This window comes from Rhodococcoides fascians NBRC 12155 = LMG 3623, from assembly GCF_001894785.1.
GTDB lineage: Bacteria > Actinomycetota > Actinomycetes > Mycobacteriales > Mycobacteriaceae > Rhodococcoides > Rhodococcoides fascians.
Genome location: NZ_BCWW01000004.1, coordinates 57,672 through 115,342 on the forward strand (window position 1 = coordinate 57,672; position 57,671 = coordinate 115,342).

A 57,671-nucleotide genomic window follows, 5' to 3' on the forward strand; every position below is an offset into this window, starting at 1 on the left:
GCCAGCAGCCCGGGGTCCCCGACCGCGACCTCGCGCTCGGACTTGATGCGTCCCAGCGACAGATGTCCGCGAACCGCGTAGAAGTCGAAATCGGGGTAGCTGAAGTCTCGTTCGTGGGCGGCGTCACTGAGCATGAAACCCGAGCCCCAGACCTTGAGACCCTTCCGGGCCTGCATGAGCTGGACCATTTCCAGGGTGGAACCTGCCCCGATCATGTCGCAGCGCTTCGCGCGACGCCAGGAACACTTCTGCCCGAACAATGTTCCGACCAGTCCCGGCGTCAATTCGTCACCGAAATTGGGTGTGACGCCGGTGATTTTCACCTGGCGCCACCAGAAGGTCTTGATCGACGTGGCCACAACCCCAAAGCTACCCTAACGATCGGGTCAAGCAGAGGTAATCTCCGGAGTTCGCGGCTCGGTTTCGACGCATCCTCAGCACAGGTTCGCCGAGTGCGCGGCGATCCCCGGGATGTCCGGACCGATCAGGATGCAGGCTTGAGCACCAGAGAAATCGAGTTGATGCAGTACCGCTGGTCGGTCGGGGTGGGGTAGCCCTCGCCCTCGAAGACGTGGCCGAGGTGGCTGTGGCAGTTGCGGCAGACGACCTCGACGCGGCGCATACCGAGGGTGGTGTCCTCTTTCAGGATGACGGCGTCGCTGTCGGCCGGGTCGAAGAAAGACGGCCATCCGCAATGCGATTCGAACTTCTCGGTGCTGCGGAACAGTTCGGCTCCGCAGGCGCGGCACTCGTAGATGCCTTCGGTGGTGGTGTCGGTGTATTCGCCGACGCCCGGGCGCTCGGTACCGGCCTGACGCAGAACCGCGTACTCCTCGGGTGTCAGCTTCTCCCGCCACTGCGCGTCGGTGAGCTGGACGGCCGGAGCGGCATTGTTGTCTGTTGCTGAACTCATGCTGACACGCTAATACGATTTGCCGGGTTATGCCGTTTTCGCTGGTGACGCGGTCGGTAATAGGTAGTTGGGCTCGATTCCCTCGTCGAGCCGTCCCTCTGTTCTCGCGGCGAACCAGCGTCCGACGAGCACTCCGAAGATCACGACGATCAGCAGCGCCCAACCGAAGGTGGTGCGGAGATAGTCGAGGGCCCGTCCGGTTTCGATCCACCGTCCGGACAACCAACGATCGGCGTTCATGAACCCGTAGATCGCGAGCCAGGCCGGCCAGTTCCGGAGTAGCGAGTTCCTGAGCACCACCGTCATGAGCAAGGGGAACAGCATCATCGAGTAGTACATCTGGCCCAGTGAGCCCAGCAGCCAGTGCGCGGTGAGGATCAGGCCGGAGGTGGTGGCGAAGAAGAACAGTCGATCTTCTCGGCAGTACCGGTAGAGCAACCACAGCGAGACCAACACCATGATGCCCAGGACGGCGCGGATGCCGAGGGTCAGGAACTCGGGCACTCCGTAGTAACGGCCGTTGCCAACGACAGCGCTGTTGAAGTAGTCACGCGTCTGCAGCAGGTACGGCAGCGTCCGATCGATGAAATTTTTGGGATCGACGGACAACGGCCAGGCAATGGCCATCATCACCACCGGGATGGCGATCGAGGTGATGAACACCTTCCACTGTCTCGTCATCAGGGGGAGCAGCAGCAGTGGTGCGAGCATCGGCTTGATCGCCAGGGTCAAGCCCATCGCGACACCGGCGGACAAATCCTTGCGCTGCAACAGGAATCCGAGAAACGCCGCTTCGCCGAGGAGTACGAAACCGTTGAAGTTGGTGAACACCAGTGTGTTCGTCACCGTCTCGCTGACGAAGGCAGCCAGGAGCAGGGCGGGTGCAGCCACCGAGTCCAACCGGAAGCCGAAGATGCGCAGCAGGATGTACAGCGCGACGAGGATGGCCACGGTGCTGGCAAGGATGAACAGCCAGCGAGAGCGCTCCGGGTCGATGATGGCGATGGGGGAGAGCAGCATCGTCGCGCTCGGCTGGTACAGGTAATGAGGATCGACCGAATCGAAGTTCGCGGTGTACACCGGCTGCCGGTTGAGGAACGCGAGAGCTGCGTTGTACACCGGGTTGAAGTCGTTGGTGACATCGCCGTTGACCGCCCTGATCACCACCCGATGCACGACGGTCATGATGGCGATCGGCCAGAGCGCGTACTTGATTACTTCGGCGGTGGTCCGCCCGGTACGCGGCTCCAGAAAGCTAAGTGACACCCGCGAACGGTACCCGAGACGGTCGGTGCGCCCGTTCAGGACACCCCGCGGGGCCCGTGTCTTTCGCGGCCCTCCGAGGAGTCGAGTCAGGCCGGACAGACGGTGCCGTCGGTCGGAAGCGTCGTGTCTCGCGCGTAAGTGACAGCAGCACTCTGCAGGCACTGCGACCCGCCGATGCTCGGATGCCCGCTGCCCTGCCAGGCGGCGGAGGCGACGGCGGCACCCGTCGCACCGATCAGGCCGGTGACCGAGGACAGGCCGCCGTTGCCGACGATCGGGTCGCCGGCGTTGGACAGAACCAGGACCGGAACGTCCAGCGAGGTGGGTAGTGGGACGGAGGGAGCCGTCGGCCAGGACGAGCACAGCAATGCCGTCAGGGCAGCGTCGGTTCCGTAGATCGGGTAGCGGTCGGTCCACCCCGTTGCCAGGTCGCGGACGCCCTGCGGAGAAGGCCACTGCTGCCCGTCCGTGCAGCGGGCGACGAACTGGCCGTCGGTGCCGTACGCCGCCCGGCCTCGTTCGGCGAGCGCTGCGAGCGCAGTCGTGTCGGAGGCGGCGGCAGCGGAAAGCGTCGAGGACAGATCTCTCGCCCGCGTCGACGCGTCTCCCGCGGTCGAAGCCAGGGCAAAGGTGATCGCGTCGAGAACTTCGTGTGTGGACAGCGGTGCGAACTCGCCGCCGGCGGCGCGCTTGATCAACTGTGCCACTGCGGCCGTCGGGTCACTTCCGAGCGAGCAGTTCAGCGCGACGCAACGCTGTGCGAAGGCAGCGAACGCCGCTTCCTTGCCCTGAGTTCGCTGCTCGGCGAGCGTTGCCTGGTCGGCGTTGACGCCCGTCGGCGAATCGAGGATCAGGCGCGCGACGTTGTCGGGAAACTTCGCGGCGTAGGCCATGGCGGTGAGAGAACCGTTTCCCGCTCCGATCAGGCCGATCCGGTCCACGCCCCACAACTGTCGAAGCCGATCGAGATCGTCCGCGGCGTACCCGGTGCCGAAGGCGAGCTCCTGCGGCTGCAGGGTGTCGGTGCATTCGATGGTGGCGTCGCGTCCGGCGTCGACCGCGCGGTCGACGGAGTCCGAGTCGGATCTGGAGAACTGTCCCAGGGCATCGACGGCAGCCTTGGTAGGCGCCTGGGGTGTGTCGTCGATGCAGTCCACGGCCGTCGAGCGTCCGATGCCGCGGCGATCCACGGCAACGATCGGATGTGCCTCGAGCAGCGTGGCGAGTGGGCCGGCGGCCATCGTGGCCAAGGTTGCGATGGACGAACGATCCGAACCGGACGTGAACACCAGGGGCCCGGCATCGACGGGTGTCCGGTCGAGTTTGGCCCGAAGCGCCCCGACGGCGAAGGTGCCGAACATCTGACCGCTGGCGTCGACATCGGCCTCGTACTCACCGCATTCGAGTGTCAGGCCCGGCGTGGTGGCGGTGAGCCCGAACATCCCGAGAGTGGCCGAGGTGCACTCGGACCAATCGAGGTCGGTGGTCGGAACATCGAGTGCAGCCGGTTCGGGCGGGGTTGCGGGCGACGACTCGGCGGGCTGACCGGGCGAGCGCTGCTCCACCGCCACTTCGGGACGGATCGACGGGCCGCCTCCACAGGCCGCGCAGACCGTGGCCACGAGGAGTACTGCGGCGAGCAACGAACGTTTCTGCGTCACGGTGCGAGGCTATCTACTTTTGCTTCGCTGCCGCGCCCGCGTCTCTCGTCACGGCCGCACCCAGCGGGTCAACAGCGTGCCGTCGGTGTCGCCGAGCACGAGTGCGCGCTGCATGGACGTATCGGCGGCGTGTGCGGCATGGGCGATGCGGCCGGCAGGCCCACTGATCACCTTCGGTGAGATCGTCAGGCATACGTCGTCCGCCGCCCCGTCGGACACCAGCTGACCGAACAGTCCTGGTCCGCCCTCGCACAGCACGCGACCGAACCCGAGCTGGGACAGAGACTCGACAATGTCGGTGGTCGACACCGATTCGCCGGACACCTCGAGCACCGTCGCCCCGGCCGTCCGGAGTTCGCCTACCGCAGAGCGGTCCGCCGCGGCGGACGTGAGCACCACCGGCATCACCGCTGTGTCCGTCAGTAGGCGAGACCGCGCATCGATGGAGCCGGAGGCGGTGACGACCACGATGGTCGGCACCGATTCCTGACCGTTCGCCTGCCGGCGAGAGATGACATCGGGAGACAGGGCGACCCCGCCGTAGTTCTCTCCGCGCACGGTGCCGGCGCCGACGAGCACCGCATCGCACAGCTCACGCAGGATGCCGAACAACCGGGTGTCTGCCGGGGTGCCCAATCCGGCCGAGGCACCGTCGGAGGTGACGGACCCGTCGATACTGGAGACGAAATTGGTACGGATCCACGGTCGGCCCACATCGGTCGGGTAGGCATACAGCGATCGCAGACCGTCGTCGTCCACTTCCGTTCCGATGGCGGGGAGCGCTGCGGCGGCCTGCTCCGATGTGAAGTAGGTCCCAATATCGAGAAGCTGCATGAGTCACATGAGACCACGTCGTTACGCTCGATCAATGCCCGCACGCCTTGTCGACCGAAATCCCGTGGTCCCCTCCGATCAGCTGATCGCGCAGATGGTTCCGCCGGCGATGTTCGACGACGTCAGCTTCTCCTCGTACATTCCCGATCCCAAGGAGCCGACGCAGGCCGCTGCGGTCGCGAAAGCCGAGGAATTCGCGAACAAGGTGCAGAAGATTCGCGGCAAGGGCAAGCGCGGGCTGTTCGGTAAGAAGACCCCGGCCACCGGTGCGGGGCTCTACCTCGACGGCGGCTTCGGCGTCGGTAAGACCCACTTGCTGGCCTCGATCTATCACAGCGTCCCCGAACCGAAGGCGTTCGGCACGTTCGTGGAGTTGACGCACGTCGTCGGTGCATTGGGCTTCAACAAGGCTCTCGAAGAGCTCTCGAACCACAGTGTTCTGTGCATCGACGAGTTCGAGCTCGACGATCCGGGCGACACGATGTTGGTCTCGCGACTGCTGTCGGAGCTCTCGCAGCGCGGCGTGTCCATCGTGGCGACGTCGAACACCCTGCCCGGCCAGCTCGGCGAAGGCCGCTTCGCGGCCGAGGACTTCCTGCGGGAGATCAAGAAGCTCGGTTCGATCTTCGAGTCCGTCCGCGTCGACGGTCCCGATTACCGGCACCGCGATCTGCCGCCGGCCCCGGAGCCGACGTCGGAGGCCGAGCTCGTCGAGCGTGCCGACGGTATCGAGGGCGCGACCCTGGACGACTTCGACGACCTGCTGGCGCACCTGAGCACGCTGCACCCGTCGCGCTACGGCAAATTGTTGGACGGTATTCCCGCGGTGTTCCTGAAGAACGTGCACCCGGCTTCCGATCAGGCAATTGCGTTGCGACTGGTCGTCCTCGCCGACCGCCTGTACGACGCGGGTATTCCGGTGACGGCCTCGGGTGGCAAGCTCGACGAGATCTTCACCGAGGAGATGCTCGCGGGTGGTTACCGGAAGAAGTACCTCCGTGCGACGTCCCGTCTGCTCGCACTGTCTCGTTTCGCTGCCGTCGGCTGACCTGCCTCGGTCGAGGCAGGCTCAGAGCTGCACCTGCATGACGTAGTCGTCGTGCGTCCGGTCGCCGACGACGAACGTCTTGGTGCCGACTGTCTCGAATCCGTACTTGGCATAGAACTTCTGGGCGCGGACGTTCTGTTGGTTGACGCCCAGCCACGCCCCTCGGCAGCCATGCCGACGAGCACTGTCCAGCGCCGACGTCATCAGGCGCGCTGCGACTCCGCCGCCGTGTTCGGTGGGTCGGACGTACAGCTTGCTGATCTCTACCGTCGGCTCGTGGGACAGCGCCGAGCGGATGCCGGAGTCGGTGGGAGTGCCGAACACCAGCATCGCGTATCCGAGTACCTGTGCCTCGGCCGACTCGTCGAGCAGTACGGTCCTGTTCGGGTCGGCGATGTACGTCTCGAAGTGCTTGGCCGACAACACGTTCGAGATGAAAGTCTCGATATCGCCGGGTTGCGTTCCCGGTGGGCAGGCCAAGGGGAAGGTCAGTGCGGCCAGATCGGCGACTCGGTGCGCATCCGCCGGGCCCGCCTCACGAACGCTCACAGCTGATCGACGGCATTCTTCGCGTCCCGCAACGACAGTCCTGTTCGATCGCGCAGCAGCTTGATCGCCGCAATCGCTTTGCCTTCCGATTTGAGTGCCGTCAGTCGGGGGAGGAGGTCGTCCCATCGCACGGGACCCGAACTCGCTGCATCGAGAATGGTCGACGGGGGAGGAAACGGTGCTCCGCGTTGCATCGTCTCGATTGCGTTCTTGGCATCGAGCAATCCGGCACCGGTTCGATCACGGAAAACCTTGATGGCCTGAATCTTCTTGTCGGCGGCCAACAATCGGTGAATTTCTGCTCGCGCACCGTCGTCCAGTCCTACCAGCTTCAGGCTCTGGGACGTGGCACGCGATCTGTCCGGCTTTCGACGCGCGAGGAACCAGGCCGCGAGCACCGCGGTATCGACGAGGACCAGCGCAACGATGAACCATCCCCAGGTCGGCATAACGTCAGTACACCACTTCAGCGTGACGGGTCGAAGAGCGGGACGACGCCCGACGGATCGGCGGGCAGCGACTCGAACAGTGAGACAGCAGCATCGAGAGTCCGCTGCGCTGCGTCGTACTTCGCCGGTGCGAGATCGTGGCCTGCACCGTCGATGTCGATCAGCAGTGTGGGCGCGGGAACCAGAGCGAACGCCGCCCCGAGTTCTTCGGTGGTAGCGAACGGATCCCTGGTGCCGTGCAGCACAACAGTGGGGGTACGTAGGTCGGGCAGATGGTGGGTCCGAAGCTTGTCGGGCTTTCCCGGTGGGTGCAGGGGATAGGACGTCAGCACCAGACCGTCCACGAGACCCGGCTGCTCCGACGCGATCATCGATCCCTGCCTGCCGCCGTACGAATGCCCGCCGAACACGACGAACCCGTCGGTTTCCGCACGCAGTCGATCGACGGCCGCGGCGATCCCCATCCGGTCCTCCTCGGAACGGGAGGGATGCGGAGGACCCTTGGCCTTGCGGACTCGGAACGGGAGGTCGAACCGCAAGACCGTGAAGCCGGCCGCCGCCCACATCGACGCAATGTTCTGTAGGAGCACCGACCCGCAGTTGCCGCCCGCACCGTGAGTGAGAGCGAGCCCTCCGCGCGACGGGATCGGCGGCGTGTGAAGAAACGCGACGCCCCCGCCGAGTTCGATGTCGGCGGGGGCGTCGGGAACGTCGTGTTCAGCCATCGGTCGAGGACGTTACCTTTTCGTCGCTGCCGGCGTGATCGGTGTCCGTGCTGTCTGTTTCGGAGCTGTCGGATGCATCCTGATCGTCGGCATCCACCATCTCACCGTTGTCGTCGACCATGTCGGCAAAGGCTGTACCCGCGACGGTGCCGTTGGTTCCGGGGAGAGCCACAGTGGGCCGAGCGCCGGGTCGGTATCGGTCGTCGAGTCCCTCGACCGATTTCTTCGCTTCTTCGAGTGTGGCGTCGTCGACCTGAGGCTCTTCGCTGTCGGTCGCGTTACCGGGGCCGGCCGTGTCGGTGGGTGTTTCGTCCGTGGGTGCACTGCGAGCATCGTCCGACACGTGAGTGTCCTTCCATCGAAGTGTGTGCGTCGTCTCCACTGTGCACTTCTATGGCGTGAATCACCACCGAGACTGGGTAAGCCACAAAAAAGGACCCCCTCGAAAGGGGGTCCTTTGTTCTGACTGTGGTGCGCGATACTGGGATTGAACCAGTGACCTCTTCCGTGTCAGGGAAGCGCTCTCCCGCTGAGCTAATCGCGCATGTCCTCGCATCGGCCTTCACAACCGATGCACTAGCGAGGTGGAGACGGGAATCGAACCCGTGTGCACGGCTTTGCAGGCCGTTGCCTCACCACTCGGCCACTCCACCATGGGTCGAGACCCTCGAGCGGATGACGGGATTCGAACCCGCGACCCTCACCTTGGCAAGGTGATGCGCTACCACTGCGCCACATCCGCATACCCCGGAGGCAATCACTGCTGGGCAGTTGCTGTCTCCGTGGTGCGGGGAAAACATTAACCCAACGGGAGTGAAACTCACAAATCTCGTGGTCAGCCCCAGAATTCGGGTCTCTGGCGGCTGTGAACCGTGTGAAAGATGGGGTCGGACCGAGTCCGGGGGAGTGAGGTCTGCGCTCGACACAGGCGTCGAATGCGACATGGACGAGTCGGAGCAGGCGATTCGATCCACTGCGACACCTCGTGTTAATGTTTTGCCTCGTTCGGTCCCGTGGCTCAGTGGAAGAGCGTCCGCTTCACACGCGGAAGGTCGCTGGTTCGATCCCAGCCGGGACCACAGACGCAGAAAGCCCGCACCGCTTGTCGGTGCGGGCTTTTTCGTGTTCGGTCCCGGTAATCTGACCCGGTGAGCACCGACGGATCCACGTCCCGCGAGGCGGACGGCAAGACCAGCACAGCGGACTCGAGTGGTCCGGCAGAACAGCTGGCGAAGAAGCATCGACGGTTTCGGTCTCGCATCGCCGAGAACAAGTCGCTCGATCTCGCCTACCGGATCACTGTCGGTGTCGTCGGAGCTCTGGTGTTGGCGTTGGGTGTGCTGGCCATTCCGTACCCCGGCCCCGGCTGGCTGATCGTGTTCGCAGGACTGGGCATCCTGGCCTCGGAGTTCGAGTGGGCCAAGGGCGCGCTGCGCTTCGTCCGCAAGAGGTACGACGCGTTCATGGCCTGGTTCTCGAAGCAGTCGATCGTCGTCAAGGGACTCGGCGTGTTGTTCACGACGGTCGTCGTGCTCGCAACACTGTGGCTTCTGGGCACTTTCGCGCTGGTCGGAGGTTGGTTCGGCCTCGACTGGACCTGGCTCGAGAGTCCCTTGTGACGCACGCGCCGCGCTGAGGGCCGCGCGGTGGCCCGTTGCCGATAGGCTGTCGGAGGCCTTCCTGGCCAGATGAACCGATCGAGGAGTACATCGCTGTGAGCATGCCCGTTGTCGCCGCCGTCTCGCCCGCCCGCATCTCGGTGCAGGCAGGAACGACCGCAGGTACGGCGCTACGCGACACCGGCCTGCCGAACAAGGGTCCCGACGCGATCGTCGTCGTGCGAGATCCGGAGGGCAAGCTCCGTGACCTGTCGTGGGCTCCCGACTCCGATACCGAGGTCGAGCCGGTCCCGGCGAACACCGAGGACGGGCGAAGCGTCATCAGGCATTCGGCTGCGCACGTTCTTGCTCAGGCCGTTCAGGAGCTCTTCCCCGATGCCAAGCTGGGCATCGGACCGTTCATCAAGGACGGCTTCTACTACGACTTCGACGTGAAGCAGCCGTTCACCCCAGAGGATCTGACTGCGCTCGAGAAGAAGATGAAGCAGATCGTCAAGGCCGGGCAGCGGTTCTCGCGTCGGGTGTACGAATCGGTCGATCAGGCCCGTGAAGAGTTGGCGAACGAGCCCTACAAACTCGAACTGATCGACGACAAGTCCGGGATCGACGATCCCGAGGTCATGGAAGTCGGCGGGGGAGAGCTCACCGCGTACGACAACCTCAATCCCCGTACCGGTGAACGCATCTGGGGCGATCTGTGCCGCGGCCCGCACATCCCCACCACCAAGTACGTGCCGGCGTTCAAGCTCACCCGCAGCTCGGCTGCGTACTGGCGGGGCAACCAGGACAACGCCGATCTGCAACGCATCTACGGCACCGCCTGGGAGTCCACCGAGGCGCTCGATGCGCATCTCGAGTTGCTCGCCGAAGCCGAACGTCGTGATCACCGCAAGCTCGGTTCCGAGTTGGACCTGTTCAGCTTTCCCGACGAACTGGGTTCCGGTCTTCCGGTGTTCCACCCCAAGGGCGGCGTGATCCGCAACGAACTCGAGAACTACTCACGTCAGCGCCACATCGAAGAGGGCTACGAGTTCGTCAACACCCCGCACATCACCAAAGGCCATCTGTACGAGGTGTCCGGTCACCTCGATTGGTACCGGGACGGCATGTTCCCGGCGATGCACCTGGATGCCGAACTCGACGAGAACGGCGACGTGCGCAAGCCCGGCCAGGATTACTACCTCAAGCCGATGAACTGCCCGATGCACAATCTGATCTTCCGCTCCCGCGGCCGCTCGTACCGTGAACTGCCGCTGCGCTTGTTCGAGTTCGGCTCGGTGTACCGCTACGAGAAGTCCGGCGTCATCCACGGTCTGACCCGAGTGCGCGGCATGACCCAGGACGACGCGCACATCTTCTGCACTCGCGACCAGATGCGCGGCGAGCTCACCAGCACCCTCGAATTCGTTCTCGGGCTGCTCAAGGACTACGGACTCGACGACTTCTACCTCGAACTGTCGACTCGTAATCCTGAGAAGTCCGTCGGCAGCGACGAAGTTTGGGAAGAGGCGACCACCACCCTCGCCGAGGTGGCCGCGGCGTCGGGTCTCGATCTGGTGCCCGACCCGGGCGGTGCCGCGTTCTACGGTCCGAAGATCTCGGTGCAGGCGAAGGATGCGCTCGGCCGCACCTGGCAGATGTCGACCATTCAGCTCGACTTCAACCTGCCCGAGCGTTTCGAGCTCGAGTACACCGGTTCCGGTGGTACCAAGGAGCGCCCGGTGATGATTCACCGTGCCCTGTTCGGATCCATCGAGCGGTTCTTCGGTGTGCTGACCGAGCACTACGCCGGTGCTTTCCCGGCCTGGCTGGCGCCCGTACAGGTCGTCGGAATTCCGGTGGCCGAGGTGCATCAGGACCACCTCTTCGCGGTGGTGAAGGAACTGAAGAAGCGCGGAGTCAGGGCCGAGGTCGATGCGAGCGACGACCGGATGCAGAAGAAGATCTTCAATCAGACAGCCCAGAAGGTCCCGTTCATGCTGCTGGCCGGCGAGCGAGACGTCGAAGCAGGTGCCGTCAGCTTCCGATTCCGGGACGGCACTCAGGTCAACGGGGTTCCGGTGGCGGAGGCCGTGACCGTGATCACCGAGTGGATCGCCGCGCGAAACAACGCATCACCGACCGCCGAACTTGTGCAGACCAGTACCGCCGGAGTGAGCTGACATGGAAGAACACGACGAGTCGATCGTCGCCACCGGTGCCGGTGAACCGGATCGGCTGCAGCGATTGTGGACTCCCCATCGGATGTCGTACATCGCCGAGGCCCCCCAGGGTTCGGCGGAGGGTTCGGTGAAGTCGACCGAGCCGTTCTCCGACATCCCGAAGATGACGGACGAGGACGGACTGGTCGTCGCGCGCGGCGAATCGGTGTATGCCGTACTCAACCTGTACCCGTACAACCCCGGCCACACGATGATCGTGCCGTACCGACGTGTCGCGGCGCTCGAGGATCTCACGCCCGCCGAGAGCTCGGAGCTGATGGCGTTCACGCAGAAGATGATTCGCGTGATCAAGCGAGTGTCGAGCCCGCACGGTTTCAATGTCGGCCTCAACCTCGGGGCGGCTGCAGGCGGTTCGCTGGCCGAGCACCTGCACCAGCACATCGTGCCGCGGTGGGGTGGTGACGCCAACTTCATCACGGTGATCGGCGGTGCCAAGGTGATGCCGCAACTGCTCCGCGACACTCGGGCCCTGCTTGCCTCGGCCTGGAACGAATGAACCACCGGCAAGGGGAGCGTGCGGCGTGCTGAGCATCTTCGGCCGTGCGCCGGTCTCGAAGTTGACGGCCCCATTGGGCCGCGCGCTCAACAGCACCGGCCTGACTCCGGACTCGGTGACAATCATCGGCACGGTCGTCACAGTGACCGCTGCGGTGACGATGTTCCCTGCCGGCTACCTGTGGTGGGGCTCGATCGTCATCACCCTGTTCGTTCTGTTCGACATGCTCGACGGCGCGATGGCTCGCGCACGAGGAGGCGGCACCAAATACGGTGCCGTTCTCGACGCGACGTGCGACCGCGTTGCGGACGGCGCGATATTCGGCGGCTTGGCCTGGTGGGCCGTGTATTCCGAGAACGACAAGCTACTGCTCGTTGCCACTCTCGTCTGCCTGGTCACCTCGCAGGTCATCTCGTACGCCAAAGCGCGCGCCGAGGCCAGCGGCCTGTCCGCGGACGGTGGTTGGATCGAACGACCCGACCGCCTCGTCATCGTTCTGGTCGGGGCCGGGCTCACCGGTGTCGGAAGACATTTCGACATTCCGTGGCTGGACAGTCTCATCTATCCCGCAATGTGGATTCTTGCCGCGCTGAGCATCGTGACCGTGTTCCAACGAGTGCTCGCCGTCCGCGGATCCGAGGGTGCCCGCGACATCATCGTGCCGCCGGCTCCGTCGGTCTCCGACGACGGCGGTGTGGAGCCGACATGAATCTGTCGGAACGCGCGTCCGACGCCGGGTACGCCGCGGGGTGGCGTCTCGTCCGGTCGTTACCCGAGGGTGTCGCCCGTCGGTTGTTCGACCGCGGTGCCGACTTCGCCTCGTCCCGTAATGGCGGCCCGGATCAGCTGCGCCGCAATCTCGCTCGGGTGCTGGGGACCACGGCGGAGCAGGTCCCGGATGACCTGATCCGAGACAGTGTTCGCTCCTACGCCCGGTACTGGCGTGAGGCATTCCGGCTGCCGTCCATGGACCTGGCCGCTCAGGCGGCCGTCATCGATCGGTGCGTGTACGGCAAGGAACATCTCGAAGCGGCGCTCGGTGCCGGCAAGGGAGTGGTGCTCGCACTACCGCACAGCGGCAACTGGGACATGGCCGGAATGTGGTTGGTACGGACGCACGGTGGCCTGTCGACCGTGGCCGAGAGGCTGAAGCCGGAGTCGCTGTACCAACGCTTCGTGGCGTATCGCGAGAGCCTGGGATTCGAGATCTTTCCGCTCAGCGGCGGCGAGCAACCGCCCCTGCTCGCGTTGTCCGACAGACTGCGCCAGAACAAGGTGGTCTGCCTGCTCGGCGAACGAGACCTGGCCAAGCACGGAGTACCGGTGACCTTCTTCGGGGAACCGACACGAATGCCGGCGGGTGCGGCCAAGCTCGCCATCGACACCGGTGCCACGCTGCTCCCGGTACACGGCTATTTCGACGGCGACGGTTGGGGATTCGACATCTCGCCCGCGGTGGACGTCTCGCAGGGAGTAGCCGCTGCGACCCAGACGGTTGCGGATCATTTCGTCGCCGGTATCCGCGCTCATCCCGCCGATTGGCACATGCTGCAGCCGCTGTGGATGAGCGACTGGTCGGCAGAGCGCCGGGCCCGAATCGAGGGCACATGAGAATCGGCATGGTGTGCCCGTACTCGTTCGACGTGCCGGGCGGAGTGCAGGCCCACGTCCAGCAGTTGGCCGAGGTCTTCATCGAGCGCGGTCACCGGGTCAGTGTGCTGGCCCCTGCCTCGGAGGGTGTCGAGCTCCCCGAATTCGTGGTGTCTGCCGGTGAGGCGCTGGCCATTCCGTACAACGGGTCGGTCGCCCGGCTGCGATTCGGCCCGGTGACGTACTCACGGATCCGAAAGTGGATCTCGGAGAACGACTTCGACGTGCTGCACATTCACGAGCCCAATGCGCCGAGTCTGTCGATGCTCGCACTCAAGGCCGCGGACGGCCCGATCGTGGCCACGTTCCACACGTCGACCACCAAGTCTCTCGTGCTCAGCACGTTCCAGGGCGTGCTGCGGCCCTATCACGAGAAGATCAGCGGTCGGATCGCCGTGTCCGAGTTGGCGCGGCGATGGCAGGTCGAGGCGCTCGGGTCCGATGCGGTCGAAATTCCGAACGGAGTCGACGTGCCGGCGTTCGCCGACGCAGACGTGCTCGACGGCTATCCGCGTCCGGGCCGGACAGTGCTGTTCCTGGGCCGCTTCGACGAACCGCGCAAGGGAATGGCCGTGCTGCTGGGCGCGCTACCGGCCCTCGTCGAATCTCACCCCGACATCGAAATTCTCATCGTCGGCAGGGGCGACGAGGACAAGCTTCGCAAGGAAGCAGGCGCGCTGGCCTCGCATCTGACCTTCCTCGGCCAGGTGGACGACGCGACGAAGGCTTCCGCGATGCGTAGCGCCGACGTGTATTGCGCCCCCAACCTCGGCGGCGAAAGCTTCGGCATCGTTCTGGTGGAGGCGATGGCAGCCGGAACCCCCGTGGTGGCAAGCGAACTGGACGCTTTCCGTCGGGTCCTACGCGACGGCGCATGTGGCCTGCTGGTTCCGATCGACGATTCCGCGGCCCTCGCGGCAGCCGTCACCTCCATTCTGTCCGACGACGCCGTCCGCGAGCGTCTCGTCGACGCCGCCTCGGCGGCCGTGTCCACGTACGACTGGCCTGTTGTCGCCGAGCAGATCCTGCGCGTGTACGAGACGGTCACCCTCGGCGGACAGAAAGTGCGAGCCGCGAGCTGATGACACTGTCTGCCGTCACCATCCTGGTTCTCGGACTGATCGCGGTTCTGATCCTCGTCGTCGGGCTGTGGGCCTACGGAACCGCCAACCGACTCGATCGGCTCCACGTTCGCACCGACCTCGCCTGGCAGGCCCTCGACGCCGCACTCGCGCGCCGAGCCGTCGTCGCGCGAGCCGTGTCGGCCGCCACCCGGGGCTCGGTGTCGTCGAGCAAAGAGCTTGCTGCACTGGCAGATCGAGCCGAACGCGCCGACCGGTCGCAGCGGGAGGAAGCGGAGAACGCGGTGTCCATGGCACTCGCCGTCGTCGAACCGGCCGCTCTGCCACCACAACTTGTCGCCGAACTCGCCGACGCGGAAGCACGCGTGTTGATCGCACGACGCTTCCACAACGACGCCGTCCGAGACACCCTCGCTCTACGGGTACGCCGTCCGGTCCGGTGGCTGCATCTCGGCGGCACCGCCGCCCTGCCGTCGTACTTCGAGATCGCGGAGCGCTCGGCCGCGGCAACGTTCGGTAGTGAGACTCGGGCGACGCCGCGTACCTCTGCGCGGGTGGTGTTGCTCGACGAGCGTGGCCGTGTCCTGCTCCTGCGTGGACACGACCCCACGGTGCCCGAGACGTTCTTCTGGTTCACCATCGGAGGTGCGGTCGAAAAGGGGGAGTCCCTTCGCGAGGCAGCGGTACGCGAAGTGCACGAGGAGACCGGCCTGACCGTCGACGCGTCCGACCTGCGCGGACCGCTGTGGCGTCGAGTTGCGACCTTCCCGTTCAACGGAACGTTGATCCGGTCCGAGGAACTGTTCTTCGCGCATCGGACGCAGGAGTTCGAGCCCGAGAGTGCCGGGTTCACGGACTTCGAGCGACGAACCGTCACCGGGCATCGCTGGTGTACCGAGGCAGACATCCGGGCGCTGAGTGCGGTCGGCGAAAACGTGTATCCACAGGATCTGGCCGAACTTCTCGACGAGGTCAACGTAGCGCTCGCGCGACGCGGCGACCCGGACGTCAGGGCCATCCGCTGACAATCTGGACCTTTCCGACCAGTCCAGCAATCGTCAAGTGGTTATGGGAAACGACGCGGTAGCGGCCTACAGTTCTGGGCGCGTCGCCGCGCCGGCCCGCCCCTTCGCGGGCAGGGCAGCGGCTCTGCGCGAAGATCCGGACTGCCGAGAACACAGGAGTTGGCTTGAGTACCCCACACGCCCCCAATTCGCCCGCTGCTTCCACTGGATCCGCTGACGGCGGGTCCAACGAGAACGGAATCGGCACCGCTCGCGTCAAGCGCGGTATGGCCGAGATGCTCAAGGGCGGCGTCATCATGGACGTGGTCACCGCAGACCAGGCGAAGATCGCCGAGGATGCCGGTGCCGTTGCCGTCATGGCGCTCGAGCGCGTTCCCGCCGACATCCGCGCGCAGGGCGGGGTGTCGCGGATGAGCGATCCGGACATGATCGACAGCATCATCTCCTCGGTCAGCATTCCGGTGATGGCCAAGGCCCGCATCGGGCACTTCGTCGAGGCGCAGATCCTGCAGAGCCTGGGTGTCGACTACATCGACGAGTCCGAGGTCCTCACCCCGGCCGACTACGCCAATCACATCGACAAGTGGAATTTCACCGTTCCGTTCGTGTGTGGTGCCACCAACCTGGGTGAAGCACTGCGTCGAATCACCGAGGGCGCAGCCATGATTCGCTCCAAGGGCGAGGCCGGCACCGGCGACGTCTCGAACGCGACGACCCACATGCGCAAGATTCGCGACGAGATTCGTCGTCTCACATCACTTCCCGAAGACGAGCTCTACGTCGCGGCGAAGGAATTGCAGGCTCCGTACGATCTCGTCGTCGAGATCGCCCGTGCCGGAAAGCTGCCCGTCACGTTGTTCACCGCCGGCGGCATCGCCACCCCGGCCGACGCAGCGATGATGATGCAACTCGGTGCCGAGGGAGTGTTCGTCGGATCGGGAATCTTCAAGTCCGGCAACCCGAAAGAACGTGCCGAGGCAATCGTCAAGGCCACTACCTTCTTCGACGACCCGGATGTCCTCGCCAAGGTCTCCCGTGGACTCGGCGAGGCGATGGTCGGCATCAACGTCGACGACCTGCCCGTCGCACACCGTCTCGCCGAGCGCGGTTGGTGACCGTCCTCTTCCGGTTGCGTAGCTACTGACTGCGTTCCAGTGCCGGGCGGTCCGGATGGTCCCACCGGACCGCGAAGTCCGGCCGCTCGGCGTACTCGTCGATCGAGTCGTAGTACTCGAGCAGTGCCGTGCAGGTCCATTGGTCGGCCGTGTCGGTTCTCCGACGCAGCGCACCCTCGGACAACCGCAACTGCACTCGAAGATCGACGTCCAGTCCTCGGCCCAGCAGCATCGGACCGGCAATCAGGACTATGTGATTCGGCGCGGCCTCGACGGTACGAGCGCGGGCGGATCGATCGGTTGCCTCATCCCACAGACGCGGCAGATAGTGACCTCGGCCACCGGCACGCAGCGGCGCGATGACCTCGCGGATCACGGCATCGTAGTCGAACCACACAGTGCGGTAGCTCAATTCGTCCGTTCGCGAATACTCGAATCGAATGGACGCCGGCCGGACGTAATCGTGCAGGTCGACGACGTCGGCACGCCTGCCCTGTGCGCGGGCGTGTTCGGCTGTGCGAGAGGCGAAGTCGACCGGCTTCGCGGCGTCGGCACCGTCGACGACAACGATCGTTCGCGACTCGGCGGGGCACGCATCGACGATCGACCTGGTCAGAAGATCGGGAAATATCGGTATCGGTTGACCCACACCGACCATCTTGCCTGGTCCACTCATTGTTAGCCTGAGCCGTTGTCACAGAAAGGTGGACACAGCCATGGCCAGCATCGAGGACATTCTCGAATTGGAACGAATCGAGAACGACATCTATCGGGGACGCACGTTCCCGAGCCGGCTGCCGCGGACGTTCGGCGGCCAGGTTGCCGGCCAGGCGCTCGTCGCGGCCGTGCGCACCGTGGCACCCGAGTTCCGCGTGCATTCGCTGCACGGCTACTTTCTTCGGCCGGGTAACCCGAACGAGCCGGCCGTGTTCATGGTCGATCGCATTCGGGACGGCCGGTCGTTCTGCACTCGTCGAGTGACCGGAATTCAGCACGGCAAGGCCATCTTCACGATGTCCGCCTCGTTCCACGGCGACGACGACGGGATCTCCCATCAGGACCTCATGCCCGAGGTGGTCGGACCGGAATCGTTGCCCGACCCGACCACTCTGGCGGAGTACGACACCTCCTACTACAAGGAGTGGTCCGAATGGGACATCCGTCTCATTCCCGACGATCAGACCGTCAAGCATCCCAGTTTCGCTGCGCAGCAACGGGTCTGGTTCAGGTACCGCGACACGCTGCCCGACGATCAGGTGTTCCATGTCTGCGCGCTCGCCTACATGAGCGACATGACGCTCATCGGATCGGCCAAGGTGCCGCACCCGGACGCCGTCACGCAGACGGCCTCCCTCGATCACGCGCTGTGGTTCCTCAGGCCGTTCCGAGCGGACGAATGGCTGCTCTACGACCAGACGTCGCCGTCCGCTGATTTCGGACGAGCACTGGCACAGGGGCGAATCTTCGACATCTCCGGTCGTATGGTCGCCGCCGTCGTCCAAGAGGGACTGATGCGCTTCGAGCGGGACACCTCGAAGCCACACGTCGATCCCTTCGGATTGAAGTGACGCCGCCGACGATCGGCGTACTCGCACTGCAGGGCGATGTTCGCGAGCACTTGGCCGCACTGGAGTCGAGCGGTGCGCACGGAATCACCGTGCGGAGGCCGGACGAACTCGCCCGAATCGACGGGTTGATCATTCCCGGCGGCGAATCCACGACGATGAGCACTCTGCTCGGTGTATTCGATCTGCTCGGGCCGCTGCGCGCTCGTCTGGCCGAGGGTATGCCCGCGTACGGATCGTGCGCGGGGATGATCCTGTTGGCGTCGGACATTCTCGACACCAGGCCCGACGCGGAACACCTCGACGGTCTCGATATCACCGTGCGCCGCAACGCTTTCGGCCGACAGGTCGACTCGTTCGAGACCGATCTCGAATTCGCCGAGATCGAGGGCGGACCGATGCGCGCAGTGTTCATTCGTGCGCCTTGGGTCGAGCGTGTCGGTGCGGACGTCGAAGTACTCGCCACCGTCCCGAACGGGCCAGCTGCGGGCCGCGTGGTTGCCGTGCGGCAGAACCGAGTGCTGGCCACCAGCTTCCATCCCGAGGTCACCGGAGACGATCGAGTGCACCGACTCTTCGTGGACATGGTGCGCAGCGCGTAGAAACCCGTAATCGCCGGTTGGGGCGGAGCGATGACACGGGCGAGTAAAGTCGACAACACCGAATTCGAGCAGGAAGGGGCTCTATCGCATGAGCGGCCACTCAAAATGGGCCACCACCAAGCACAAGAAGGCGGTGATCGACGCCCGACGCGGCAAGTCGTTTGCCAAGCTCATCAAGAACATCGAGGTGGCGGCCCGCACGGGTGGTGGTGACCCCACGGGCAACCCGACGCTCTACGACGCCATCCAGAAGGCGAAGAAGACGTCGGTTCCCAACGACAACATCGAACGTGCGCGCAAGCGCGGAGCCGGCGAAGAAGCGGGCGGAGCCGACTGGCAGACCATCATGTACGAGGGTTACGGCCCCAACGGTGTCGCCATCCTCATCGAGTGCCTCACCGACAACCGCAATCGTGCAGCAGGCGAGGTTCGAGTAGCAATGACTCGAAACGGCGGAAACATGGCCGATCCGGGTTCGGTGTCCTACCTCTTCTCACGCAAAGGCGTCGTGACGCTCGAGAAGAACGGACAGAGCGAGGACGACGTGTTGATGGCGGTTCTCGAGGCCGGTGCCGAGGAAGTGAACGACAACGGCGACACGTTCGAGATCGTCAGTGAGCCGACCGATTTGATCGCAGTGCGTACCGCACTGCAGGACGCGGGCATCGACTACGACTCCGCGGAGGCGAGCTTCCAGGCTTCGGTCAACGTCCCGGTGGACGCGGACGGAGCGCGCAAGGTCTTCAAGCTGATCGACGCCCTCGAAGACAGCGACGACGTGCAGAACGTCTGGTCCAACGTCGACCTGTCGGACGAGGTCATGGCCGAACTGGACGACGAGGACTGACCCGGTCCTTGCGCTCACGGTGATCGACCGGGTGTCGTAGCCCTGATCCGTCGGTGCGCTCCGCTACGCTATCGAACAACAGTTCGTAAGCGGAAGGTGTGGTGGCGTGCGGGTGATGGGTGTCGACCCCGGTCTCACCAGGTGTGGGCTCAGTTTGATCGAGGGAGGCGTCGGTCGCACAGTCGTCGCTCTCGACGTGGATGTGGTCCGGACTCCCGCCGACATGGATCTCGCGCAGCGTCTGCTGCGGATATCCGAAGCAGCGGAATACTGGCTCGATACACACAAGCCGTCGGTCGTGGCGATCGAGCGAGTGTTCGCTCAGCACAACGTACGGACGGCCATGGGCACCGCGCAGGCAGGCGGCGTCATCGCACTGGCTGCGGCCCGGCGCGGTATCGACGTCTGCTTCCACACTCCCAGTGAGGTGAAGGCAGCCGTCACCGGCAACGGTTCGGCCGACAAGGCGCAGGTCACCGCCATGGTCATGCGCATTCTCGGGCTGCAGACCGCGCCGACTCCCGCTGATGCCGCAGATGCGTTGGCTCTGGGTATCTGTCACTGCTGGCGCGCCCCGATGATCGCCCGGATGGCCAAAGCCGAGGCGATGGCCGCCGAACAGAAGCGCAAGTACGACGCGCGTCTGGCCGAGGAACGCAAAGCTCGCGCCGCCGTGGCGCGCAAAATCGAGAAACTGGCCAAGAAGGAGGCGGGCGCACGGTGATCGCATCCATTCGCGGGTCGGTGATCGACATCGCTCTCGATCACGCAGTACTCGAGGCGGCCGGTGTCGGATATCGCGTCAATGCCACACCGGCGACGTTGGCGACGCTGCATCGGGGGAGCGAGTCCACTCTGCTCACCACCATGATCGTTCGCGAGGACTCGCAAACGCTGTACGGGTTTCCCGACAAGGAATCACGTGAGCTGTTCGAGCTGCTGCTCACGGTTTCCGGAGTCGGGCCACGAATTGCGATGGCCACACTTGCGGTACACGAACCCGACTCCCTGCGAACAGCTTTGGCGGACAGCGACATCGGGGCCCTCACCAGAGTTCCCGGTATCGGCAAGCGCGGGGCCGAGAGGATGGTGGTCGAGCTGCGAGACAAGGTCGACGCCGTTGTCGGCCGCGCCGGCAGTTCCGCGGTGCCCGGTTCCGGGGCCGGCAACTCGATGCGCGATCAGATCGTCGAAGCCCTGATCGGTCTCGGATTTCCGGCGAAGCAGGCCGAGGAGGCCACCGACGCGGTACTCGCACAGCAGCCCGAGGCCACGACGTCCACCGCACTGCGGGCCGCGTTGGCGTACCTCGGTAAGTCCAGGTAGGTCGGCGTGACCGAGGACGACGAGTTCGGGGAATCCCAGGTCGGTGCGGAGGCCATGTCCGACGACCTCGACATCGAGACCAGTCTGCGTCCGAAGAACCTCACCGATTTCATCGGTCAGCCTCGGGTGCGTGAGCAACTGCAGCTGGTGCTCTCGGGGGCGAAGATGCGCGGCGGCACCCCCGATCACATCCTGATGTCGGGTCCGCCCGGCCTGGGAAAGACCAGCATGGCGATGATCATCGCCGCGGAACTCGGCACGTCACTGCGGTTGACCTCCGGGCCCGCCCTCGAGCGTGCGGGCGATCTGGCCGCGATGCTCAGCAACCTCGTCGAAGGGGACGTGCTGTTCATCGACGAGATTCATCGGATCGCCCGGCCGGCCGAGGAAATGTTGTATCTGGCCATGGAGGACTTCCGTGTCGACGTGATCGTCGGCAAGGGGCCGGGAGCGACATCCATTCCCTTGGAGGTCGCCCCGTTCACTCTCGTCGGTGCGACCACCCGGTCCGGCGCGCTCACCGGACCGCTGCGCGACCGCTTCGGGTTCGTGGCGCACATGGATTTCTACGAGCCGAGTGAACTCGAACGAATTCTGATGCGATCCGCCGGGATTCTGGGTGTCCCCATCGACCGTGACGGCTGCGCCGAGATCGCAGGACGCTCGCGTGGCACACCCCGAATCGCGAACCGACTGCTGCGCCGAGTTCGCGACTACGCGGACGTGCGCGGGGACGGCACCGTCACCCAGGACACCGCCAAGGCCGCGCTCGTGGTCTACGACGTGGACAAGCTCGGACTGGATCGCCTCGACCGTGCCGTCCTCAGCGCGCTGATCCGAAGTTTCGGCGGGGGACCGGTGGGAGTGTCCACTCTCGCTGTCGCCGTCGGCGAGGAGCCCTCGACGGTCGAGGAAGTGTGTGAGCCGTTCCTGGTACGGGCCGGGATGATCGCCCGCACGCCGCGCGGTCGCGTCGCCACCGCCGCCGCCTGGCACCACCTCGGTCTCACCCCACCGCCGGACCTCGCAGTCGGGGGAATTTCGGTGCGATCGGCCGAGGTCCAGCAGGGATTATTCGAGTGAAACGGCCGCAACACGAGACGAACGGACCGAGCGGGCCACAGGTGATGGCACACTGGGTAGCTGCGAGGCCCGCACCAGCGATGTTCTCGCACGAGACAATGACGATTATCGAACCGAACTTCGAGGACTGACCTTCCGATGGATTTGCTGTTTCCGCTGCTGATCGTGGCCCTTCTGGTACCGCTGTTTCTCAACGCGCGCCGACAGAAGAAGGTGCTGGCCAAGACCACGGAAATGCAGGACTCGCTGAAGGTCGGCGACGAGGTCGTCACCACCGCAGGCCTGTATGCACGAGTGGTCCTGGTCGAGGACGACACGATCGACCTCGAGATCGCCGACGGCGTCATCACGACGTGGTCACGCGCCGTCGTGCGTGAGGTTCTGCCCGACGACACCGAGTTCGACGACGGCGAGTCGGGCGAGAACACCTTCGATTCGGTGCCCGGCGCCGGCACCGCCGCGGTCGGCCCCACCGAGCCGGCAGCTCCGTCGCTGCACAAGGACGTCGGGAACCCCGCCGACGAAACCGTCGAGCAGACGACGAAGCGCCTCGAAAAAGAGTGACGTAACGAAGATCCGAACCGCTGTCGGAGACACAATCCGGCAGCGGTTTCGTCTGCGGTGAGCGTCGTGGTGCACAATCGCACCGCCCGCCGCTGACACAACGAGGCACGAGCCAACAGGAACAGACACTTTTCCACCGCCCAGAGGAGAATCACACACCGTGGCACCTTCCAGCGGATCGGTGCATCCCGCCCGCTATCTCGCCGTCTTCGCGGTGCTGATGGCGGCGGTGTATGCCCTGGTCTTCTTCACCGGAGACAAAGACCCCTCGCCGAAGTTGGGAATCGACCTGCAGGGCGGCACGCGAGTGACGCTGACTGCACGCACGCCCGACGGGAATGCGCCGTCGCAGGACAGCCTCAAGCAGGCGCAGCAGATCATCGAGACCCGCGTCAACGGTCTCGGCGTGTCCGGTTCCGAGGTGGTCATCGACGGCGACAATCTCGTCATCACGGTGCCCGGTGACGACAGCTCTCAGGCGAGAACTCTGGGGCAGACCGCTCGACTGTTCATTCGTCCGGTGGTGGGGTCGGTTGCACCATCCGCAGGCCAGGCGACGCCGGGTTCTCCGCAGACCCCGACGGACCCGGCTGCGCCGGCAGATCCGGCGACAGCCGTCGATCCTGCTGCTCCAGCTGCTCCGCAGAGTCGGGTGTTTCCGGCGCAGGATCCGACGACGGTAGACCCGACCCCCGCTCCGACAACCGGTGCTCCGGCCTCGGACGCACCCGCGACGGACGCCCCGACCTCGAGTGATCCCGCCGAAAACGCGTCGCTGTCCGACGCCGATCGCGCAGCCCAGGAGATCGCCGACGCGAAGGCGCTTCGTCAGAGCGAGGATCAGCAGATACAGCAGCTCGCCATGCAGTCGCTCGATTGCAACGCCGCGGACCCGCTTGCCGGCAACGACGATCCTGCACTCCCGCTCGTGGCCTGCTCCACCGACGGAACAGCTGTCTACCTTCTCGGTCCGACGATCATCGACGGTCAGCAGATCGCCGACGCGACGTCGGGATTCGACAACCAGCAGGCTCAGTTCCAGGTGAGCCTGACGTTCGATTCCGAGGGGTCGAACACCTGGGCGCAGTTCACGGCTGCGAACCTGCAGAAGCAGGCCGCATTCGTACTGGACTCGAAGGTGATCAGCGCGCCGGTCATTCAGGGTGCCACTCCCGCCGGTAGTGCCACGTCGATCACCGGCAACTTCAACGCGCAGAGCGCTTCCGAACTGGCCAACACGCTCAAGTACGGTTCGCTGCCACTGTCGTTCGTGTCCTCCGAGGCCGAAACGGTCTCGGCCACATTGGGATTGGCGTCACTCGAAGCAGGCCTGATCGCCGGTGCCATCGGCTTGGCACTCGTGCTGGTCTACTGCCTGCTGTACTACCGAGCCCTCGGCCTGCTCACGGCTCTGTCGTTGGCGCTGGCCGGGCTCGTCGTCTACGGCATTCTGATCCTGCTCGGCAGGTGGATCAGCTTCACCCTCGACCTCGCCGGCATCGCCGGCCTGATCATCGGTATCGGTATGACCGCGGACTCTTTCGTGGTGTTCTTCGAACGCATCAAGGACGAGATTCGCGAGGGCCGCAGCTTCCGATCAGCAGTGCCCCGCGGTTGGGCCCGCGCACGCAAGACCATCCTGTCCGGGAACGCGGTCAGCTTCATCGCCGCTGCCGTTCTGTACGTACTGGCAGTGGGTCAGGTGCGCGGCTTCGCGTTCACCCTGGGACTGACGACCATCCTCGACGTCATCGTCGTGGTGCTGGTGACGTGGCCGCTGGTGAATCTGGCGTCGAAGTCGAAATTCTGGTCCAAGCCGTCCGTCAACGGTCTCGGCGCGGTCCAGCAGATCGCGCTCGAACGAAAGCGCGCCGCCAACAAGGCAGTCGCCGTCAAGACCGGCGCCGCGTCGCCGTCGAAGGAGGCATGACATGTCCGATACGGCCACCTCGACCCCATCGCCTCTCGACGATTCGAGCGTCGACCAGTCCACGCAGCCCAGGCACAGTTGGTTATCTCGTCTCTACACCGGCACCGGTGCATTCGAGATCGTCGGACGCCGCAGGTTCTACTACGTGCTGACCGGCGTCATCGTGCTGATCTGCCTGCTCAGCTTCCTCGTGCGTGGGTTCACGCTCGGTATCGACTTCGAGGGCGGCACCCGCATCGCATTGCCCGCCGCGGACAACATCTCCACCGAGCAGGTCGAAACCGTCTACAACGACTCGCTGGGTATGCCCCCGGTGTCGGTCCAGACGGTCGGCTCGGGTGCCGCGGCCACGGTGCAGATCCGTTCCGAGGCGCTCGATCCAGCCGAAGTCGACACTCTTCGACAGGCGCTGTTCCAGTCCTTCCAGCCGCAGGACAACTCGGGCACCGCAACGCCCAATGCCATCAGCGTCTCCGACGTGAGTGAGACATGGGGGAGTCAGATCACCCAGAAGGCTCTGATAGCCCTCGCGGTGTTCCTGGTGATCGTCAGCATCTACATCGCCATCCGATACGAACGGGACATGGCGCTGGCGGCCCTGGCCGCATTGGGCTTCGACCTCGTCGTCACCGCGGGCGTCTATTCACTCGTCGGCTTCGAGGTGACCCCGGCCACGGTGATCGGTCTGCTGACCATTCTGGGATTCTCGCTGTACGACTCCGTCGTGGTGTTCGACAAGGTGGAGGAGAACACCCGAGGCATCTTGAACCTGCACCGCAAGACGTACGCGGAGCAGGCCAACCTTGCCGTGAATCAGACTCTGATGCGATCGATCAACACGACCGTGATCGGCGTTCTGCCGGTTATCGCGTTGATGATCGTCGCGGTCTGGCTGCTGGGCGTGGGAACGCTCAAGGATCTCGCTCTCGTGCAGCTCGTCGGCATGATCGTCGGTGCCTACTCGTCCATCTTCTTCGCCACGCCGCTGTTGGTGACCCTGAAGGAGAAGTGGGGCCCGGTCGCGGTCCACACTCGCAAGGTCCACTCCAAGCGTGCCGACGCGGCGGCGCGCGCCGCCGGTCTCGCACCCGAACCGGTGGCCGTCGGCGTGGATGTCAGCAAGGCGTCGGCACCGCAGCCCGGCAATCGCCCCACTGGGAAGCGGAACAAGAAGCGCCGATAGCGAGATCGTAGAGATGGAGAGTGCACGTGGAACGTAGGTGGAGCGCGGCACTGCTGGCAGCGGGTCTGGCCGCAGCGTCGCTCACCGCATGTTCGGCCTCGGAGGACAAGGTGCCTTCCATCGGGTACTCGTTCGACAACGTGGTGAACAACTACAACGCCAGGACCGTCGACGGGGCCGCGTCGGGAGCGCGTCAGGCGTTCACACGAGTCCAGGTCGGGTTCAGCTATCTGGGACCGGACGGTGATGCGCTGTCGGACAACGACATCGGTACCGTCGCGGTCGTGCCAGGGGACGTTCTGACGCTGCAGTACACGATCGCGCCTGCGGCGAAATACTCCGACGGCGCACCGATGGCGTGCGATGACCTGGTGCTGGCGTGGGCCGCCAACAGCGGCCGGTTCGCCACCGACCGTCCCCTGTTCGACGCGGCGTCGACGGCGGGATACTCCGACATCGCGAGCATCGACTGCGTCCCCGGGTCCAAGGACGCCACCGTCGTCTTCGCCCCGGGCCGCAGCTACCAGAACTGGCGAGCTCTGTTCGGTGCCACCGATCTGTTGCCCGCACACGTGGCTGCGCGCGCGGCCGGGGTACCGAACGTCGTCGATCCCATAGTGGCCGGCGATGACGGTGTCGTCTCTCGGATCGCCGATTTCTGGAACACCGGGTGGACGTTGACGCCCGGTTCTGTCGACACGTCTCTGTTGCCGTCGGCCGGTCCGTACCGCGTCGACTCGTACACCGCCGAGGACGGGTTGGTTCTGGTCGCGAACGACGCCTGGTGGGGCATTCCGCCCGAGACGCAGAGAGTCGTGATCTGGCCCAAGGGCACCGACGTCCCGGCGAAGATCAACGATGGATCTCTGGACGTGATCGACCAGGGTGCGGGCGCGAACGATCTGGGTTCGACAGAGGGGTTCGAGACCGTCACGGAACCGTCGCGAGGCGTCGAGCAGCTGACGTTCGCGACCCAGGGCGCGCTGGCGGAAGCGAGTGCTCGCCGGGCCGTGGCCGCATGCATCCCGCGAACGGACCTGTTCGACACACTCGGGCACCCTGGCTTCGAGGCACCGCCGGCCGGGCCCGGCTCCAGCGTCGTCGATTCTCGGCTGATGCAACCGGACACTCTGGTGTACCCCTCGGTTGCCGGGACGGTCGGCGACCGGTACCAGCGGTCGGACCTGGACCGCGCGGGCAAGGAACTGGCCGCATCGGGTAGCAGTGCGCTGACCGTACGCGTCGGCTACCTGGCACCGGACGCGCGCCGCGCTCAGCTGGTCAGCCGAATGGCGAGCGATTGTGCGGCGGCGGGGATCACCGTCGAGGACGCGAGCTCACCGGAGTTCACGCCGTCCGCGCTTCGTGCCGGAACAGTGGACGCCGTTCTCGGCGGCGCGGGGTCGCTGCCAGGGCCGACCGGCTCGGCGTCGTCCGTCGTCGCACGGTACTCGTTGCGAACCGGTATCGGCCTCAACGTGGGCGGGTACAGCAACGGGCGGATCGACTCGATCGTCGACCAGCTGGCGGTGACCGACGATCCCGAGCGCGTGCTGGCGTTGGCGACCGAGGGCGAGAACATTCTGTGGAACGACATGCCGTCGCTTCCGCTGTACAGCGAGCCGCGCACCACCGTCGTGAGCGACGGTATGCAGGACGTCGTGGCCAACCCCACGGCGGCCGGTGCCGGCTGGAACATGGATCGGTGGGTACTTTTGAAATGAGCGATGCGACAGTGACTCAGGACGGCGGGGTGCGCGGTGATGCCGTGTCGGCCGTGCATCGGCTGACGCGGTGGGTGGACGATTTTCCCGTGGACGGGGTGCGGTTCGGCGACCTGACCCCGGTGTTCGCGGAGGGGCCCGCGTTGCGCAGCGTCGTCACGGCATTGGCGGAGGGTTTCGAGAACGTCGATCTGGTGGCGGGCATCGATGCCCGAGGGTTTCTGCTGGGAGCGGGCGTGGGACTCGAGCTCGGTTGCGGGGTGCTCGCTGTACGCAAGGCGGGCAAACTGCCGCCGCCCGTGCACTCGCGAACCTACGATCTCGAATACGGAACCGCGGAACTGCAGATTCCGACCTCCATCGAGCTGGCCGGTCGACGGGTGCTCGTGGTCGACGATGTCCTCGCCACCGGCGGTACCGTCGATGCGACAGCTCGGTTGTTGGCCGAGCAGGGCGCGGTGGTGGTCGGGGCGACCGTGGTGTTGGAAATCGAGGCGCTCGACGGCCGCAGCAAGTGCAGTGACTACCCGCTCGCCTGCCTGGTTCGAGTCTGAGGACTAAAGTCGACTGATACAGCGTCGACCGGATCTGTCCTGGCGTCGGCGCGAATGTGTGGCAGGAGGTGATGAGAGTGACCCGTTACATCGATCAGCCCTTGCCCGAGCGGCCCGCAGTCGCCGATCGGCCGGGAACCGGTGCGGATTCGGTCGCGTCCGGCGATACGAGCGCGGTCGTCGATACCGCAGTGGTCAACGATCCGGTGGTGGACAGACCGGGCGTGCGCGAGCCGGTGTCGAGTGATTCGGCGCAGGCCGACGACCAGGCGCCGTCGGGTGCACGCAATTCGGCACCCGTGCCCACCTCGGCCTCCCGTCGAGTTCGGGCGCGGCTCGCTCGTCGCATCACGGCCGGACGCAGCGCGGCGGTCAAGCCCGTCCTCGAACCTCTGGTCAGTCTGCATCGCGAGCTGTATCCCAAGGCCGATCTGACGCTGCTGCAGCGGGCCTACGACGTCGCGGACGAGCTGCATTCCACACAGATGCGCAAGTCCGGCGACCCGTACATCACCCATCCACTTGCCGTGGCGAACATCCTCGCCGAACTGGGTATGGACACCACCACGCTGGTTGCGGCCCTGCTGCACGACACGGTGGAGGACACCGGCTACTCGTTGGCCAAGTTGACCGAGGAGTTCGGTGACGAGGTGTCCCATCTTGTCGACGGGGTCACCAAGCTGGACAAGGTCGTACTGGGGACGGCCGCCGAGGGCGAGACCATCCGAAAGATGATCATCGCGATGGCGCGGGACCCGCGGGTGTTGGTCATCAAGGTCGCCGATCGACTGCACAACATGCGCACGATGCGATTCCTGCCCCCGGAGAAGCAGGCCCGCAAGGCCAAGGAAACACTGGAAGTCATTGCGCCGCTTGCTCATCGGCTGGGTATGGCCACCGTCAAATGGGAGCTCGAAGACCTGGCCTTCGCCATTCTCCATCCCAAGAAGTACGACGAGATCGTTCGGTTGGTCGCAGATCGGGCACCGTCCCGCGACACGTACCTCGAGAAGGTACGGGCCGAGATCAACGCCACACTGGCGGCATCGAGAATCAGCGCCGTCGTCGAGGGACGTCCCAAGCACTACTGGTCGATCTACCAGAAGATGATCGTCAAGGGCCGCGACTTCGACGACATCCACGACCTCGTGGGAGTGCGCATTCTGTGCGACGAGATCCGCGACTGCTATGCCGCGGTCGGCGTCGTGCACTCGCTGTGGCAGCCGATGGCGGGCCGCTTCAAGGACTACATCGCGCAGCCACGGTACGGCGTCTACCAGTCGCTGCACACCACGGTGATCGGGCCCGAGGGCAAGCCACTCGAAGTGCAGATTCGCACCAGGGACATGCACCGCACCGCGGAGTTCGGTATCGCTGCTCACTGGCGATACAAGGAGACCAAGGGCAAGCACTCTCAGGACAACGCCGAGGTCGACGACATGGCGTGGATGCGCCAGTTGCTCGACTGGCAGCGTGAAGCGGCCGACCCGGGCGAGTTCCTCGAATCTCTGCGCTACGACCTGGCGGTCAAGGAAATCTTCGTCTTCACCCCGAAGGGCGATGTCGTCACGCTTCCCGCCGGATCCTGTCCGGTTGACTTCGCCTATGCGGTGCACACCGAAGTGGGTCACCGCTGTATCGGAGCCCGGGTCAACGGTCGCCTGGTGGCACTCGAACGGACCCTCGACAACGGCGAGGTGGTCGAGGTCTTCACGTCCAAGGCCGTCACGGCCGGGCCGAGTCGAGATTGGCAGGGCTTCGTCGCGTCACCGCGTGCGAAGACCAAGATCCGTCAGTGGTTCGCCAAGGAACGTCGCGAAGAGGCCCTCGAAGCCGGTAAGGACGCCATCGCGAAAGAGGTCCGTCGCGGCGGACTTCCGTTGCAGCGCTTGATGAATGCCGAGTCCATGTCGGCCATCTCCCACGAACTGCGGTACGTGGACGTGTCGGCGCTGTACACCGCGGTCGGTGAGAACCACGTTTCTGCTCGCCACGTCGTGCAGAGGCTGGTCGCTCATCTCGGTGGTGTCGGTGACGTCGAGGAAGAGCTCGCGGAGCGCTCTACGCCGTCGACCATTCCGACCAGACCGCGTCAGGTCGGAGACGCCGGGGTGCTGGTCACCGGTGCCGAGGGTGTCGTGGCAAAACTCGCCAAGTGCTGCACCCCTGTGCCCGGGGACGAGATACTCGGGTTCGTCACCCGCGGCGGGTCGGTCAGCGTCCACCGCACCGACTGCACCAATGCGCGGTCGCTCGAGGAGCAGTCCGAGCGCTTCATCGAGGTGCAATGGGCACCGTCGGCCTCCTCGGTGTTCCTCGTGGCCATTCAGATCGAGGCCCTGGACCGGCATCGGTTGCTCTCGGACGTCACGAAGGCTCTGGCCGACGAGAAGGTCAACATCCTCTCGGCATCCGTCGCGACGTCGGGCGATCGGGTGGCTATCAGCAAGTTCACGTTCGAGATGGGTGACCCCAAGCATCTGGGGCACGTGCTGAACGTCGTGCGCAACGTGGAGGGCGTGTACGACGTGTACAGGCTCACGTCGGCGGCCTGACCGAATTCCGACCCGATACGACAACAGGGTGAGCAGAAATTTCTGCTCACCCTGTCGTCGTCGTGCGGTACCTCAGGTTGCCGAGGTGATGACCACCGGATTCGCTGGTGCGCCGTCCTCTGCACCGCCGCTGACTCCACCGGCCGCAATGGCGTCCAGGGTCTGCAGGCCGGCATCGGAGATGGTGCCGAACACCGTGTACTGCGGCGGCAGCACCGAGTCGGCGTACACCAGGAAGAACTGGCTGCCGTTGGTGTTAGGGCCTGCATTGGCCATGGCCAGGGTGCCACGGGGGTAGACGACCGGGTTCTGGGCCTGCGCGGGATCGTCGGCGAACGCCGTTGTGGGGTATTCGTTGGCGAAGCTGTAGCCGGGGCCGCCACGACCCGATCCCGACGGGTCGCCGCATTGCAACACTTCGAGGCCGGGGGATGTGGTCAACCGGTGACACGGTGCGCCGTCGAAGTAGCCCTGCTGAGCCAGGCTGACCACACTGTTGACGGCGCACGGGGCCTCGGTACGGTCGAGCGTCATTCCGATGTCGCCCTGGGTCGTCGACAGCGTCACGTCGACCGTTCCGAAGACGTCGATGTTCTCGGTCGGAGGCGGAGCAACCTCCTTGGCGGCCGGAGACTCCGCCGGGTACGCACACGAGACCGTATCGGTGGTCGGCTGCGGAACGGGCGGCAGCGCACCGAACCGCGACAGATTCAGCGGCGGCCGCGGGGTGGTCGTCGCGGCCGACGTCGAGGCAGCGGTCGTCGAACCGGCCGGAGCGGGCGCGGCAGCGGTCTCCGTCGATCCGGAGCAGCCGGCGAGAAGAAGTACCGCAGCGGAGGCTGCGATCACCAGACCGGGTACGCGTGTCACAGGTCGCTCTGCATCGAGGTGATGTCCACCGGCTCGGCCGGTGCGCCGTCGGAGGCACCGCCCTGCGCACCCTTGGCCGCGATGGCATCCAAGGTGGCGAGACCGGTCTCGTCGATCGTGCCGAAGGCGGTGTAGGCGGGTGGGAGTTGCGAATCGCCGTAGACGAGGAAGAACTGGCTGCCGTTGGTTCCCGGGCCGGCGTTGGCCATCGCCAGGGTTCCGCGGGGGTACAGGACAGGAGTCTGCGCGGCAGGATCGCCCTCGGCGTACGTGTCGGTGGGGAACTCGTCGGCGAACTGGTAGCCCGGCCCGCCACTACCGGAGCCGGTGGGATCGCCGCACTGCAGCACCTGCAGGCCGGCACCCGTCGTCAGGCGGTGGCAGGTGGTGCCGTCGAAGTAGCCCTGATTGGCTAGGGACACGAAACTGTTCACCGTGCACGGGGATTCGGGGTTGTTCAGTGTCAGGCCGATGTTGCCGGCGGTGGTGGCCATGCTGTAGCTCAAGGGTTCGTCGCTGGTGGGGATGTTCTCGGTGCGGGGAGGGGTGTTGGGCTTGGCGGCCGGCTGTGCGGCGGCAGGGTACGAACAGTTCACCGTCTCGGGCAGCGGTTCCGTACGGCCCGCAGCGATGATCGAATCGGCCGGTGCAGACGTGGTCGAGTCCTGCGCCGTGCTCGCGTCGTCGTCACCGCGGGTCACCACGAAGACGACCGAGACAACGGCCACGACCGCAACCACACCGAGGATGGAGCCGGCGATCGTCAACTGCTTCCGACGTCGTGCTCGCTCTGCGCGTCGTACGAGTTGGCGTTCGAGCTTTCGCTTGGCAGCCTCGCGCCGTTGCTCGTTGCTGGGCAATTCGTGTCCTCCCGCTTGTCCTGGTTCGACCACGCCTGCTCGCTGAGCGGGTGGGTCGTGTGGTAGCCGGCCGACAATCGGCCAACGCGAGTTTGCCATCATTGCCTGAGAGCATGCTGGGGGGACCCGACGAGAACCTCCCCACTAAGCTGGCTCGGTACTTCGGCCTCTGCCTCTTAGGAGCGATTGTCTTGCTCGTCACCGGATTCCCCGCAGGAATGTTTCAGACGAACTGCTACATCCTCGCTCAGGACGACGCCTCCGAGTGCGTCGTGGTCGATCCCGGCCAGGATGCCGCCGATCCGTTGGTCGACTTCCTGACGCGATCCTCGCTGACCCCGACGGCGGTGCTGCTGACCCACGGTCATCTGGACCACACGTGGTCCGTGGAGCCGATTTGCTCGAAGTACGGAATCCCCGCATACATCGCGCCCGAGGATCGATACATGTTGGCGGACCCGATCAAAGGGACCGGTCCGACGCTCGCTGCCGTGCTCGGCGACCTCGAGTTCCACGAGCCGGACGAGGTGATCGAGTTGGCGCACGAGCAACGTCTGAGCCTCGCGGGAATCGACTTCACGGTCGTGCACACTCCAGGGCACACGCAGGGCTCGGTGGTGTTCCTCACCGAGGCCAACGGTCCCGACGGGACGGTTCCGTTGGCGCTGACCGGCGACACCTTGTTCGCCGGGTCGATCGGCCGGACGGATCTGCCCGGCGGCGACCACGATCAACTTCTACGGTCCATCGCGTCGCGGTTGCTGCCGCTGCGCGACGAGACCGTCGTGCTCCCCGGACACGGCGGACAGAGTTCCATCGGTCAGGAGCGCGGGTCCAATCCGTTCCTCGTTGGACTCGGCGACCCCGAGCAAGGAAAGCTGTGACCGTGAGCAAGCCGACCACCTTTTCCGCGCCCAAGGGCATTCCCGATTACTTCCCCCCGAATTCGGCCGAATTCGTCGCTGTCCGGGAGGGCCTCCTCGGTGCCGCCCGCGCCGCCGGGTACGGCCATATCGAACTCCCGATCTTCGAGGACACCGGGTTGTTCGCCCGGGGAGTCGGCGAATCGACCGACGTGGTCAGCAAGGAGATGTACACCTTCTCCGATCGCGGCGACCGATCGGTGACATTGCGTCCCGAGGGCACCGCCGGGGTCATGCGCGCTGTGATCGAGCACGGCTTGGACCGCGGGGCGCTGCCGGTCAAGTTGGCCTACGCCGGACCGTTCTTCCGGTACGAGCGCCCGCAGGCCGGCCGCTACCGCCAACTGCAGCAGGTCGGTGTCGAGGCGATCGGCGTCGACGACCCGGCGCTGGACGCGGAGGTCATCGCCGTGGCCGACGCCGGGTTCCGCGCCCTCGGTCTTACCGGCTTCAGGCTCGAGATCACCTCGCTCGGTGACGACACCTGCCGCCCGCAGTATCGAGAGTTGCTGCAGCAGTTCCTCTTTGCGCTTCCGTTGGACGAGGACACGCGTCGACGCGCCGAGATCAACCCGCTGCGGGTTCTCGATGACAAGCGGCCGGAGGTTCGCGAGATGACTGCCGACGCGCCGTTGATGCTCGACCATCTCTCCGATTCTGCGAAGCAGCACTTCGACGAGGTGCTGGCCTACCTCGATGTGATGAATGTTCCGTACCTGGTCAACCCGCGCATGGTTCGTGGACTCGACTACTACACGAAGACGACGTTCGAGTTCGTGCACGACGGCCTCGGGGCCCAATCGGGCATCGGCGGCGGCGGCCGCTACGACGGCCTGATGGAGCAGTTGGGCGGGCAGGCGCTGTCGGGTATCGGATTCGGGCTCGGTGTCGACCGCACCGTCCTCGCGTTGGCCGCCGAGGGCAAGACCGCAGGCACGACGTCGCGGTGTCAGGTGTTCGGCATCCCGATGGGTGCCGCGGCCAAACTCGCGATCGTCGACATCGCGGCGCAGTTGCGTGAACGTGGCATCGCGGTGGACATGGCGTACGGAAATCGCGGCATGAAGGGAGCGATGAAAGCGGCCGATCGTTCGGGAGCCCGATACGCACTCGTGCTGGGCGATCAAGAGCTGTCGGCCGAATCCATCGTGATGAAAGACCTTTCGAACGGCGAGCAGGAGACGGTCGCGTTGGCCGACGTGGTCGACGTCCTCGGAGTGCACCTTGGCCGATGACCCTCGGCCCTCGGCGGGTCCGGTAGCCCTCGATCTGGTCTCGGCGGAGTTCCTCGCGCCGCGGTTGCGCAAGATCGTGGTCGGTTCGCTACTGGTCGGAGTCGTGCTGGGCGTCGTTCTGGCGCTCGTCGTCCCCGTGTGGGTGGCAGTCCTCGTCGGAGTGATCGTCGGTGGTCCGGCGGCGCTGTCGGGTTGGCTGGGATTGCGCCGCCGGGTGTGGATCGACGGGCCACGGCTGTGCGCTCGGGGACTGCGTACCCGACGGCTGAACATGCCGGAGGTGGTGACGGCGGAAATGACCATCCGCACGGCCGGAATCGACCAGATCTCGCTGCGGCTCTACGACGGTCGTACTCGTATCGTTCTGCCGTTGGCGCTCTACACCAGGGGTGGCGGCCGCGAACTGCCGATTCTTGCGTTGCGCACGCTCGCCGATTCGCTGTGGACCACCGAACTCGTTCCCGCGGCGGCCATCGCGTCGGTGCTGGTGGATCAGCTGCGGGCCGAGGCGCGCGACGCCGGGCTGGACGAACGGCCCCTCTACCGAGCGATCGAACTGGTTCGCAGCAAGGGTCGCACTCCGCACGCGACGTTGACCGACCGGGAGGTCGCGCAGCTGCTCGGATGAGAGCGGACGGCTCTCAGGTCACCAGGAATGCGTCGAGCACCACGGCCTCGGCCGATCGTGAGCCGGAGGTGACGACAAGGGCCCGGTTGAGGTACGTGAACTTCGGAACAGCGGTCGACACTCGTAACGTGCCGCGGAAGTAGTAGGTCGCCGGGTCGACCTCTCGGTCGGGATCGTTCAGAGCGTCGATGACCTCGGCCGGTCCGAACTGGACTCCACGATAGTCGAGCGAAAGGTAACCGCCGGTTGCCAATTCGAGGACGAGATCGCTGCTGAACTCGGTGCACCCGTCGGGCCGGGTGACGCTGACGACGGTCGATCGAGCAGCAAGAGTGCCCTCGATGTCGGGGCCGGGTGCGGCCCCGCCGAGGACGGTGGTGACGACTCGGTCGCCTTCGGGCACCGAACCGATCTCGATGGCCGGTCCCAGTGTGAGGCCCAGGCGCAGAATGGGTTCCAGGGTCGGTGTGTTCGGGGCGGTCACGTGCGGTGCACTCCTAGGATCGACTTCGGGCCCTACGCTATCGCTTGTCGGCTGCCGGACCCGACCGGGGGATGCGGGGGAGCGATGCCGACCTTGACACGACATAGAACAAATGTTCGACTGTGTGCATGCGATGGGCCGGTCAGACTCTCGATGCCGCAGACGAGGGCGCGCTACCGGGGCTCGAACGGTCCGGGCTCGTCCGCAGCGTACAGACCCCGGAGTTCGAGGGCATCACCTTCCACGAGGTGCTGTGCAAGAGTGCCCTGAACGAGGTTCCGGGCGAATCGCAGGTGCCGTTCTCGTGGACCGTCAATCCGATGCGCGGATGTTCGCATGCGTGCCGGTACTGCTTCGCCAGGCCGACACACGAATACCTGGACCTCGATTCCGGCAACGATTTCGACTCGCAGATCGTCGTCAAGACGAACGTTGCGGCAGTCCTCCGCAAAGAGCTCGCACGTCGATCCTGGAAGCGGGAGCCGGTGGCGCTCGGCACCAACACCGATCCCTACCAGCGCGCCGAGGGGCGATATCGGTTGATGCCCGGCATCATTCGGGCGTTGACCGAGTCGGGTACGCCGTTCTCGATCCTGACCAAGGGAACGCTGTTGCGACGGGATCTGCCGCTGCTGACCCTGGCCGCCCAGAAGGTCGACGTACACGTGAGCATCAGTCTGGCGATCCACGATGCAGATCTGCAGAAGCAGCTCGAACCCGGAACACCCAGTCCTCGAGCACGATTGGACCTCATCCGCGCCGTGCGGGATGCGGGACTCGACTGCGGTGTGCTGGTGGCGCCGGTCATTCCGTTTCTCACCGACGGAGCCAGACAACTCGACGGGCTGATCGCTGCACTGGCCGAGGCCGGGGCGACGACCGTCACGGCGCTGCCTATGCACCTTCGATCGAGCACCAAGGACTGGTACATGAGCTGGCTGGTGAAGGAGCACCCGGCGTTGGTACGCAGATACCGCCAGCTCTACGGACACGGGGCGTACGTCACTCCGGATTACAAGCAGTGGCTGAAGGCGAGAATCGATCCGCTGCTCGACACCTACGGTTTCGCCGCCGACCAGACCCGCGCGTTGCCCGCGAACGAGCCTGCCGAACCCCGCGGGTTGGTGACCTCGGGGCCGGCACTCACGCTGTTCTGAGTAGTACTGGTTCAGGGATTGTCGAGGTCGCGAGCCGAGAACGTGTCGCAGGCCGCCACTTGTCCGGTCTCGTAGCCGGTGGAGAACCACGCCTGGCGCTGGGCGGACGAGCCGTGCGTCCAGCCCTCGGGGTTGACCCGGCCGGTGGACGCCTGCTGAATCCGGTCGTCGCCCACCGAGGATGCGGCGGACAGTGCGTCGTCGATCTGGGCGGAGGTCAGCGGTTCGAGAAATGGGACGCCGCTCTTCGGGTCGACGGTCTCGGCCGCGTAGTGCGCCCAGATTCCTGCGTAGCAATCGGCTTGCAATTCCACCCGCACGCCACCGGACTCGGGACCCTGAGGGTCTTGCTGTGCGCGCCCGATGTCGCCCAGCTGGTTCTGGATGTGGTGGCCGATCTCGTGCGCGACGACGTACTCCTGTGCCAGTGGCCCACCGCTGGAGCCGAATTGATCGACGAGGACCTGAAAGAAGCTCGTATCGAAATACGCCGTGGAATCGGCCGGGCAGTAGAACGGCCCGACGGCACTGGTGGCGTTACCGCAGCCGGTGTTCGTTGCTCCCGAGAACAGACTCACGCCGGGCTGAACGTAGGCGACGCCGGTCTGGGCTTGGAGCTGAGATTCCCAGACGGTGTCCAGACTTCCTACGGTGAAGTCGATACGGCAATCGACATTGCTGTTCGCGTCTGCGACGTCACAGTCGAGAGTTCCCGACGTCCCGGAGCCGTTCTGACCCGCAGAGCTGTCGCCCCCACTGATTTGGTTCAGTATTGCTCCCGGGTCGCCGCCGAAGAGCAGCGCGAGGACGATGATGACCAGCCCACCCGCGCCACCGCCGATCGCCAACTTGCCGCGTCCGCCGCCTCCGCCGCTACCACCGACGGAGACTCGGCCCGGTGTCGTTTGCGAGCCTTCTCTGAACGTCATGCTGGAGTTCCCCTCCGCCGAGCCCGCATCTGCGGTGCGAACCGATGCCGCCACTGTCGGCCTTAGCTTCGCATGCCGGGACGGCATCTCGTTTCCTTCTATGGTGATGTGCTCCGTAGGATCGAGGATCGAACAACACGATCAGCGGATTTTTCTCGAAAGGACACCCGTGCTGCGCACCCATCTCGCCGGCTCATTACGCCCCGAGCACGTCGACCGAACTGTGACGTTGACGGGATGGGTGGCCCGTCGACGCGACCACGGTGGCGTCATCTTCATCGATCTGCGTGACGCATCCGGTGTGTCCCAGGTCGTGTTCCGTGAGGGTGCTGCGCTCGAGCAGGCCCACCGACTGCGCGCCGAGTACGTGGTGAAGGTGACCGGCAAGGTCGAGGGTCGTCCGGAGGGCAACGCGAACTACGAGATCCCCACCGGCGCCATCGAGGTCGAGGCATCCGAGATCGAGGTGTTGTCCGAGGCCGCACCGTTGCCGTTCCAGCTCGACGATCAGCCCGGTGAGGAAGCACGCCTCAAATACCGCTACCTCGACTTGCGCCGTGAGGGCCCCGGCCATGCCATTCGACTGCGTTCGCACGTCAACGCCGCCGCCCGATCGGTTCTGGCGCACCACGAGTTCGTCGAGGTCGAGACCCCGACGCTGACGCGTTCCACCCCCGAAGGCGCACGGGATTTCCTCGTTCCGGCTCGTCTGCAGCCGGGTAGCTTCTACGCACTGCCGCAGAGCCCACAGCTGTTCAAGCAGCTGCTGATGGTCGGCGGTATCGAGCGGTACTACCAGATCGCTCGCTGCTATCGAGACGAAGACTTCCGTGCCGATCGTCAGCCCGAGTTCACCCAGCTCGACGTCGAGATGAGCTTCGTCACCCAGGACGACGTCATCCTGTTGGCCGAAGAAATTCTGGCGTCGCTGTGGAAGCTCGTCGGGCACCACTTCACGGCACCCATCCCGCGGATCACCTACGCCGAGGCCATGCGCCGGTACGGCTCCGACAAGCCCGATCTTCGATTCGACATCGAACTGGTCGAGTGCACGGACTTCTTCTCCGACACCACGTTCCGCGTCTTTCAGGCTCCGTACGTCGGTGCGGTCGTCATGCCCGGCGGTGCGTCGCAGCCCCGTAAGCAGCTCGACCGTTGGCAGGAATTCGCCAAGCAGCGCGGCCACAAGGGCCTGGCCTACGTGCTGGTCGGTGAGGACGGCACCCTCGGTGGCCCGGTCGCGAAGAACCTGACCGACGCCGAACGGGACGGCCTCGCTGCGCACGTCGGCGCGAAGAACGGCGACGCGATCTTCTTCTCCGCCGGTCCGGTCAAGGCCTCCCGCGGACTGCTCGGTGCCGTGCGCGGCGAAATCGCACGCAAGCTCGACCTGATCGACCCCAAGGCATGGGCGTTCGTGTGGGTCGTCGACGCGCCGCTGTTCGAGCCCACGTCCGACGCCACCGCCAGTGGCGACGTCGCCGTCGGGTCCGGGGCGTGGACGGCCGTGCACCATGCGTTCACGTCGCCGAAGCCGGAGTCGATGGACACATTCGACACCGATCCGGGATCTGCTCTGGCCTACGCCTACGACATCGTCTGCAACGGAAACGAGATCGGCGGCGGCAGTATTCGTATCCACCGCAAGGACATTCAGGAACGAGTGTTCGCGATCATGGGGATCGGCAAGGAAGAGGCCCAGGAGAAGTTCGGCTTCCTTCTCGATGCCTTCAGCTACGGCGCGCCGCCGCACGGCGGAATCGCGTTCGGTTGGGATCGCATCACCGCGCTGCTTGCCGGAGTCGATTCCATCCGTGAGGTCATCGCATTCCCCAAGTCCGGTGGCGGCATCGACCCGTTGACCGACGCGCCCGCACCGATCACCGCGCAGCAGCGCAAGGAATCGGGCGTCGACTTCAAGCCGGAGAAGAAGGAAGAAGCGCCTACAGAGGCCTAGCCTCCACCCGAGGTCCGCAAGAACGAATGTCCCCGTAACACAGTGGCGGATTCTAGGGGTCCTCGCAACACCTGATGGTCAGATGCCTGTCAGTAGATCACGTAAACGCTCGGCTGGAGTTTTCCAGCCGAGCGTTTTGCGTGGACGGGAGTTGAGGCGGTGGGCAACGTTCTCGAGGTCGGTGGCGCTGTACACGGACAGGTCCGTGCCTTTGGGGAAGTACTGGCGTAGCAAGCCGTTGGTGTTCTCGTTCGATCCGCGTTGCCATGGTGAGTGTGGATCGCAGAAGTACACCGGCACCCCGGTGGCGACGCTGAACTGCTTGTGCGCTGCCATCTCGCACCCTTGGTCCCACGTCAGTGAACCGCGCAAATGCGTTGGGAGAGAACCGATCAGAGGAACCAGAACGTCCCGGACCTCCTCTGCAGTGTGCCCGCCGGGGAGGTGACCGAGAAGCAGGTACCGGGTAGAACGCTCGACCAATGTCACGATCGCCGACTCCGATCGAGTACCGACGATCAGATCACCCTCCCAGTGCCCGGGCACGGAGCGGTCGGCGACCTCCGCCGGCCGCTCGGAGATCATCACCATCGCATCGACGAATCGTGAGGTGCGCTGCTCGGGTGAGCGGTGCTGTACGCGGCGAGTACGTCCGGTGCGCAATGCGGCAGCAACTTCTCGGCGTAGTCCGCCGCGCGACTGTACGTAGATGGCCTGGTAGATCGTTTCGGTGCTCACACGCATCGCCTTGTCATCGGGGAAGTCGACAACTAGAGCGTGGCAGATTTGCTCGGGCGACCACTGCAGGGCGAGTTTGCCGGCGACGTAGGACCGGAGCGAACCCTGTGCCGCCAGCTTCGTCGGTTTCGGCCGGGCACGCGAGATAGCCCACAGCCGATGTGCCCGGTGCGGGTGGTACTCGTCGGCGATGCCGTAGGTGTCGATCTCGCGTTTGACGGTCGAGGCCGCCCGGCCGAGGCGGCGTCCGATCTCACGCAGCGAACACCCGGCTCGACGCAGGTCGGCGATGTGTTCACGGTCGGTCACCGTCAGATACCGAGGGTGCAGTGTGGACTCGATGCGGGCCAGCGACGGCCTCTGAGCAGCGGTGACGAACGTTGTCATACCGGTTTTGTAGTCGATACGTCGACCATCCGGGTGCAGGCGCGCACCACCGATCTTGCGGATGCCCCCGTCCCAGTCCTGCGCGGTCCGGAGGTGGACCCCAACCTCCCGAGCAGCCTCGCGCCGCGAGATTCCCGACGAGCGGAGTTCCTCGTATCGTCCCCGACCCGAATGCTCGGCCCGGCCGCTCTTTCCGCGCCCTTGCACACCCGCCTGACGAACCCACCCGAAGGCAGTGTTCCGGTTCACCCCGACACAGCGTGCGGCCGCGCTGACATTCCCGTCCTCACGGTCCAACGCCTCGAAAAACCGCACCTTCAACCCAGCACATGCCACGATCCCCGCAACTCCCTCGAATCGAGGGTGTTGCGGGGATCGTTAGAACCCGCCAGTGCGTTACGGGGACATTCGCGTCTGTCGTGGTGCGAGATCAGCGCGCGGGAGTCAGGGGCCCGCCGGTGAGTACGCGGTAGGCGTAGTTGGTGGCGATCACCGAGACCGGAAGGGTGACGAGCAGACCGAGGCCGCACAGCACAATGCCGATGAAGTTGATGGCGGCGAGGGCCAGCAACAGCAGCAGGACCGGGCCGAAGTTCTTGACCGTCAGGTCGATAGACGACTTGATCGACTCGATCGCCGACTGGTTTCGATCGATCAGGAAAGTCAGTGCGAAGTTCGCGAGGAAACCGATCACGATGAGCAGGACGGTGCCCAGGAAAGGAACGAAGCTCAGCACGACGCTGGCCACCGTCCAGATCACAGCCAGTACCGCAATCTGCGGAACGTTCGTGAGTTGGAAGAACCTGCCGAACGTCGGCTTCTGTGGCCCACCCGTTTCGTCCAACGCTCCCCGTACGTATGCCGCATTCACGAAGTAGGACACGAATGTCGCGATCGTGGTCACCACCAGGAATGCGCCCGACGTCGCCGCGACGGCAGTACTTTCACCTCGGTCGGCAGCAGCGACCGCGGCCGTCAGCGTCGATGCGAACGTGACGATGAACACGGCGACGCTGACCGCCCACACGATGGCCGTGATACCGAGCCACGGTCCGGTGTTGGCCTTGAACTTGTCGAAGCCGTAGCTCAGTGCAGCACCGACGTCGAGTCGACCGGGGTTGGGTCCGAGAGGTGTCTGTCCGTAGTTCTGATTTCCGTAGTTCCCGTAGTTTCCCGGCGGCGGTGGGTAGTTTCCGGGAGGGGGTGGGTAGCCGCCCGGAGGCGGATAGCCGCCCTGAGGTGGGTAGTTTCCGGGCGGCGGTGGGGAGTTTCCGGGAGGGGGAGGATAGCCGCCCTGAGGCGGGTAGTTGCCTTGGGGCGGGTAGTTGCCGGGCGGTGGCGGGTAGCTGCCCTGATGCGGGTAGTTGCCGGGTGGTGGGTACCCGTTTCTCGGTGTCTGCGGCGTGTTCGGGTCCGGCTGGTCCGGGTTGGGTCCGCGACCGTATTGCGGTCCGTCGGGCGGGTTTTCACTCACGGTTCACCCTTCATGTCTGGCGTGGTACGTCGACGATTCGTCCGCATTTTCGAAGCTGAGCGAACCGTAGACCGATGAGGCGTGTCAAGGCGTTCGACACGTGGACGGTCGTGCGGGCCCGAATACCGTCGGGCATCGTCGATGGTTCGAATTCTTGCCGAGCGCACCGGGCCGGGGCCCACTAGGGTTGTTGTTTCTACCCATACCGGGACTATCACGAGGGGCTCGCCGTGGGCATCAAGGTTGCACTCGAACATCGCACCAGTTACCGATTCGACCGCACGGTCAAGATCTTTCCGCACGAGATCAGGCTGCGACCGGCACCGCATTCGCGCACTCCCATCGAGGCGTATTCGCTGAAGATCGAGCCGGCCGAGCATTTCGTCAACTGGCAGCAGGACGTCTTCGGCAACTTTCTCGCCCGCGTGGTGTTCCCCGAGCGAACCGACCATCTGTCCATCACGGTCGGACTCGTTGCGGACATGGCGTCGATCAATCCGTTGGATTTTTTCGTCGAGGAATGGGCGGAGCACTTCGGCTTCGCATACGAGGAACACGATCTGCCCGATCTCGAGCCCTATCTTCGCCCGGTGGACGAGGACAAGGCCGGTTCCGGGCCCGGACCGGTCGTGTCCGCGTGGGTGGAAAAGCTGCAGGCCGCCGTCGTCGAGCGGGGAGAATCGTTGCGCACCATCGACTTTCTCGTCATGGCCAATCAGGCCGTGATGGCGGACGTCGGCTACTCCGTGCGGATGGAGCCCGGAGTGCAGACCCCGGACCTGACGTTGACGTCCGCCGTGGGATCGTGCCGCGACTCCGCGTGGTTGCTGGTGTCGGTCCTTCGTCAGATGGGCCTGGCCGCGCGTTTCGTCTCGGGTTACCTCGTCCAATTGTCCTCGGACGTGAAATCGCTGGACGGTCCGTCCGGGCCGGTCGAGGACTTCACCGACCTGCACGCCTGGACCGAGGTGTATCTCCCCGGTGCCGGTTGGGTCGGAATGGACCCCACCTCGGGCCTGTTCGCCGGCGAGGGGCACATTCCACTGTCGGCCACGCCGCATCCGTCGACCGCGGCCGCGATTTCCGGCGCGACGAGCAAATGCACAGCCGAACTGGACTTCTCGAACACTGTGGTGCGTGTTCACGAGGATCCGCGTACAACGTTGCCGTACACGGCCGAGCAGTGGGACGCGATCGAGGCCACGGCCGAGAAGATCGACCGGCGCATGCTCGATCAGGACATTCGATTGACCGTCGGTGGTGAGCCGACGTTCGTCGCCATCGAGAACCAGGAAGCGCCCGAGTGGAACACCACCGCAGACGGTCCGCACAAGCGCAAGCTGGCCAGCGTTCTCGCAGAACGACTTCGAACCATCTACGCGCCCGACGGCATGGTCCAGCGCAGCCAGGGCAAATGGTATCCCGGTGAGCCTCTCCCACGATGGCAGGTGGGTTTGTTCTGGCGAACCGACGGCCAGGCACTGTGGCACGACTCGGACCTCATAGCCGATCCGTGGTCGGCGGACGATCTGCGTCCTGATCCAGTCGACAATTCCGTATCGCAGAAGCTGATCGACCGACTGGTCGACGGATTGGGTCTGCCCGCCTCGCAAGCGCGTCCGGCCTACGAGGACCCTCTCGTCAAGCTGTTGGATCTGGTGCGTCAGCCCTACGGGGATCCGCCGGCCGACGCCGACGATCTCGAACCGGGGACAGATTCCGCAGCTGCGAGAAGGCTTCTCCTCGAACGGCTCGACGCCAGTACCGACGAACCGGCGGCATTCGTGCTGCCGATCTCGCGGACCGAGGACGGCACTGGCTGGCAGAGCGCAGACTGGAAGCTGCGACGTGGGCGAATCGTGTTGTTGGAGGGGGATTCTCCCGCCGGGCTCCGTCTGCCGCTACGAGCGATCTCGTGGGACGGGGGTCCGGTCGAGAACCCGGCCGATCCCACCGCACCGAAACCCGATCTGCCGACCCCGCAGCTGACGCAGCAACCACCCCGGGCCGTCGACCCGGCCGAGTCGCGCTACGCGCAGGCGGTGCGGGAGACGTCCGGAGTGGGTGGAACTGCGGTGACCGCACTGGTCGCCGAGGTACGCGACGGCGTACTGCACGTGTTCATGCCGCCGATGGATCGATTGGACGACTTCGTCGATCTGGTCTCTCGGGTGGAACGTGCCGCATCCGCGATCGAGACACCGGTCGTCCTCGAGGGCTACGGCCCGCCTTCGGATCCCCGTATCCAAACCCTCACGGTCACTCCGGATCCCGGGGTCATCGAGGTGAACGTTCAGCCGACGTCGTCGTGGGCGGAGCAGAACGAGCTGATGGAGCGCTTGTATCTCGAGGCGCGTAAATCACGGTTGAGTACCGAGGGTTTCGACAACGACGGCACCACCCGGGGCACCGGCGGTGGCAACCACATCACTCTGGGTGGCGTCACACCGTCCGATTCGCCGGTGTTGCGCCGACCGGACCTGCTGGTGTCTCTGTTGACACACTGGCAGCGTCACCCGTCGCTGTCGTACCTGTTCTCGGGTCGATTCATCGGTACCACCTCGCAGGCCCCCCGAGCCGACGAAGGTCGTGAGGAGTCGCTCTACGAGCTCGAGGTTGCGTTCAGCGAGATCAAGCGTCTGACCGGTGCCGACCGTTCGGCGTCGCCATGGGTCGTCGATCGGGCGCTGCGGCACCTGCTCACCGACATCACCGGAAACACGCACCGTGCCGAGTTCTGCATCGACAAGCTGTACAGCCCCGACTCCACCCGCGGCAGGCTCGGTCTGCTCGAGCTTCGCGGGTTCGAGATGCCGCCGCATCATCAGATGGCGATGGTGCAGTCCTTGCTCGTGCGCTCGATGGTCTCGCGATTCTGGGATACTCCACTCGAAGCACCGCTGATCCGGCACGGTGCCAACCTGCACGGTCGATACATGTTGCCGCACTTCGTGATCGGTGACATCGGCCGGGTCGCCGAGGACCTCCGCGAGCACGGCATCGAATTCGATACCAGCTGGCTGGACCCGTTCACCGAGTTTCGTTTTCCGCGCATCGGCACCACCGTCGTCGGCGATGCCGAGATCGAACTGCGCGGTGCGATCGAGCCGTGGAACACGCTCGGGGAGGAGTCGACGTCCTCCGGCACGGCGCGCTACGTGGATTCCTCGGTCGAGCGCATCCAGGTTCGCGTTGCCGGTGCCGATGTGGGCCGTTACCTGTTGACGTGCAACGGGGTGCCGGTACCGATGTTGCGTACCGAGCGACAGGACGTTCAGGTCGCCGGAGTGCGCTATCGCGCCTGGCAACCGCCGAGCGCGCTGCATCCCACGATCGAGGTACAGAGTCCCTTGCGATTCGATCTGGTGGAGATGCAAACCGGACGCGCAGTCGGCGGGTGCTCGTATCACGTGGTGCACCCCGGCGGACGGTCGTACGACGGTCCACCGGTCAACTCGGTGGAGGCGGAAGCGCGACGCAACGGCCGGTTCGAGGAGGGCGGGTTCACGTCGGGCAAGGTGGACATAGCAAGATTGCTCGAGATGCACGCTCGCCAAGCGATCGACGTGACTGCGCCCGGCATGCTGGACCTGCGCCGGACCGGGGTTCACACGTCCTGAGGCGGGCAGAAAAGAACGAGTCGACCGGTAGCGATTGCGGTCCGACGCGGAACGGGTGGATTCGGCAACGACCACGCCTCATCCGGCGACGGAGTGTGATCGACCGACGGAAGGACAACGGCTCGATGGTGCCCGTGGATACCGCTCACAGTGAGGCGGGCCGCAACGAGACGGCGGCCGGTGCGCCCGACCCCGTGTCACCCGACCTGGTGTCACCGTGGCTCGAATACCACGGTCGACGTGAGGCCGTGACGGGTCGCAGAGATCTGTTCGACGAAATGCTCGGTGCCGACGACACGGTGCGTCCGCACTGGGCGGAGCTGGTCGACGGTATGCGCGACGCCGGCCCGGGTGCGATGCAGACGTTGCAGTCTCGGGTCAGCCGGCTCGTCGACGACCACGGAATCACCTACAACCCGATTCCGACGGGCGGCAACGAGCCCGGGCCCAGTTCCGTGCGGTGGGGACTGGACAGCGTCCCGTACGTCGTTGCAGCGGACGAATGGGATCGGCTCGAAGCGGGGCTGGTCCAGCGTTCGCAACTGCTCGACGCCATCCTGACCGACATCTACGGTGCGCAGGAGACAGTCCGGCGCGGTCTGATTCCGCCCGAGCTGATCTTCGGCAACCCCGGCTATCTTCGACCGGCGCACGCCATCACCGTCCCGGGTCCGCATCAGTTGTTCATGCACGCAGCCGACATCGCGCGCGGGTCCGACGGCCGGTTCTCGGTCGTTGCGGATCGCACTCAGGCACCGTCCGGGGTGGGGTATGCGCTGGCCGATCGGCGAGTGATGTCGCGGGCGATGCCGGAGCTGTTCCAGGCGAGCAATCCGAGGCCGCTGTCGACGTTCGCTCGGGCGATGCGCTTGGCGCTGCGTGACGCTGCACCCGCGTCCGCCGAGGATCCTGTCGTGGTGGTGTTGACGCCGGGGTCGCATTCCGAGACGGCGTTCGATCAGGCTTATCTGGCAACGGTTCTGGGCTTCCCGCTCGTCGAGAACGCCGATCTGGTGGTGCGGGACGGCTGTTTGTGGATGCGATCGCTCGGCACACTGCGACGGGTGGACGTGGTGTTACGACGCGTCGACGCCGAGTTCGTCGACCCGCTCGATCTGCGTCCGGATTCGCATCTGGGTGTGGTCGGTCTGGTCGAGGTCCTGCGGCGCGGTGCGGTGAGCGTGGTCAACACTCTCGGTAGCGGAGTCCTCGAGAATCCCGCACTGACACCGTTGCTGCCGGCTCTGAGCCGGGCTCTGCTGGATGAGGATCTGACGCTCGATTCGGTCCCCACCTATTGGGGTGGTGATCCGATCGCACTCTCGCACATGCGAACTCGCTTCCGATCGCTGGTATTGAGATCTACCGTGTCCCGACGCGCGGTCGTGGGTCACGATCTCACCGAGCACGCGGCCCGGGCGCTGTGGGACGAGGTCGAGGCAGCTCCGTGGAAATGGACCGGTCAGGAAGTGCCGGAGTTCTCACTGGCTCCGGTGGGTTCGTCCTGGGGCAGCGGGTCGGGGGAGCAGTTGGCGGTTGCTCCCGCCCAGGTCGGAATGCGCTTGTTCACCGTCGCGCAGCGGGTCGGCTACACCCCGATGCGAGGCGGTCTGGGTCAGGTCATGATCACGGCGCCGGTCACCGAACCACTGATCACCGTCGCCTCCAAGGACGTGTGGGTCAAGTCGGTGGAGAGGGTCACTCCGGCCGATTCTGCTCCGCACACCCCGCCTGCCACGGTGGAGGAGTTGCCGCAGTACGCCGCGTCCAACGTCGAGGTGGTCAGTTCCCCGCGTGTGCTGGGCGATCTCTTCTGGTTCGGTCGGTACAGCGAACGCGCGGAGGACATGACACGTCTGCTCATCGCCGCCCGGGAGCGGGATCAGGACTATCGCTCGATGCCGTGGCTCGACGGCAGCGACAGCCTGCCGCTTCTGCTGGAAGCGGTCACGAAGGTATCGCGCACGGGACCGGGATTCCTGGACGAGACGATCCGCGCCGATGCGATGGCCGAAATGCGTTCGCTGATGCTCTCGGTGGAGCGCCTCGGTTCACTGGCGCAGTCGGTCGATCGGATGCAACAGGCAGCTCGTGCGGTGCGCGATCAACTCTCGAACGACACCTGGGCAGTGCTCGCTCGCATCGACACCGCGCTCGATGAGTTGGGCGAGTCGGCCGTCAACAACGGTGCCCAGCTGGCTGCATCGCAATCGAGCGTGCTGCGCGGTCTGCTCGCGCTGTCCGGACTGGCGTCGGAGTCGATGGTTCGCGACGCCGGTTGGTACCTGATGGACGCGGGCAAGCGAATAGAGCGGGGATTGCAACTGACAGCGTTGCTGTCAGCGACTCTGAGTCACGCCCTGACGCCGTCCACCGAACAGGCGGTCATCGATTCGGTGCTGTCTGCGGCAGAGTCCTCGGTGATCTATCGCCGACGCAACAGTGGTCGTGCACGGCCGGCTGCAGTTGCGCAGCTGCTGCTGTTCGACGCCGGCAACCCTCGCGCACTCGTGTACCAACTCGACCGATTACGTGACGATCTCGGGGCACTACCGGATGCGTCCGGTAGCTCGCGGCCCGAACAACTCGTCGAGCAGATGCGGGTTCGGTTGCGGCGCGTCGACCCGGGTGATCTGGAGTCGGTCGACGCCACCGGGCGGCGGGTGGAACTGATCGAGCTCGTGGACGGTATTCACGATTCACTCGAAGAACTGTCCCGAGTTGTTCTCGCGACGCACATGTCGCTGCCGGGCGGTACCCAGCCGCTGTGGGGCAGCGTCGGTGCGCGGATCGGAAGCGGGGCACGATGACGAGTCGTCGGTACCGAATCAAGCACATCACCACGTACACCTACTCCGATCGCGTCACGTCGTCCTACGGGCGAGGATTTCTCGCGCCGCGGGACATGGACGGGCAGCACTGCGTCGAGAAGTCGGTCACGGTGGAGCCGCCACCCACCGATCAATCGTTCGGCGTCGATGTCTACGGCAACGAAGACGTGTACTTCCACGTGACCAACGATCACGAGAAGCTGGTCGTCACGGCGAATTCGCTCGTCGAGGTGTACCCGCGGCCGGTGGACGAGACCACGTCGTGGCCTGCGACTGCCCCGTGGGAATCGGCCCGGATGGCCATGTTCGACCCCACCAGGACCGATTCAGCGGACTCGGCACGTTCATCGGCGGTGGAGTTCGCCCTCGATCTGCCGACGCCGGAGATCACGGACGAGGTGCGAGCGTACGCCGCGCCCAGTTTCACGCCGGGGCGTCCGCTCGCGGACGTCATCGTCGATCTGACGCACCGGATCTTCACCGACTTTCGGTATCTGTCCGGGTCCACGACGGTATCGACCACCGTGGTCGACGTCCTCGCCGCACGCTCGGGGGTCTGTCAGGACTTCGCTCGGTTGGCCATCGCCTGTCTGCGGTCGCAGGGGTTGGCGGCACGGTACGTGTCGGGCTATCTCGCCACGGAACCGCCACCGGGCAAGGAACGCATGATCGGTGTCGATGCGACCCATGCGTGGGCCGCGGTGTGGATGCCCGACGACCGCTGGCTGGCCTTCGATCCGACCAATGATCAGCTGGTCGACGAGCGGTACGCGACGGTCGCCTGGGGCCGCGACTATGCCGACGTTCCGCCGTTGCGCGGGGTCATCTACACCGAGGCCGAGAAGAGCACGATCGCGGTCTCGGTCGACGTTGCACCGATGTAGTTCGCGCTGCATACTTTGGTGGCTTCGGGGTAACCGGCCAGCTGGTCGGGTCTACGAATGGGATCTCGAAAGCCGCAAAACGGACAATCGTGTCTCTTTCGTAGCCGGCGACACGGCACAGTACGACGTAGCGAACAGGTAGCTTGGACAACGATGACCGCAACACTTGCAGACCCTGTATCCGAGGTAGTGGCAGCAGCCCAGCGACTACTGACCAAGCGCACCGGGGCACCGGTGACGCTGATCGATCCCGTCGACCTCGGGGGTAGTGGCCAAGCCATCGTGTTGCGAGTGAAGGTGTCCGAGAATCCTTTTCAGCTTCCGCGAACCCTTGTCGTCAAGCAGGTGCGCGATCTTCCCGGAGAATCGGAGCTGCATTCCGAGCTCACCGATGTCGCCGGGTCGAGTGCATTTCTACGCGAGGCCGCCTCGTACCAGTTCGCGAATGCGCTGGCCACCGACAGCAGGCCGGGGCCGGAGCTGCACGCCTACGATCTCGATGCTCGGCTGTTGATTCTGAGCGACCTCGGTGACGCCAGTGCGATCCCCACGCTGCTGCGCAGTTCCGATGCATCGATGGTCACCAACTCGTTGATGGCCATGGCTCAGGCGCTCGGGCGCATGCATGCGGCAACCGTGGGCCGTGAGGACGATTTCGCAGCATTGCTTCGGCGGGTCGGCCAGCCCGACTCGGCAGACGGAATTTCCGCGCAGATACCCGACGCCCTCGCCGCGGTACCCGGCATGTTGACCGGATTGCTCGGAGTAGGGGCACCACCGGACGTCCTTCTCGAACGGGTCTCGCGCAGCGGACGGCTGTTCGCACACGGAGCGTTCCGTGCCTTCAGCCCGTCGGATCTGTGTCCCGACAACATCATCGTCAACGACGAAGGCGTTCGATTCCTCGACTACGAGTGGGGCGGTTTTCGAGACGCCACTCTCGACATCACGTACGCGTTGGCGTCGTTCCCGGGGTGTCTGTGCAGTTTCGAGCTCTCGCACGATCGCGAGCAGGCCATGATCGACGCGTGGCGTTCGGAGGTCGTCGGCATCTGGCCTGCACTGGCGGACGACCACGTGCTGGCTACCAAGCTGCTCGACGCGAGGTTGATCTGGGTGTGGCTGACCACGTACTGGTTCCTACCCGACGATCACACTCGAATTGCCGCGGCGCGCGCACATCAGCTGTCGGTACCGCGGTCGCAGGCGCTGATTTCGCGTTGGTCGGTGCTCCAGGACAGCGCAGTGCGTTCGGGAGAGCCCGATATCGCCGACTACGCCGAGTCGGTCGTGTCCGCTCTGCGCGCGAAGCGGGACCGCTGAGCGCGAACGCGTTCGCCTTTCGTACCGTCGAATCGGTAGCGTTCGACCAGTGAGCGGCGGTTTCGGAAGTGACATCTCGGACGACGAGTCGGACGGCGACGGATTGTTCGATCCGCCCGCGGCACCGGATCCGATGATCGACCAGCCGCGTCCGACTTCCACGTTAACGCGCCCCGACGCACCGCTCGCTGTGCGCATGCGACCGACGACGCTCGACGAGGTCGTCGGACAGTCTCATCTGCTGGCACCCGGCGCACCGTTGCGTCGTCTCGTCGAGGGATCCGGAGCGTCCTCGGTGATGCTGTACGGCCCGCCCGGAACAGGAAAAACCACGCTGGCGTCGTTGATCTCGGGGGCGACCGGTCGCAAGTTCGAGGCGTTGTCCGCCCTCTCGGCCGGGGTCAAGGAAGTGCGCAACGTCATCGAACTCGCGCGCCGCCGGCTGTTGTCCGGTGAGCAGACCGTGTTGTTCATCGACGAGGTTCACCGTTTCTCCAAGACGCAGCAGGACGCACTGCTCGCCGCCGTCGAGAACCGAATCGTGTTGCTCGTGGCCGCCACGACGGAGAATCCGTCCTTCTCGGTGGTGTCACCACTGCTGTCGAGATCGCTGGTGCTGCAATTGCAGCCGCTCGGCTCCGAGGACATCGAACTGTTGCTGACCCGTGCGGCAAACGATCCCCGAGGCCTGGACGGTGCGGTGACCATCGCCGAGGACGCAATGGATCACCTGGTGCGGCTCGCGGCCGGTGACGCCCGCCGAGCGTTGACGGCCCTCGAGGCGGCAGCGGGTGCCGCAACCGACGGAACGCTGGACCTCGCGACGGTCGAGGCCAGTGTCGACAAGGCCGCGGTGCGCTACGACCGTGACGGCGACCAGCACTACGACGTCATCAGCGCGTTCATCAAGTCCATCAGGGGATCCGACGTCGATGCCGCACTTCATTACCTCGCACGCATGATCACCGCGGGGGAGGACGCCCGCTTCATCGCGCGGCGGCTCGTCGTCCATGCGAGCGAGGACATCGGGATGGCCGATCCCACCGCACTGCAGACGGCCACCGCCGCGGCGAGTGCCGTGCAGATGATCGGGATGCCGGAGGCGCGACTGGCGCTGGCGCAGGCAACCATTCACCTGGCGACAGCGCCCAAGTCCGGTGCCGTGATCGGCGCCCTCGGAGCGGCCATGGCGGACGTCGCCGCAGGCAAGTCCGGATCGGTGCCTCCGCATCTGCGCGACGGCCACTACAAGGGTGCCCAGGGGTTGGGCAACGCGGTCGGATACAAATACCCGCACAGCAGTCCGGGTGGCGTGCTGGGGCAACAGTATCCGCCCGACGAACTGGTGGGCGTGAACTACTACGAGCCCACCGAACACGGTGCCGAGCGCGAAATCGCGACCAGGGTGGGGAAACTGCGGCGCATCATCCGAGGCCGATAGGCCCTCGAATCGGCACAGGGTCTGACGACGCTAACCTGTATCAGTGCAGACCCATGAGATCCGCAGGCGTTTCCTCGACCATTTCGTGAAGGCGGGACACACCGAAGTACCCAGTGCGTCGTTGATCCTCGACGATCCCAACCTGCTGTTCGTCAACGCGGGCATGGTTCCCTTCGTGCCGTTCTTCCTCGGGCAGCAGACGCCGCCGTACAAGACGGCGACGAGCGTCCAGAAGTGCGTGCGCACCCTCGACATCGAGAACGTCGGTATCACCACTCGGCACAACACGTTCTTCCAGATGGCCGGAAACTTCTCGTTCGGCGATTACTTCAAGCGCGACGCGATCAAGCATGCCTGGACCCTGCTGACCGACAGCGTCGAAGACGGCGGCTACGGGTTCGATCCCGAGCGGATCTGGGCCACGGCCTACCTCGACGACGACGAGGCGATCGAGCTGTGGAAGGAGATCGCCGGTCTGCCCGACGAACGCATCCAACGTCGTGGAATGGCCGACAACTACTGGTCCATGGGAATCCCCGGACCCTGTGGACCCTGCTCGGAGATCTACTACGACCGAGGCCCCGAGTTCGGTGCCGAAGGCGGCCCCGAAGCCGACGAGGACCGGTACATCGAAATCTGGAACCTCGTCTTCATGCAGAACGAACGCGGCCAAGGCATCAGCAAGGACGATTTCGAGATCCTCGGCCCACTGCCGAAGAAGAACATCGACACCGGCATGGGCGTCGAGCGCGTGGCATTCCTGCTCCAAGGCGTCGACAACGTGTACGAGACCGATCTCGTGCGGCCGGTCATCGCCAAGGCAGAGGAGCTGTCGGGTCGGACCTACGGCAGTAACCACGACGACGACGTCCGCTTCCGCGTCATCGCCGACCACGCGCGCACCGCTGCATTGCTGATCTCCGATGGAGTCAATCCCGGCAACGACGGCCGCGGCTACGTGCTTCGGCGCCTGCTGCGTCGCATCGTCCGATCCGCGCGACTCCTCGGCGCACCCGACGAGACGATGGCGCAGTTCATCACCGTCGTCCGCGACACCATGGCCGAGTCGTACCCCAACCTGGTCACGGACTTCGATCGCATCCTCACCGTCGCAGTGGGGGAGGAGACCGCCTTCCTCAAGACCCTGACGTCGGGCTCGCGGCTGTTCGAGGGTGCCGCGGAGGCCGTCAAGGCGTCGGGCGCGAAAAAGATCGGCGGCGCCGAAGCCTTCGCGCTGCACGACACCTACGGGTTCCCGATCGACCTGACGCTCGAAATGGCCGCCGAGGCCGGACTGTCCGTGGACGAAGACGGATTCCGCTCGTTGATGGCCGAGCAACGCACTCGCGCCAAAGAGGACGCCCGCGCGCGCAAGCATGCACACGCCGACCTCACCGTCTACAAGGATTTCGTCGACGGTTCGCCGACCGAGTTCACCGGGTTCGACGAACTCGGTTCCGAGGCAACGGTTCTCGCGTTGATCTCCAACGGCGTTCGGGTTCCGACCGCGGTCGCCGGCGAGAGCGTGGAGATCATCCTCGACCGCAGCCCGCTGTACGCGGAATCCGGTGGTCAGATCGCCGATATCGGCACCATCACCGCACCCGGCCTGACCGTCAAGGTCAACGATGTGCAGAAGATCGCCAAGAAGGTGTGGACCCACAAGTCCGTGGTCGATACCGGCCAGATCACCGAGGGTGACACCGTGCATGTCGACGTCGACCACGCCTGGCGCAAGGGCGCCACCCAAGGACACTCGGGCACGCACATGGTGCACGCCGCACTGCGCCAGGTGCTCGGACCCAATGCGACGCAGGCAGGCTCGCTGAACAAGCCGGGGTACCTGCGCTTCGACTTCTCCTGGCAGGGCGCGTTGTCCGAGGCGCAGCGCGACGACATCGAGAATGTCGCCAACGATGCGGTCGGCTCGGACTACGAGGTCAACACCCTCGTCACCGACCTCGACAGCGCCAAGAAGATGGGGGCAATGGCGCTGTTCGGCGAGAACTACGGCGACGAGGTCCGCGTGGTCGAGATCGGCGGGCCGTTCTCGATGGAACTGTGCGGTGGCACTCACGTCCAACACTCGTCGCAGATCGGTCCGGTCACCATCCTCGGCGAATCCTCGGTCGGCTCGGGAGTACGCCGCGTCGAAGCCTTCGTCGGCCTCGACTCGTACCGCTATCTGGCGAAGGAACGCGCGCTGTTGGCCGGCGTCGCGTCGTCGTTGAAGGTCCCGTCCGAGGAGGTGCCGGCGCGCATCGAGAACCTGGTCGAGCGTCTTCGGGTCGCCGAGAAGGAACTGGAGTCGGTCAAAGCCGCGGCCGTTTTGGCCTCTGCGGGAGAGTACGTCGGTAAGGCCGAACGGTTCGGTGACGTGCGAGCAGTCGTCGCGCAGGCACCCGACGGCGTCGGCGGCAACGACCTGCGGACGCTCGCCACCGACATCCGCGGCCGACTCGGCACCGATCCGGCCGTCGTCGTGCTGTTCGGCACGGTCGGCGGCAAGGTCCCGTTCGTGGTCTCGGTGAACAAGGCCGCCCAGGAAGCCGGAATCGCGGCCGGCGAGCTGGTCGCGTCGTTCGGTCCGAGCATCGGTGGCCGAGGTGGTGGCAAGCCCGAACTCGCCCAGGGATCGGGCTCGGATGTCGCGGGCATCGCCGCAGGGATCGACGCCGCTCGGGCGCGATTGACCGAACTCACCACCCACTGACGATCGTGCCGACTCAGGGGCGAGGCCCCGATCGACCCGGCGTCGACGATCCGGGCCGCGGCAGACGCATCGGCATCGACGTCGGGAGCGTTCGCATCGGCATCGCGTCGTCCGACCCCGACGGCGTCCTCGCGACGCCCGTCGAAACGGTGCCGCGGTCCAAGGTCAAGGGACCCGATGCGCCGGACGTCGTCCGGGTGGCGGAAATTATCGCCGAGTACGAGGCCGTCGAGGTCGTCATCGGACTGCCTCGGACGTTGCGCGGTGAACGTGGAAGTGCAGTCGACGCGGCGGAGAGATTCGGCCGTTCTCTGCACAGGCGGTTGGCCGGCGTGCCGATTCGCATGGCCGACGAGAGACTGACTACGGTGAGCGCGTCGCGTGCCTTACGGGAGAGTGGTGTGCGCGCGAAGGATCAGCGATCGGTCATCGACCAGGCCGCCGCGGTAGCGATACTGCAGGGTTGGCTCGACGAACGACGGGCCGCGGCGCACCGAGCAACGACGAATTCAGGATCGACGGAGGTCGACGAGTGAGCAACCATGGGTCCGATGATCGGGGTCGACGGCGGGTGGCCCCGGACGAGGCCCACACCGATCCGATCGGGTATCGCGTGGACGAGGGCAGTGAGTTCCACCGGAGTATGAATCGGTCCCGGCCGCCGCAACGCAGTGAACCGCATACGCAGGGCACCCGTCGTGCGGACCGCGAGGCCGGCGGCGGCCCGGTAGTCGACCCGGATGCCGGAGCGATGCCGCAGGCCGTGGGTCGGAGCCGCGCCGCCGGTCGCAGGGAACGCGCTGCGTCCAGCCGGAAGCGTCGTGGCCGAGTCGTCGCCCTGGTTCTCGGGCTGCTGTTGGTCGTCGCCGTGGCAGGAGGGGGGTACTTCGCAGTGAACAAGTTCGGGAATCGAACGACACCGAACGAGGACTTCGCGGCCGGTTCGTCCGGTGACGGAGTCGTGATTCAGGTCCATCCCAACGACACCGCCCAGCAAATTGGTACCGAGGCTGCGGACAAGGGCGTGGTGGCGAGTTCCGGAGCGTTCCTCGAAGCTGCGCTGCAGAACAATGCGATCACGTCGGTCCAGCCGGGCTTCTACCTGCTCACCAGCGGTGTTCCGGCTTCCCGCGCGGTCGAGGAGCTGGTGGATCCTGCCTCGCGGGTGGGAAACATGGTCATCTCGGAGGGGCGTCAACTGCACGACGCGAGAGACGTGAACACCGGTTCGGTCAAGAAGGGGATCTACACCTTGATCTCCGAGGCCAGCTGCGTGGATCGGACCGGCAGCGGCAGTCCGACGTGCATCAGCTACGACGATCTGAACGCAGCAGGAGCGGTCGACGATCCGGCAGCCCTGGGAGTGCCGCAGTGGGCAACCGACCGCGTCGAGGGCGTGCCGGACCGAGACCGGCAACTCGAGGGTCTGATCTCCGCCGGAACGTGGGACTTCGATCCCAGCGCCGCTCCTGCGGACATCCTGAAGCAATTGGTGTCCGAGAGCGCCACCCGGTACGAGGACACCGGAATCCTCACCGCGGGCAGCAACTCCGGACTGACCCCGTACGACACACTCGTCGCGGCCTCGCTGGTGGAGCGTGAATCCCTGCCGCAGGACTTCAGCAAAGTGGCGCGGGTGATCCTCAACCGTCTCGCGGTGCCGCAGAAGCTCGAATTCGACTCGACGGTGAACTACTCGCTCGACACCACCGAGGTGGCCACCACCGACGCCGATCGCGCCACGGTGACGCCCTGGAACACCTATGCCAGCGAAGGGCTGCCCGCCACTCCGATCTCGTCCCCGAGCATCGGTGCGGTACAGGCCGTCGAGATGCCGGCCGACGGAGACTGGCTGTACTTCGTGACCATCAACCAGGCTGGGGAGACGCTGTTCACCCGCAGTTACGACGAGCACCTGGCCAACATCGGCAAGGTGGAAGCCGGATTCCTCGACAGCGGCCGCTGACATGCGTGCCGCCGTACTCGGCAGCCCGATCGAGCACTCGAAGTCACCGGTGCTCCATCGGGCGGCTTACCGCGCCCTCGGCCTCGACGAGTGGACCTACGACCGCATCGAGTGCACGGCCGAGCAACTTCCCGGACTGGTCGACGGTTTCGGGCCGGATTGGGTCGGCGTGTCGGTGACGATGCCCGGCAAAGTCGCCGCTCTGACGTACGCGTCGGAACGTACCGAACGCGCCGTCCTGGCCGGGTCGGCCAACACTCTGCTGCGGACGACGTCGGGATGGCGGGCGGACTGCACGGACGTGGACGGCGTCGTCGGCGCACTGCGAGATGCTCGAATCGACGATCTGACCGGTGCCGCCGTGACGGTGGTGGGTGCAGGAGGTACGTCGAGACCCGCGATCGTGGCACTGGCAACACTGGGTGCCGCGTCGGTCACGGTGGTTGCTCGATCGGCCGATCGTGCGACGGCCACTCTCGAGTGCGCGGTGGCCGCCGGGCTCCGCGCCGACTTCGCACAGTTCAGCGATCCCGGGCTCGCCGACGTCGCAGCGGCGTCGGCCGTGCTGGTCAGCACCGTCCCCGCAGCCGGGGTTGCCCCCTTCGCGGCCGCTCTCGGCCGGGCACCCGTGGTACTCGATGCGATCTACGACCCCTGGCCGACC

At 65.4% G+C, this 57,671-nt stretch carries 51 protein-coding genes and 4 tRNA genes (2 of these 55 cut by a window edge); 36 read left to right on the top strand and 19 right to left on the bottom strand.

The window, feature by feature from the left end; genetic code table 11:
- From RFA01S_RS11550 to RFA01S_RS11570, 5 genes are all read right to left on the bottom strand, one after another.
- Window positions 1-359 carry the start of a polysaccharide pyruvyl transferase family protein gene (locus tag RFA01S_RS11550; RefSeq protein ID WP_032408299.1) on the bottom strand. The gene continues 454 nt to the left of window position 1, outside the view, so the window shows 359 of its 813 coding nt (coding positions 1-359); the start codon lies at window positions 357-359; its stop codon lies off the left edge, out of view.
- A gap of 125 nt (window positions 360-484) precedes the next feature.
- A complete protein-coding gene (msrB, locus tag RFA01S_RS11555) occupies window positions 485-913 on the bottom strand; it encodes a peptide-methionine (R)-S-oxide reductase MsrB (protein WP_027496925.1) in 429 nt (142 codons plus the stop codon).
- A gap of 27 nt (window positions 914-940) precedes the next feature.
- Entirely contained in the window at window positions 941-2,218 is a 1,278-nt protein-coding gene (locus tag RFA01S_RS11560; RefSeq protein WP_371829100.1) for a glycosyltransferase family 87 protein, read from the bottom strand.
- A gap of 47 nt (window positions 2,219-2,265) precedes the next feature.
- On the bottom strand, window positions 2,266-3,840 hold the full coding sequence (locus RFA01S_RS11565; RefSeq protein WP_032370460.1) for an alpha/beta fold hydrolase: 1,575 nt from the start codon (window positions 3,838-3,840) through the stop codon (window positions 2,266-2,268).
- Between the two features lie 48 nt (window positions 3,841-3,888).
- Window positions 3,889-4,674: a pyrimidine reductase family protein gene (locus RFA01S_RS11570; protein WP_032370461.1), complete on the bottom strand. Its 786-nt coding sequence runs from the start codon at window positions 4,672-4,674 to the stop codon at window positions 3,889-3,891.
- A gap of 34 nt (window positions 4,675-4,708) precedes the next feature.
- On the opposite strand from RFA01S_RS11570, the gene zapE reads away from it, so the two are divergent.
- Complete coding sequence (gene zapE, locus RFA01S_RS11575) at window positions 4,709-5,722, top strand: cell division protein ZapE (protein ID WP_032365070.1); 1,014 nt, start codon at window positions 4,709-4,711, stop codon at window positions 5,720-5,722.
- 21 nt (window positions 5,723-5,743) lie between these two features.
- Here the strand turns inward: zapE and RFA01S_RS11580 are convergent, their stop codons facing one another.
- The 7 genes from RFA01S_RS11580 to RFA01S_RS11610 all read right to left on the bottom strand — a co-directional run bounded on the left by RFA01S_RS11580 (window position 5,744) and on the right by RFA01S_RS11610 (window position 8,187).
- Complete coding sequence (locus RFA01S_RS11580) at window positions 5,744-6,271, bottom strand: GNAT family N-acetyltransferase (protein WP_032370463.1); 528 nt, start codon at window positions 6,269-6,271, stop codon at window positions 5,744-5,746.
- Window positions 6,268-6,720 (bottom strand): hypothetical protein, encoded by a 453-nt coding sequence (locus tag RFA01S_RS28170; RefSeq protein ID WP_027496931.1) that lies wholly within the window; start codon window positions 6,718-6,720, stop codon window positions 6,268-6,270. Before RFA01S_RS28170 ends, RFA01S_RS11580 begins: the two co-directional genes overlap by 4 nt.
- A 17-nt stretch (window positions 6,721-6,737) precedes the next feature.
- A complete protein-coding gene (locus RFA01S_RS11590; protein WP_032408297.1) occupies window positions 6,738-7,445 on the bottom strand; it encodes an alpha/beta hydrolase family protein in 708 nt (235 codons plus the stop codon).
- Window positions 7,438-7,788, bottom strand: a complete 351-nt coding sequence (locus RFA01S_RS11595; RefSeq protein ID WP_032370466.1) for a hypothetical protein — start codon at window positions 7,786-7,788, stop codon at window positions 7,438-7,440. The genes RFA01S_RS11590 and RFA01S_RS11595 overlap by 8 nt, the downstream gene beginning before the upstream one ends.
- 126 nt (window positions 7,789-7,914) lie before the next feature.
- Window positions 7,915-7,989 (bottom strand) — tRNA-Val (locus RFA01S_RS11600).
- A gap of 38 nt (window positions 7,990-8,027) precedes the next feature.
- A tRNA-Cys gene (locus tag RFA01S_RS11605) sits at window positions 8,028-8,098 on the bottom strand.
- A gap of 17 nt (window positions 8,099-8,115) precedes the next feature.
- Window positions 8,116-8,187, bottom strand: a tRNA-Gly gene (locus RFA01S_RS11610).
- A 265-nt stretch (window positions 8,188-8,452) separates the two neighbouring features.
- Between RFA01S_RS11610 and RFA01S_RS11615 the strand changes: the two genes are divergently transcribed.
- The 9 genes from RFA01S_RS11615 to pdxS all read left to right on the top strand — a co-directional run bounded on the left by RFA01S_RS11615 (window position 8,453) and on the right by pdxS (window position 16,654).
- Window positions 8,453-8,524, top strand: a tRNA-Val gene (locus tag RFA01S_RS11615).
- A 147-nt stretch (window positions 8,525-8,671) separates the two neighbouring features.
- Complete coding sequence (locus RFA01S_RS11620) at window positions 8,672-9,064, top strand: TIGR02611 family protein (protein WP_094621941.1); 393 nt, start codon at window positions 8,672-8,674, stop codon at window positions 9,062-9,064.
- Window positions 9,065-9,165: 101 nt separating this feature from the next.
- Complete coding sequence (thrS, locus tag RFA01S_RS11625; RefSeq protein WP_032365075.1) at window positions 9,166-11,226, top strand: threonine--tRNA ligase; 2,061 nt, start codon at window positions 9,166-9,168, stop codon at window positions 11,224-11,226.
- Between the two features lies 1 nt (window position 11,227).
- The gene (locus tag RFA01S_RS11630; RefSeq protein WP_032365076.1) at window positions 11,228-11,782 is read left to right on the top strand and encodes an ATP adenylyltransferase; all 555 of its coding nucleotides are present in this window, start codon (window positions 11,228-11,230) and stop codon (window positions 11,780-11,782) included.
- Window positions 11,783-11,807: 25 nt separating this feature from the next.
- Complete coding sequence (gene pgsA / locus RFA01S_RS11635) at window positions 11,808-12,491, top strand: phosphatidylinositol phosphate synthase (RefSeq protein WP_027496936.1); 684 nt, start codon at window positions 11,808-11,810, stop codon at window positions 12,489-12,491.
- Window positions 12,488-13,393 (top strand): phosphatidylinositol mannoside acyltransferase, encoded by a 906-nt coding sequence (locus tag RFA01S_RS11640; protein ID WP_032408296.1) that lies wholly within the window; start codon window positions 12,488-12,490, stop codon window positions 13,391-13,393. Before pgsA ends, RFA01S_RS11640 begins: the two co-directional genes overlap by 4 nt.
- Window positions 13,390-14,514, top strand: coding sequence for a glycosyltransferase family 4 protein (locus RFA01S_RS11645; protein ID WP_032365078.1), 1,125 nt, complete (start codon window positions 13,390-13,392; stop codon window positions 14,512-14,514). The genes RFA01S_RS11640 and RFA01S_RS11645 overlap by 4 nt, the downstream gene beginning before the upstream one ends.
- The gene (locus RFA01S_RS11650; protein ID WP_032365079.1) at window positions 14,514-15,539 is read left to right on the top strand and encodes an NUDIX hydrolase; all 1,026 of its coding nucleotides are present in this window, start codon (window positions 14,514-14,516) and stop codon (window positions 15,537-15,539) included. The genes RFA01S_RS11645 and RFA01S_RS11650 overlap by 1 nt, the downstream gene beginning before the upstream one ends.
- Window positions 15,540-15,778: 239 nt before the next feature.
- A complete protein-coding gene (gene pdxS, locus RFA01S_RS11655; RefSeq protein WP_094652899.1) occupies window positions 15,779-16,654 on the top strand; it encodes a pyridoxal 5'-phosphate synthase lyase subunit PdxS in 876 nt (291 codons plus the stop codon).
- Between the two features lie 22 nt (window positions 16,655-16,676).
- Here pdxS and RFA01S_RS11660 read toward each other — a convergent pair whose 3' ends face one another.
- Complete coding sequence (locus RFA01S_RS11660) at window positions 16,677-17,330, bottom strand: nucleoside/nucleotide kinase family protein (protein WP_230073520.1); 654 nt, start codon at window positions 17,328-17,330, stop codon at window positions 16,677-16,679.
- A 40-nt stretch (window positions 17,331-17,370) separates the two neighbouring features.
- Here RFA01S_RS11660 and RFA01S_RS11665 point away from each other — a divergent pair, with 40 nt between their 5' ends.
- The 12 genes from RFA01S_RS11665 (at window position 17,371) to RFA01S_RS11720 (ending at window position 30,587) form a co-directional block, all read left to right on the top strand.
- The gene (locus tag RFA01S_RS11665) at window positions 17,371-18,222 is read left to right on the top strand and encodes an acyl-CoA thioesterase (protein ID WP_027496942.1); all 852 of its coding nucleotides are present in this window, start codon (window positions 17,371-17,373) and stop codon (window positions 18,220-18,222) included.
- Entirely contained in the window at window positions 18,219-18,821 is a 603-nt protein-coding gene (gene pdxT / locus RFA01S_RS11670; protein ID WP_027496943.1) for a pyridoxal 5'-phosphate synthase glutaminase subunit PdxT, read from the top strand. Before RFA01S_RS11665 ends, pdxT begins: the two co-directional genes overlap by 4 nt.
- An 88-nt stretch (window positions 18,822-18,909) precedes the next feature.
- Complete coding sequence (locus RFA01S_RS11675) at window positions 18,910-19,668, top strand: YebC/PmpR family DNA-binding transcriptional regulator (protein WP_027496944.1); 759 nt, start codon at window positions 18,910-18,912, stop codon at window positions 19,666-19,668.
- A 106-nt stretch (window positions 19,669-19,774) separates the two neighbouring features.
- The gene (ruvC, locus tag RFA01S_RS11680; RefSeq protein WP_032370470.1) at window positions 19,775-20,392 is read left to right on the top strand and encodes a crossover junction endodeoxyribonuclease RuvC; all 618 of its coding nucleotides are present in this window, start codon (window positions 19,775-19,777) and stop codon (window positions 20,390-20,392) included.
- Window positions 20,389-20,994, top strand: a complete 606-nt coding sequence (gene ruvA / locus RFA01S_RS11685) for a Holliday junction branch migration protein RuvA (protein ID WP_027496945.1) — start codon at window positions 20,389-20,391, stop codon at window positions 20,992-20,994. Before ruvC ends, ruvA begins: the two co-directional genes overlap by 4 nt.
- Window positions 20,995-21,048: 54 nt before the next feature.
- Window positions 21,049-22,077, top strand: a complete 1,029-nt coding sequence (ruvB, locus tag RFA01S_RS11690) for a Holliday junction branch migration DNA helicase RuvB (RefSeq protein ID WP_045841916.1) — start codon at window positions 21,049-21,051, stop codon at window positions 22,075-22,077.
- A gap of 138 nt (window positions 22,078-22,215) precedes the next feature.
- Window positions 22,216-22,641: a preprotein translocase subunit YajC gene (yajC, locus tag RFA01S_RS11695; protein ID WP_032408295.1), complete on the top strand. Its 426-nt coding sequence runs from the start codon at window positions 22,216-22,218 to the stop codon at window positions 22,639-22,641.
- Window positions 22,642-22,801: 160 nt separating this feature from the next.
- On the top strand, window positions 22,802-24,571 hold the full coding sequence (gene secD, locus RFA01S_RS11700) for a protein translocase subunit SecD (RefSeq protein WP_032365084.1): 1,770 nt from the start codon (window positions 22,802-22,804) through the stop codon (window positions 24,569-24,571).
- A 1-nt stretch (window position 24,572) separates the two neighbouring features.
- Complete coding sequence (gene secF / locus RFA01S_RS11705; protein WP_027496949.1) at window positions 24,573-25,754, top strand: protein translocase subunit SecF; 1,182 nt, start codon at window positions 24,573-24,575, stop codon at window positions 25,752-25,754.
- A 20-nt stretch (window positions 25,755-25,774) separates the two neighbouring features.
- Window positions 25,775-27,478: an ABC transporter substrate-binding protein gene (locus RFA01S_RS11710; protein WP_032408294.1), complete on the top strand. Its 1,704-nt coding sequence runs from the start codon at window positions 25,775-25,777 to the stop codon at window positions 27,476-27,478.
- Entirely contained in the window at window positions 27,475-28,032 is a 558-nt protein-coding gene (locus RFA01S_RS11715; protein ID WP_051365142.1) for an adenine phosphoribosyltransferase, read from the top strand. Before RFA01S_RS11710 ends, RFA01S_RS11715 begins: the two co-directional genes overlap by 4 nt.
- Window positions 28,033-28,331: 299 nt before the next feature.
- On the top strand, window positions 28,332-30,587 hold the full coding sequence (locus tag RFA01S_RS11720; protein WP_167327864.1) for a RelA/SpoT family protein: 2,256 nt from the start codon (window positions 28,332-28,334) through the stop codon (window positions 30,585-30,587).
- A gap of 72 nt (window positions 30,588-30,659) precedes the next feature.
- On the opposite strand, the gene RFA01S_RS11725 is transcribed toward RFA01S_RS11720, so the two are convergent.
- Both RFA01S_RS11725 and RFA01S_RS11730 read right to left on the bottom strand, forming a co-directional pair.
- Window positions 30,660-31,457 (bottom strand): peptidylprolyl isomerase, encoded by a 798-nt coding sequence (locus tag RFA01S_RS11725; RefSeq protein ID WP_052060894.1) that lies wholly within the window; start codon window positions 31,455-31,457, stop codon window positions 30,660-30,662.
- Window positions 31,454-32,317, bottom strand: coding sequence for a peptidylprolyl isomerase (locus tag RFA01S_RS11730; protein WP_027496954.1), 864 nt, complete (start codon window positions 32,315-32,317; stop codon window positions 31,454-31,456). The genes RFA01S_RS11725 and RFA01S_RS11730 overlap by 4 nt, the downstream gene beginning before the upstream one ends.
- A 191-nt stretch (window positions 32,318-32,508) precedes the next feature.
- On the opposite strand from RFA01S_RS11730, the gene RFA01S_RS11735 reads away from it, so the two are divergent.
- From RFA01S_RS11735 to RFA01S_RS11745, 3 genes are read left to right on the top strand one after another with little or no spacing between them, the layout of a single operon-like run.
- On the top strand, window positions 32,509-33,201 hold the full coding sequence (locus RFA01S_RS11735; RefSeq protein WP_027496955.1) for an MBL fold metallo-hydrolase: 693 nt from the start codon (window positions 32,509-32,511) through the stop codon (window positions 33,199-33,201).
- Between the two features lie 2 nt (window positions 33,202-33,203).
- Window positions 33,204-34,475, top strand: coding sequence for a histidine--tRNA ligase (hisS, locus tag RFA01S_RS11740; RefSeq protein ID WP_032388471.1), 1,272 nt, complete (start codon window positions 33,204-33,206; stop codon window positions 34,473-34,475).
- Window positions 34,465-35,103 (top strand): hypothetical protein, encoded by a 639-nt coding sequence (locus tag RFA01S_RS11745; RefSeq protein ID WP_032365086.1) that lies wholly within the window; start codon window positions 34,465-34,467, stop codon window positions 35,101-35,103. Before hisS ends, RFA01S_RS11745 begins: the two co-directional genes overlap by 11 nt.
- 13 nt (window positions 35,104-35,116) lie before the next feature.
- On the opposite strand, the gene RFA01S_RS11750 is transcribed toward RFA01S_RS11745, so the two are convergent.
- The gene (locus tag RFA01S_RS11750) at window positions 35,117-35,587 is read right to left on the bottom strand and encodes a DUF3237 domain-containing protein (RefSeq protein ID WP_032370476.1); all 471 of its coding nucleotides are present in this window, start codon (window positions 35,585-35,587) and stop codon (window positions 35,117-35,119) included.
- A 128-nt stretch (window positions 35,588-35,715) separates the two neighbouring features.
- On the opposite strand from RFA01S_RS11750, the gene RFA01S_RS11755 reads away from it, so the two are divergent.
- The gene (locus tag RFA01S_RS11755) at window positions 35,716-36,744 is read left to right on the top strand and encodes an Rv2578c family radical SAM protein (protein WP_032408293.1); all 1,029 of its coding nucleotides are present in this window, start codon (window positions 35,716-35,718) and stop codon (window positions 36,742-36,744) included.
- 11 nt (window positions 36,745-36,755) lie between these two features.
- On the opposite strand, the gene ypfJ is transcribed toward RFA01S_RS11755, so the two are convergent.
- Window positions 36,756-37,673 carry a KPN_02809 family neutral zinc metallopeptidase gene (gene ypfJ, locus RFA01S_RS11760; protein ID WP_032408493.1) on the bottom strand — a complete coding sequence of 306 codons (918 nt, stop codon included), beginning with the start codon at window positions 37,671-37,673 and terminating at the stop codon, window positions 36,756-36,758.
- 169 nt (window positions 37,674-37,842) lie between these two features.
- Here ypfJ and aspS point away from each other — a divergent pair, with 169 nt between their 5' ends.
- Complete coding sequence (gene aspS, locus RFA01S_RS11765) at window positions 37,843-39,630, top strand: aspartate--tRNA ligase (RefSeq protein WP_032372494.1); 1,788 nt, start codon at window positions 37,843-37,845, stop codon at window positions 39,628-39,630.
- Between the two features lie 78 nt (window positions 39,631-39,708).
- Here aspS and RFA01S_RS11770 read toward each other — a convergent pair whose 3' ends face one another.
- On the bottom strand, window positions 39,709-40,887 hold the full coding sequence (locus tag RFA01S_RS11770; RefSeq protein ID WP_139278437.1) for an IS30 family transposase: 1,179 nt from the start codon (window positions 40,885-40,887) through the stop codon (window positions 39,709-39,711).
- Window positions 40,888-41,185: 298 nt separating this feature from the next.
- Window positions 41,186-42,229: a DUF2189 domain-containing protein gene (locus tag RFA01S_RS11775; RefSeq protein WP_032408291.1), complete on the bottom strand. Its 1,044-nt coding sequence runs from the start codon at window positions 42,227-42,229 to the stop codon at window positions 41,186-41,188.
- Window positions 42,230-42,459: 230 nt separating this feature from the next.
- Between RFA01S_RS11775 and RFA01S_RS11780 the strand changes: the two genes are divergently transcribed.
- The 9 genes from RFA01S_RS11780 to RFA01S_RS11820 form a co-directional block, all read left to right on the top strand.
- Complete coding sequence (locus RFA01S_RS11780; RefSeq protein WP_032400787.1) at window positions 42,460-45,849, top strand: transglutaminase family protein; 3,390 nt, start codon at window positions 42,460-42,462, stop codon at window positions 45,847-45,849.
- 125 nt (window positions 45,850-45,974) lie between these two features.
- On the top strand, window positions 45,975-48,659 hold the full coding sequence (locus RFA01S_RS11785; protein ID WP_032408492.1) for a circularly permuted type 2 ATP-grasp protein: 2,685 nt from the start codon (window positions 45,975-45,977) through the stop codon (window positions 48,657-48,659).
- The gene (locus RFA01S_RS11790; RefSeq protein WP_032408290.1) at window positions 48,656-49,564 is read left to right on the top strand and encodes a transglutaminase family protein; all 909 of its coding nucleotides are present in this window, start codon (window positions 48,656-48,658) and stop codon (window positions 49,562-49,564) included. The genes RFA01S_RS11785 and RFA01S_RS11790 overlap by 4 nt, the downstream gene beginning before the upstream one ends.
- Window positions 49,565-49,717: 153 nt before the next feature.
- Complete coding sequence (locus RFA01S_RS11795; protein WP_032372489.1) at window positions 49,718-50,887, top strand: protein kinase family protein; 1,170 nt, start codon at window positions 49,718-49,720, stop codon at window positions 50,885-50,887.
- 133 nt (window positions 50,888-51,020) lie between these two features.
- On the top strand, window positions 51,021-52,328 hold the full coding sequence (locus RFA01S_RS11800) for a replication-associated recombination protein A (RefSeq protein ID WP_371829101.1): 1,308 nt from the start codon (window positions 51,021-51,023) through the stop codon (window positions 52,326-52,328).
- A 43-nt stretch (window positions 52,329-52,371) separates the two neighbouring features.
- Window positions 52,372-55,041 (top strand): alanine--tRNA ligase, encoded by a 2,670-nt coding sequence (gene alaS, locus RFA01S_RS11805; RefSeq protein ID WP_032408288.1) that lies wholly within the window; start codon window positions 52,372-52,374, stop codon window positions 55,039-55,041.
- 2 nt (window positions 55,042-55,043) lie between these two features.
- Entirely contained in the window at window positions 55,044-55,577 is a 534-nt protein-coding gene (ruvX, locus tag RFA01S_RS11810; protein ID WP_032391452.1) for a Holliday junction resolvase RuvX, read from the top strand.
- Window positions 55,574-57,007: an endolytic transglycosylase MltG gene (locus tag RFA01S_RS11815; protein WP_027496970.1), complete on the top strand. Its 1,434-nt coding sequence runs from the start codon at window positions 55,574-55,576 to the stop codon at window positions 57,005-57,007. Before ruvX ends, RFA01S_RS11815 begins: the two co-directional genes overlap by 4 nt.
- Window position 57,008: 1 nt before the next feature.
- Window positions 57,009-57,671, top strand: the 5' portion of a protein-coding gene (locus tag RFA01S_RS11820) for a shikimate dehydrogenase (protein ID WP_032408287.1). Its footprint extends 150 nt past the window's final position; 663 of the gene's 813 nt are visible here — the first part of the coding sequence; it begins with the start codon at window positions 57,009-57,011; its stop codon lies off the right edge, out of view.

Excerpts from the sequence above, each read along its gene's own strand:
- msrB (WP_027496925.1), bottom strand. The coding sequence starts at position 913 with ATGAGTTCAGCAACAGACAACAATGCCGCTCCGGCCGTCCAGCTCACC.
- RFA01S_RS11570 (WP_032370461.1), bottom strand. The coding sequence starts at position 4,674 with ATGCAGCTTCTCGATATTGGGACCTACTTCACATCGGAGCAGGCCGCC.
- zapE (WP_032365070.1), top strand. The coding sequence starts at position 4,709 with ATGCCCGCACGCCTTGTCGACCGAAATCCCGTGGTCCCCTCCGATCAG.
- RFA01S_RS28170 (WP_027496931.1), bottom strand. The coding sequence starts at position 6,720 with ATGCCGACCTGGGGATGGTTCATCGTTGCGCTGGTCCTCGTCGATACC.
- RFA01S_RS11590 (WP_032408297.1), bottom strand. The coding sequence starts at position 7,445 with ATGGCTGAACACGACGTTCCCGACGCCCCCGCCGACATCGAACTCGGC.
- thrS (WP_032365075.1), top strand. The coding sequence starts at position 9,166 with ATGCCCGTTGTCGCCGCCGTCTCGCCCGCCCGCATCTCGGTGCAGGCA.
- RFA01S_RS11630 (WP_032365076.1), top strand. The coding sequence starts at position 11,228 with ATGGAAGAACACGACGAGTCGATCGTCGCCACCGGTGCCGGTGAACCG.
- RFA01S_RS11640 (WP_032408296.1), top strand. The coding sequence starts at position 12,488 with ATGAATCTGTCGGAACGCGCGTCCGACGCCGGGTACGCCGCGGGGTGG.
- RFA01S_RS11645 (WP_032365078.1), top strand. The coding sequence starts at position 13,390 with ATGAGAATCGGCATGGTGTGCCCGTACTCGTTCGACGTGCCGGGCGGA.
- RFA01S_RS11650 (WP_032365079.1), top strand. The coding sequence starts at position 14,514 with ATGACACTGTCTGCCGTCACCATCCTGGTTCTCGGACTGATCGCGGTT.
- RFA01S_RS11660 (WP_230073520.1), bottom strand. The coding sequence starts at position 17,330 with ATGAGTGGACCAGGCAAGATGGTCGGTGTGGGTCAACCGATACCGATA.
- RFA01S_RS11665 (WP_027496942.1), top strand. The coding sequence starts at position 17,371 with ATGGCCAGCATCGAGGACATTCTCGAATTGGAACGAATCGAGAACGAC.
- RFA01S_RS11675 (WP_027496944.1), top strand. The coding sequence starts at position 18,910 with ATGAGCGGCCACTCAAAATGGGCCACCACCAAGCACAAGAAGGCGGTG.
- ruvB (WP_045841916.1), top strand. The coding sequence starts at position 21,049 with ATGTCCGACGACCTCGACATCGAGACCAGTCTGCGTCCGAAGAACCTC.
- yajC (WP_032408295.1), top strand. The coding sequence starts at position 22,216 with ATGGATTTGCTGTTTCCGCTGCTGATCGTGGCCCTTCTGGTACCGCTG.
- secF (WP_027496949.1), top strand. The coding sequence starts at position 24,573 with ATGTCCGATACGGCCACCTCGACCCCATCGCCTCTCGACGATTCGAGC.
- RFA01S_RS11715 (WP_051365142.1), top strand. The coding sequence starts at position 27,475 with ATGAGCGATGCGACAGTGACTCAGGACGGCGGGGTGCGCGGTGATGCC.
- RFA01S_RS11755 (WP_032408293.1), top strand. The coding sequence starts at position 35,716 with ATGCGATGGGCCGGTCAGACTCTCGATGCCGCAGACGAGGGCGCGCTA.
- ypfJ (WP_032408493.1), bottom strand. The coding sequence starts at position 37,673 with ATGACGTTCAGAGAAGGCTCGCAAACGACACCGGGCCGAGTCTCCGTC.
- RFA01S_RS11785 (WP_032408492.1), top strand. The coding sequence starts at position 45,975 with ATGGTGCCCGTGGATACCGCTCACAGTGAGGCGGGCCGCAACGAGACG.
- RFA01S_RS11790 (WP_032408290.1), top strand. The coding sequence starts at position 48,656 with ATGACGAGTCGTCGGTACCGAATCAAGCACATCACCACGTACACCTAC.
- RFA01S_RS11795 (WP_032372489.1), top strand. The coding sequence starts at position 49,718 with ATGACCGCAACACTTGCAGACCCTGTATCCGAGGTAGTGGCAGCAGCC.
- RFA01S_RS11800 (WP_371829101.1), top strand. The coding sequence starts at position 51,021 with ATGATCGACCAGCCGCGTCCGACTTCCACGTTAACGCGCCCCGACGCA.